This window comes from Williamsia sp. (genome assembly GCF_036566845.1).
Classification (GTDB): domain Bacteria; phylum Actinomycetota; class Actinomycetes; order Mycobacteriales; family Mycobacteriaceae; genus Williamsia.
On record NZ_DATCVM010000129.1, the window covers coordinates 1 to 46743 of the forward strand.

Genomic DNA, 46743 nt, shown 5'->3' on the forward strand with positions numbered 1-46743 from the left:
CTGATGGCACCGGTCGGGAGGTAGGCGCGTCTCATGCGGTTCAGTGTCTCAGAATCCTGTTGATTCTCGCTAGACCCGTTGGCGACATTGGCAAGCGCTGACATTTGTTGACGACCGCACTTCCCCGCCCATAACGCTGAATATGCCCCGCACCGAGATGCGGGGCATATTCGATCAATGCAGCTCAGTAAACGGTTCCAGCTCGCTGAGGCTTGCGAGCGGTGCCGTTGGTCGCTTCGGCCCAGTGACTCGGTGAGTAGAACCGCTCGATGTTGTCCGAATCTGTAACTCGAAGGACTCCACTCTGCTCGAAGATCGCGGCGGTGGCGCCGGTGAAGGTGTGCTTGCTCTTGTCAGCGAAGGTGACGGCGATGTCACCCTTGAAGGTGCGGATTGCGTCGGCCATATAATCAGGCCTTTCTGTGGTCGAAGAGGTGGCTGGTCGACTGCGAGCCGATCGACCAGTTTGGTTTCGATCTGGTGATGAAATGCACTTCTGTGTCGCAAGATTGTGCAAAGGTTTGCCAAGACTGGCACTATGGAGACCCTGGAGGGGCTGGGGCAGCAACCACAAACCCCTCCAGAGTCAATTGGAGATCCGCCGCTTACGCGGTCTGACGGGTAGCCCGGAAGGGCAACCGCCATGCACACGCACCCTTCCGCCCGATACAGGGCGGGAAGGTCGCGTGAGCCTCATGGAAGGAAACGACGCCATGCTGGTCGACGTAACTTCCGGTGGACGGGACACGCTGACCGGTCTTCCACCGGCCTCCGAAACCCATGGGGCCCCGGCCTTTACGAGAAGGCACACTCATGCCTAGCTCCTCAGTTGTAGATCTGGATAGTCGCCGCAGGAATGCGCCGACCGATACCTCTGAACCGTTACGCTGCCGCGAATGCGGTGGCGAGTGGTTCCGACTGGATGGGCGGGCCGCGGGCCTGGACGGTACTGAGGGAGCGGTCACGATGGCTGGCGATGGGCGGATCACGGGCTACTGCGGCGTGCCGACATGCGTGGACTGCGGCGCGCAGACCTGAGTGCACGACCGGGATGCGCCTACCCGAGGGCGTGGGCACGGGGAATGTTCGAGATGAAGACTGGCAAAGCCGTCCCCCTTCGTAGATGCAGTTGGGATGTTTCACTGTGGTGGACAGAACACTACACCTAGTGTCTGACATTCGGAACCGACACAACACGTTGCGAATAACATTCATGAAAGTCCCAGGTCACAGGATCTACACCAGCATGAATTCCGGCGCGTCTCGGCGTTTCGGGCGTGTCGCAAATCCTGCCTTAAGTGCCGGGGCTTCCGTCATTGATCGAGGTCAGGCGCGTTGTGTCGCGCAGTGGGCCAAGACGACGCGCCGGGGTTGTTGACACCAGCGGCAGCCGAGTACAACACTGTTGTCAGTAGTTTTTGCAGTTGCTCACTGTGGTAGTTAGTACTGCACCCGAAGTCGAAGAAGGGCCGAGTCGCACAGCGTCGCGGTCCTTCTTTCGTGTCCAGGAGGCGTTGCAGTAGCTGTCACGCGATGCCCTCTCGCCCATAGTGCGGGAGGGTCTTTTTTGTTAGCGCACAACCGGTCTCGGCTGTAAGCTGACGGTTCGCGATAGCGAGCGACCCCGCACAGGTGGTGGAACACCTGCCGGGGTCTGACCCAACCAGATGACTACAACCTGGAGGGCTGATGCCTGACGCTACCCTTTTGCCGATCGTGCCGCGAGATGACCTCTGGCTGTTCTTCGAATCGTTCCTGATGCGCTGGGAGGGCTCGAACACCCAAGCCTCCTACCGCCAGGATCTGATGATCTTCACCCAGTGGTGCGAGCAGTACGGCCTGCATCCGATCGCCGACATCAAGCGCACCCACCTCGAGCTGTACATGCGGTACCTCAAAGACGACCGCAAGAACGCTCCGTCGACCATCAGCCACCGAATCGGCACCCTGTCGCAGATGTACGAGCTGGCGATCGACGACGAGCTGATCGCGAAAAACCCTGCGCGCCTGGTGCGTCGACCCAAGGCTCACGTCGACCAGGGCCGCCGCGTCGCGCTCACCCGGGAGGAAACGCAACGCCTCGTCCGGGCCGCCTACGACTCGTCACCGACCGATCACGCGCTCATCGTCCTGATGGCCTATCTCGGCCTGCGAGTCTCCGAAGCGTGCGAGCTCGACATCGCCGATTGCCTGCACGTCGCCAAAGCCCACCGGTGCCTGCGGTTCGTCGGCAAAGGCGACAAGCTCGCGCTGATCCCGCAGCCGCCGGCGGTCATGCGCGCGATCGACGCCGCGATCGCCGGACGCACCGAAGGCCCACTGCTGCTCCGCCGGGACGGCTCCCGCATGACCCGGCGGTCAGCCGACCGCGTCGTGAAGCGCTGCGCCAAAGCCGTAGGCATCACCGGCAACATCTCCCCGCACGTTCTCAGGCACGGGTTCATCGTCGGATCGATCGACGCCGGCGTCCCCATCCGGCAAGTGCAGCTCTCAGCCCGCCACTCCGACATCACCACCACAATCAAGATCTACGACCGCGGCCGAGCCAACCTCGACACCCACAGCGCGCACGCCCTGGCGGCATGGCTGGGGTCGGTCGCCTAGGCAGATAGTTCGTTCGGCGAAGCACCGACCTCGGCGATGAGCTGCGCCGCGCGTTGGTGGGAGATCCCCAGGACCCCACCAACGTCGCGGTACGTCAGGCCCTTGTCGTGAAGCAACCGCGCCGCAGCTCGCCGAGCCTCAGCCGCTTCACTGTTCGCGCGCGTGGCGTCCTGCTGACGCTCCTCCGCACGGTGCAGCTGCTCCTGCACATCATCCGGCAGCGTGAACGAGATCGACGTGACCTCAACCGATTCGGCCGGCACCTCTTCGGACACCGCGACCAAGTCGGTGACCATCGATTCGATTTCCCGGACCGTTCGCGCTTGCGTGTAGTGCCCGATCTCGGGCACGTGCACGAGCCAGAACTTTCCGTCCCGGCTCGCGACCGCTGACACCTTCACTTCCACCACCTCTTTCCGAGCTTGGGCTCGCATTCCTTGTAGATCATCTCGGCGTACCGGTTGCCGATCTCGCCTTTGTGGCGTCCGATCGGGATGGCCAGTCCGTCGAGCTGGTACACCGAATGGTTGCCGCCCTCGCGAACAAAGTCGAAGTCCAGGCCCTCGGCCTTGGCTGCTTTGGCGATCTTCTTGAGTACGTCATTCCGTGTGGTCATGAGATTAGTCTACCTTGGGGTAGACAAACAAGTCAAGACTGGGGTAGACTTAAATCATGACGAAGACAGAGAAGCTCAAGAAGATCCTCGAAACCCTCGATTGGGACCTGGACATGCAGGCACTCGCCAACGGTCCGGTCACCGCCACCACCATCGCGAACTTCATCGACCAGGAATGGGAAGGCTACGGGGACGATGTGCTCACGCACCTGACAGCCGCCGGCATCGACTTCGCCACCCTGACGCCCGCCCAGGACTGGGAACGAATCTGCAACCTAGTCGAGCAGCTGTACTGGGAGAAGGCCGCGGCCTGAAGGCCGGAACGCTCGTTGTCAGATTGCCGCCGCCCAGTTCTCCGGCAGCGTCCACTCGATACGCTGTTGGATCTGGCCCAGGTCCAGGCTGTATCCGATCGCGTCGGCCTTTGTGGGAATTGAAAGTCCCACCGATCCAGCCCGCGTGCTGTTCGGCGGGACGTCGATAAACTGCTCTGTTCCGGTGCACCCGAACGATTCATCCTCTGTCGAGAGTGTGACGTTCTGCACCGTCTCTGGCTTGCCCGACTCGCGGCCGGTCCCGACGTAGTAGAAGTCGGATTTCCACAGCCATTCAGTCATCTCGGCCGCGCCCACTTCGATGGTGGCGGCCAACTTGGCGTTAGTGATGTCGGGCGTGGCGGGTTCGTATGGTTCACAGTCGGTGGTCACAAGGCGGGTGTCGGTGATCTTGATGATGAGCTGGTCACCGTCGCGAACTTCGATCGGCTCTCCCAGGGGCGCCTCGATTGCTCCGCGTTCATTTTTCGATTGACTGGAATCGCCAGGGTCCAAATCAAGGCTTGGCGGAGTCATCGACGCTGCAGCATCAATGGCCTTTTGCTCAATATCGCTGGTGTCGTCCCCGCAGGCCGTCACGCTAAACGCCAGAAGGGTGGCCCCAACTCCGACTAGCAATCGTTTCATCATGAAGCGAAGCGTAAAGCAACAATCAGACCAACATTGTTCGTTTTCCAAACGAAATACATATCCGTAGGCCCCCTGCGCGAATCTTTGAAATTGCGGGGGGGGGGGTAATTTGCCAATCTCTTTTGTTGTCCGTCGAGATTGGCGGCGGGGTTACTGCTCGGCCCGCTGCCGTCGTTATACGTCAGGCAAAGTCGTCTGAAATGATTCTTTCGATTGCCGCGCGCTTGCGTTTGTCGGACGTTTGCACGTAGATCGCCGTCGTTTGCAACGATGCGTGCCGGAGGAGTTCTTGCGCGACTCGGAGGTCCGCGCCGCTGGCCACCAGTGCGGTTCCGAAGAAGTGGCGGAGTGCATGGGCTGTGGCGTTCACGTTCTGCTGGAGCATGTAGATCCGCAGACGCTCGGAAACAGTGCGTCCGCCAATGTGTTTGGCCCGTTGCGACGTGAACCAGTAGCCCCACTTCATCTTCTTCGCGTGTTCTACGACCAGGGGATGTGCGGGCAGCACGTAGGTTGATCCACCCTTGCCTGTGATCTCGATTGTTTGCGCTTCGATATCGATCTGGCGTGAGTGAAAGCGCGCAATCTCGTGGACCCGAAGGCCCTGTAGCCCGCCGAGCAGAACCATCGCTTTCATGTCGCCGTTCGGTGCGTTCGAGAGCAGACGCATGAACTGCTGCGGCGAGGGCGGTCGTGGATATCGCTTCGGTCGCCGAGCTGCTTTGAGACTCGCCATCGGGTTGTCTTCACGGAGCCCGACGATGGTGGCGTGCTTGTAGAACGCGTTCAGTATCGAGAAGTAGACCGACTTCGTGACGGCCGCCAACTCTGGCCGAGCCAACCATTCTGCGACGTCATCCGTGTCCGCGGCGAGAGCCGGCCGTTGGATGTCCTTTTCGAATCGATTGAGGACGGTCATCCGATCTTTGACTGTGCGGTTCGACTTTCCCTCTTGGTACATCCGAGTTGCCCAGTCCTGCAATACTTTCGATTTTATAGGTGCTTTCACGAACTTATCATTGACCACTTTTGTCACTTGCGTACCATTTCTGACCGTTACGTTCTGATGGCGTTTCTCTGACATTTCGGTCACAGGCCAGGTTTATTCCCGTATCCCAGATTCATTCGAACGGACGACACCGGCCGCGCGCGCTGGCGCTTCCACTGCGCGAGCAAGTGCCGATCAGCTGCCGCCCGCGCGCGACCTACTGGAGCCAGGGGCCAGTGCCGCCCGGCGCCGCAGGAGCAGCCCCAGCCAGAGTGGTCGAACTGGACATAGTGGTCGGGGTTGATGGGGTCGTTACCACTCATCTGCGTCCCCTACGCTGGGATCTTGTCGGGGAGTACGTACGGCTCAGGCGCCCGCTTAGTCGGCAACTGAGAAACTTGAGCCCCCTGACGGGTTCGAACCGTCGACCGCTCGCTTACAAGGCGAGTGCTCTACCACTGAGCTAAGGAGGCAACTGCGTGCGTGAGTATATCGCGAGACTTCCCCGGCTCATCGCCGGCAGTCGTCGAGCGACGATCGACACGATCGAACCGTTCGAACCGGCGGTATCGCCCAGACAGCCGATCGACCTCACCGACGATGCCGCAGTTACCGAGGTTCTCAACCTTGCGATCCAGGTAGGAGCGGTGTTGCTCGACTCGGGCACCGGCGCGATCGACACCCAGATGCAGGTCCGGTTCGTGGCGAGCATGTACGGCGTCGAGAACTGCGAAGTGGATGTGACGTACAACACCATCTGGGTGAGCGCGCGTCGTGGCACCACGATGCCGCCGGTGACCGCGATGAAGTCGGTGCACTACCGCTCGCTCGACTTCACCCGTCTGGCAGCCGTCGACCGACTGGTCCGCAAGATCCGGAACCTGGCGATCGATCCCGGTGAAGCCCACGCCGTCATCGACGCCATCATCGCCGCACCTCACCCCTACCGTCGCTGGGTCGCGACCCTTGCCTGGTCGTCGATGGCCGGTGCGTTGTCGGTGCTGCTCGGAGGTGGCTGGCTGGTTGCGGTGGTCGCGTTCCTGACCACAGCGGTGATCGACCGGACGAACCGTCTGCTCAACAAGATCGGCACCCCTTTGTTCTTCCAGCAGATGACCGGTGGCTTCATCGCGGTCATCCCGGCGGCCATCGTCTACGAGAACCGCGAGACCCTCGGCATCGACATCAAGCCTTCGCTGGTCATCGCAGCCGGCGTGGTGGTGTTGTTGTCCGGGCTCTCACTTGTCGGCTCGGTGCAGGACGCCATCACCGGAGCACCGATCACCGGCTGCGCCCGCTTCTTCGAATTGCTCATCATGACCGGCGGCATCATCAGCGGCGTCGGCATCGCCATCCGGTTGATGGAGGCCACCGGCGTCTATCTGCCGACGATCACCTCCACCACCGCGTTCGACCTCGCCAACACACCTGTCCAGGTGACGGCCGGCGGTATTGCCGCCGCCGCGTTCGCCGTCGCCAGCTACGCGGAGTTCCGGGCACTTCCGACAGCGTTCTTCGGTGGTGCCATCGGTGCGGCCATCGTCGCGACCGCCGGTCACTTCAACTTCGGGCCCGTCATCTCGGCGGGTATCGCGGCCTCGATGGTCGGACTCGTCGGTGGCCTGCTCGCCCGCCGGGCGCTGACCCCGCCACTGGTCGTCGCTGTCGCGGGGATCACTCCACTGCTGCCAGGTCTTGCGATCTATCGAGGGCTCTACGGATTGATCAGTGGGCAGACGATCGACGGACTGACCGCATTCGGGTCGGCGATCGGCGTCGGCTGCTCACTGGCCGCCGGCGTCACCCTCGGCGAGTTCGTCGCCCGTACGCTGCGCCGGCCCCGGATCCCGACCAGGCCGACCCGAGCGCTGCTGACCGCACGCTCGGCCATTCGCCCAGGTCGCATGACAGGCGAACCCGACGTCGACCCGGAGGCCGTCACCCAACCGCTGCGGAAGTCAGACCTGCGACCAGGCCTGACCGACGGACGAATATGACCAGGTAGAATATTCGCCATGCCTGCCAAGACCAGTGACAAAACAGACATCGCCGACGAAGATCTGGAACCCGTGGCCGACGAGACCGCCAACTCCGCCCGCCGGGTCGTCGCTGCGTACGCAGTCGACGCCGACGAATGCCGCATGTTGCTCGCGATGCTTGGAATTGCACCAGGCGAAGCCTGATCTGTGGGAGCAACGCGATCGAAAAAGTCCGACACCCGCGCCGACTTCGTAGTGGTCGCCAACCGGCTACCGGTTGACAAAGAAGTACTCGCAGACGGCAGCGTCCGGTGGAAGCGCAGTCCGGGCGGTCTGGTCACCGCCCTCGAACCCATCCTCCGATCGCGGACCGGAGCCTGGGTCGGCTGGTCCGGTCAGCCGGATGTCGTCGAGCATCCCGAGGTCGAAGGGCTCCAGCTCTTTTCGGTGCCGCTGTCGGCCCAGGAGATCGCCGAATACTACGAAGGCTTCTCCAACGCGACTCTCTGGCCGCTGTACCACGACGTCATCGTCAAACCCGAGTACCACCGCGATTGGTGGAATTCCTACGTCGCCATCAATCGACGGTTTGCCGAAGCCGCATCGGAAGCTGCGGCTGAGGGTGCGGTGGTCTGGATCCAGGACTACCAGCTGCAACTGGTGCCGAAGATGCTCCGGATGTTGCGTCCCGACCTGAGAATCGGTTTTTTCCTGCACATCCCGTTCCCGCCGGTCGAGCTGTTCATGCAGATGCCGTGGCGCACCGAGATCATCGAGGGATTGCTGGGTGCCGATCTGATCGGTTTCCATCTGCCCGGTGGTGCGCAGAATTTCCTCTACCTCGCCCGTCGGCTCGCCGGTCAGGCCACGTCCAAGGGGCAGGTCGGCGTCCGTTCGAAGTTCGGTGTCGTGCAGGTCGGTTTCCGCACCGTAAGGGTCGGCGCCTTTCCCATCTCGATCGACTCGGGCGAGCTCGATTCCCGCGCCAAATCCAAAGAGGTGCGCAAGCGCGCCGCCGAGATCCGCCAAGAACTCGGCAACCCGAAGAAGATTCTGCTCGGAGTCGACCGCCTCGACTACACCAAGGGCATCGACGTCCGGTTGCAGGCACTCGCCGAACTCCTCGAGGAAGGGCGGGTCAACCCCGACGACATCACGATGGTCCAGCTCGCCACACCGAGCCGGGAACGTGTCGACAGCTACATCAAGATGCGCGGTGACATCGAACAGCTCGTCGGCAACATCAACGGCAATTTCAGTCAGGTCGGACACCCGGTGGTGCAGTACCTGCATCGCCCGGTCCCCCGCGACGATCTGATCGCCTTCTTCGTGGCGGCCGACGTCATGCTCGTCACGCCGTTGCGCGACGGAATGAACCTGGTCGCCAAGGAGTACGTGGCCTGCCGAAGTGATCTCGGTGGCGCGCTGGTCCTGAGCGAATTCACCGGTGCTGCAGCCGAACTCCGACAGGCGTTCCAAGCGAATCCCTACGACACCGACGGTGTGAAGCTGGCCATCACCGATGCGCTCGAACAAGATCCCGAAGAAGGCAAACGCCGGATGCGGGCCCTTCGTCGGCAGGTCCTCACCCACGACGTGCAGCGCTGGGCGAAGAGCTTTCTCGGTGCACTCGGTGCTGACGCCGAAACCATCCCGAGCCAGAACCGCGGGCTCGATCTCGTCTGAGACACAGGCACACACTGTGACGAGCAATGCAATTACGCACAGATCGTGCAGTGGATTGGACTTCGCCGGGGTGCGCAGCCTTAGACTCTCGTGGTGAGTGCAAAAGATCTGGCTCCGGAACTACGGCGCGCCCTCAAAGCAATCGCTCGAATGCCCAGGCTGCTCGTCGCCTCGGACTACGACGGCTGCATGGCCCCCATCGTTTCCCGTCCCGAAGATGCACGACCCAACGTCGATTCGGTGCGGGCGATGCGTGCCCTCGCCGAATTGGACTCGACCACCGCAGCGGTGATCTCCGGGCGTGCGCTGCGGGATCTGGCCACGCTGTCACGTCTGCCCGCCGAGGTTCACCTCGTCGGCAGCCACGGCAGCGAGTTCGATGTGGGCTTTGTCCACGAGATCACCCCTGAAGCCACCGAACTCCTCGAGACGCTGATCGTCGAACTCCGGGCCATCGCCGCCGACTTCACCAACGTGACGGTGGAGACGAAGCCGGCCAGTACCGCACTCCACGTACGGAACGCCTCGGTCACCGACGCCGACGCCGCCCTTCACCGCGTCCGCACCGGACCGGCCACCTGGGACGGTGTGCAGGTCACCGAGGGCAAAGCCGTCATCGAGCTGGCCGTCATCAAGACCGACAAGGGCCAAGCGCTCGACATCTTGCGCCACGAGGCCGGCGCCAGCGCGGCGATTTTCTTCGGCGACGACGTCACCGACGAGAAGGCGTTCCACCGGCTCCACGGACCGGACTTCGGCGTCAAGGTCGGCGAGGGCGACACCCTGGCCACCTACCGGATCGATGACACCGAGCAGGTGGCCACGGCTTTGGCGTTCCTCGTCGAGGAACGGCGCACCTGGCTTCGCGGCGACGCCGCGGTCCCCATCGAACGGCTGACGATGCTCGCGTCGCCGCGCACCGTCGCCCTGGTCACCCCAGAAGCAAATGTCTGCTGGATGTGCCATCCCGAGCCGGATTCGGCTGCGCTGTTCGCCGGCCTGCTCGGCACAGACGAAGCCGGCGAGTTCTCGATCGTCCCGGTCGTCGAGGGTGACAAGCGTCCCCTCCCGCTGAGCCAGCGCTATGTCGACGGCACCATGACGGTCCGGACGCGTTGGGCGGGACTCGAGGTCACCGACTACCTCCCCCACGACGTCCATGTCGGACGCACCGACCTGACCCGGGTGATCCGCGGCAGCGTCAAGACCCGGATCCGGTTCTCGCCGCGTCCCGAGTTCGGTCAGGCCGCCGTTCGCATCGAAGCGTCCGACGACGGCCTACGCGTGTACGGCTCGAATGAGCCGCTGGTCCTGCGCGCCCCGGGCGTGCGCTGGGAAATCGAAACCGATCGCCAGCACCAGAGCGCCACCGCCTTCGTCCAGCTCACCGAAGAACCCCTGGTCCTCGAACTACGTTGTGGTACCGAAGACATCGACCCCTCCGAGGTTCCCGAATCCGAGCGCCGCTCCACCTCCGAGAAGTACTGGAGCGAATGGGCAGCCACCCTCGACCTCCCCGGCATCAAGCGGGACCTGATGAAGAGGTCGGCGCTGACACTGCGCGGACTGGTCCACTCCGATACCGGATCGATCATGGCCGCGGCCACCACATCGCTACCCGAGGAACTCGGCGGCGTTCGCAATTGGGATTACCGCTACTGCTGGCTGCGTGATGCGGCCCTGACCGCGTCGGCCCTGGTCTCCGTCGGCTCGTACACCGAGGCCGAGGACTACCTGGGCTGGTTGCACCGCGTCCTCGGTACCGTCACCGGCCCCGAATGGCTGCACCCGCTGTACACGCTGGCCGGCGGCGGGCTGCCGCCCGAGGCCGTCATCGATTCGCTGCCCGGTTACGCCGGTTCGCGTCCGGTCCGCGTCGGAAACGCGGCCAACCAGCAGGTCCAGCTCGACGTCTTCGGACCGATCGTCGACCTGATCTCGACACTGGCTCACGCCCGCAAGGCCGATGGTCACACCGAAGCATTGTCGGCGGCCGACTGGGATCTGGTGAAGGACATGGTCTACGCGGTGGAACGCCGCTGGACCGAGCCGGACCACGGCATCTGGGAGATCCGCGGCAATCCACGCCATCACGTCTACTCCAAGGTGATGTGCTGGTTGACCGTCGACCGTGCCCTCAAGCTCGGCGAGGAGTTCGGCCGCGAGACCGAACTGGGATGGTCCGTTCTACGCGACACCATCGCCCGCCAGGTGCTCAAGCAGGGCTGGAACGCCAAGGCGAATTCGTTCACGGCCGCCTACGACGGGGTCGATCTCGACGCGGCGACTCTGCACATCGGGTTGTCGGGATTGATCGACGCGTCCGATCCGCGGTTCACCGCCACCGTCGTCGCGACCGAGGCCGAACTCCGCAGCGGCTCAACGGTATACCGATACCACCACGACGACGGCCTGCCCGGCGACGAAGGTGGTTTCCATCTGTGTGCCGCGTGGCTCATCGAGGCGTATCTGCTCATCGATCGGCGCAACGATGCCGAAGCCCTGTTCGACCAGATGATCAAGGCGACCGGTCCGACCGGACTGATCTCGGAGGAATACGACCCCGTCGCCGAACGCGCCCTGGGCAACCACCCGCAGGCCTACAGTCACATCGGCCTGCTCCGCTGCGCACGGCTGCTGGGGGAATAGCACGGCCCAGCAGGATCCCGGGCGCGCCTGCACTGCAACACTTTTCGATCAGCAGTTCGCGCCCGGGTCCCCACGTGGGAGTTCGCCCTCCCAAGCGCGCTCCAAGTGGATACCAAGCATCACGATGCAAGGTATTCCACATGACCTACCAACCACGCCGTGCGAAGAGTTTCACCTCGTTCTGCTCGACCTGCACTCCGGCACCGCCGACCCCGATGCCGGCACCGAGGTCCGCCGCCCTGCAGCGATGTACGAGTCCCCGGCCCTGGCGTTCACCCGCCCGTCGCCACAGTCTATGAGTTCCCTACCGCAACTGAACCTGCTGCGTCGGGTCGTCGATCGGTAGATAGCCGTCCACGATTGCACTCACCTGATAGTTGCGAAGAGCGATATCGCCACCGTGGCTGTCGAGAAATGCCGTATCGGCGGCGTCCCGGCCGGAGGCGATCCGCACCAGCGATTGGCGTGGCGCGAGCCCGGTGGCATCGACAACGACCCACCGGCCGTCGATCAGCGCCTCGGCCACCGCATGGAAGTCCATCGGGTACAGCCCCGGGGCGTACACCGACACCAGGCGGGCCGGAATTCCCAACGCACGCAACAGCGCAACCACCAGGTGCGCGAAGTCCCGGCACACCCCGGCACCCGATAACAAGGTGTCGACGGCGCCGTCGATGGGGTCACTTGCCCCGAAGATGTATGCGAGCCGCTGCCGAACGAAGTCTGTGACGGCAACCAACTGTTCCGCCGGCGGCATTCCGGTGTCGAACTGGCCTGCCGCAAACCCAAAGAACTTGTCGGCCTCCGCATATCGACTCGGCCGAAGATAGAGCGAGCGATCGAAGGCGGCCACCTGCGGCGGTTCGGCCGGCGTATGGACGCTCGCCGAATACTGGATGTAGAGGTCGCCCGGTTCCGCTTGCAACCAGTGGATACGACTGCCGCTGGCCGTCACGATCTCTTCCGGAATGATCGGGGCGCCATTCAACCGAACTGACAGGGTCTCGGTCACCTGCGTCCCACCGAGCCGGGCCACGGCGATCTGCAACTCGATTTCGGCGGCCTTGTTCACCACCACATCGAGTACAGCCGAAACATCACGTTGAGCGGTTTGCCCGAGGTCACCTGACATGGATATGGACGATCCCTTCGGAGAATGGTCGGCCGAGTCAGGTACTGGAGTTCTGCAAGGCACCGATGGGGTCAGCGTAGAGTGCCCCGAGCGATACCACCACGGCTGCGCCTTCCTGGACCCGCGCACCGAACCTCGGCGGCGACAACTCGATCGGCGGAAGGCCGCTTGCCGCGTCGAACGCCGCCTGGACCGGGGCCAGTCCGTGACGGTGTTCGGCGAAGACATGTCCGGCCAGGACCACCCGGTCGGGATTGATGAGATCACGCACCAGGGCCACCATCTCGCCGAGCACTCGGGCTCGTTCATCGTGCAACTCGCCGGGATCCGCACCGGCGGCCACGGCGTCGTCGAAGATCTTGCGGCCGACAACCTCCTGCAGAGTCGATTGCGGCAGTCCCGTCAACAGCGGTGCACGCACCGGGATGTGACCGATGTTCCCGGGACGTTCCTGCACCCTGCCGTCGATGGTCGTGGCCAGGCCGACCGTCTCACGGACATAGAAGAGCAGATCGGTCCCGGTGGTGTTGTCGGCACCGGCCAGCAACAGTTCGGCCGCCGCCATCGCCTGCACGTGCGGGCTGACGGACACCGGCAGACCCAGCTCGTCCTCCAGCGCCTCACCGACCGGTGCCCGCTGCCAACCGAGTTGAGCATGGTCGACGCTGCCGTCCTGATGGACGATGCCGCCCACCGCGGCTCCCGCCCACAGCGGCACACGCTGCGTGAAGGAATCGGCGACCAACGCCGCTCGGCGTGCGATCAGCGCGAGCGCTTCCGCCGCCGAACCGCCCGGGGTCGACATCGCCACCGTCTGCAGCGGCCGGCCGCCGAGGTCGGCGACCATCAGCAGGGTCGAGAGCGCCCCGATGTGGACGGCGATCACACAGAACCGATCGCGGTCGAGGGTCAGGGGGATCTTCGGGCGTCCGATGGCGCCGGCCGCAACGAGATCAGGGCGCTCCTTGACCAATCCCAACCGGTCGAGGACCTGTAGTTGCCGATTGACCGTCGCCGGGGACAGGCCCGTTGCGGCCGGCAGCAGATCCCGCGTGACGGGGCCTTGCGTACGGACCGCCCGGAATACGACCGCGGCCGCGCCATCACCGCGTTCGAACGACACGGTCCGGGAAACACGTACTCGGCGCTCGTGCCGAGCTCCGTCTCCCACCACATCTGACCGCATGCTGAAAAAATCTACCGGTCCACCCGCACCTAGACTGCACTCCATGACAGTTGCAGCCACCACCGCGTCCAATACTGGTGATCGCAAGGTCGCCGTAGTAACCGGGGCCAGTTCGGGTATCGGCGAGGCCACCGCCAGAGTTCTTGCTGCGCAGGGCTATCACGTCGTGGTCGGCGCTCGTCGCGTCGACCGGCTCGAGAAGCTGGCGGGCGAGATCGACGGAACGGCGATCTCGCTCGATGTCACCGATGAGGAATCCGTGCGGCAGTTCTGTGACCAGATCCCTGCGGTCGACGTCCTGATCAACAACGCCGGAGGCGCAAAGGGTCTCGCCACCGTCGCAGATGCCGACCTCGACGACTGGCGCTGGATGTGGGAGACCAATGTCCTGGGCACCCTGCGGGTGACAAAGGCCCTGCTGCCGAAACTCATCGACTCCGGCGACGGACTCATCGTCACCATCAGCTCGATTGCCGCCACCGAGGCCTACGACAACGGGGCCGGCTACACCACGGCAAAGCACGCCCAGGGTGTCCTGCACCGCACGTTGCGACCCGAACTCCTCGGCAAGCCGGTTCGGCTGACCGAAATCCAGCCCGGCATGGTCGAAACCGAGTTCTCGCTCGTTCGCTTCGACGGCGACGCAGAAAAGTCCGACAAGGTCTACGAGGGCCTGACCCCACTGACCGCCGAGGACGTCGCCGAGGTGATCGGTTTTGTCGCCGACCGGCCGCCGCACGTCAACCTCGACACCATCCTGCTGATGCCCCGTGACCAGGCCTCCGCCCGCCGAAACATCAAAACCGGTTAGCCATCCTCGTACGTTCGTATGAAGATCCCGGGGTTCGGTAACAGACCGCGCCCGGCGCGCGAAACTCAGACATAACCCATGCGCGGGTAACCCGGTCCCTCACGACGACGGGCCGAGGTCCGCACCGGACCTTGGAGACGTGAGTGACCTACCCCTACGATGCTGCCCCGCCCGGACCGATTCCGTCTCCACCCAACGACCGGAAACAGATTGTCATCGTCCTTGCGATCGTCGCCGCACTGCTGCTGACCTTCCTGGGTGCCGGTGCGGCGTTCCTGCTCACGAACTCCGACAGCAAGGTCAAGGCGACCCCGGCGCCCGATCTGGTGCTGGAGGCCGCCAACAGCACCGGGACCGATCCGTTTTCCCCGTCGGTGGCGGTCAGCAACCGACCGCTGGGCGACGCGGCGAACCTCGCACCACAGGGCGCGACCACCGTCCGTGGTGTCGAGGCCATCGACGGCACCACCGGCGGACTGTACGCCGCAGACGGTGACGCGGTCTGTGACACCGCCGCACTCGCCAACTTCCTGGCCAACAATCCCGCGCAGGCCCGCGCCTGGGCGAGCGTGTTCGGGATCAGCACCGAACAGATCCCGTACTACCTCGACACCCTCACCCCGGTTGTCCTGACCCGGGACACCTGGGTGACCAACCACAGCTATTCGGACAACGGGGCGTACGCGTTCCAGTCGGTGTTCCAGGCCGGTACCGCGGTGCTGGTCGATGCCCACGGCGTCCCGCGCGTGCGCTGCGCCTGCGGCAATCCTCTTGCGCCACCGGCTGGTACACCGATTGCCGGGTACCATCCCGTCGGCCATCCGTGGGATCACTATGGCCCACACCAGGTTGTCTACGTGACCTACCACAACGAGCACACGACGATCGTCAACAACACCACAACCGTTGTGGCAGCACCCAATCCAGCACCTGCTCCGGCAGCGCTGACGCTCATCGATCTCAACACACTGCAGCCCCTGCTCCGCACGGTCGGCGGGATTCTCAACCTCGACGGCCTTCCGCCACTTACGGATCCACTGCCCACACCGGCAGCCCTGAACCAGCCCTTCACAACGGACGACCCCGTGCAGCAGGAAGCCAACGGGATCCAGGCGGACGGAGCACCGGCTTCGGAAGTCCAGCGTCGGGCGGCAGAGGTATCCGAGTCATCCGAAACCGCCGTGGCAGCACCGCAATCCGAGGCACCAGGCCAGTCGAGTGGCCCCGCAGCTCCGGTGTCGTCGGATCCGGCCGCACCCGCCGTGTCCGAAACGTCTGCGGCCCCGTCGTCCAGCCCAGCCCAGGTTGCCCCGGCAGCGCCCTCGACCAGCAGTAGTGCCGCACCGACACCGACCGTGTTCACCGGTAGCGGTGACATCGTCTCGAGCTTCACCTTCACCGACGACAACACAGCGGTGACCTGCACGGTCCCGGATCCGACGCAGTCCACCGCCGAACTCAGTTGCACCGACGGTGTGGCACGCGCGGTCCCGACGAGCTCGCTCGGCCAGACCGCGATCACCACGGGTACCGACACACTCGGGGTGTGGACAGTCCAGCTCATCGATGTCACCGATCCATCGCTCCCCACATCGGAGACGGCAACGGTCACATCGGCGGTCTGGACACTCATTCCGACTGCCACCGTGGCACCACCGGAACCTGCAGCGACGTCAACCGAGACAGTCGCGCCGACCAGCGAACCGACCACGGTCACAAGCGAACCCGCCGCCGAGTCATTCGCACCTGCGGCCGGCTGACGACACTCTCACCACACTGACAGTGCCCCGGAGCTCAATGGCTCCGGGGCACTGTCATGTGCCTTGCTGCGCCGACTCAGCCCACCGGTGCTTGTGGTGCTCCCGAGTTGGCCGGCGTGCTCGGGATGCCCGAGACGTCCGGGGCGCTCTCCGGAGTTGCCGGTGCCGACTTCACATCCGGGTCCCCGGCGATCGCCGACATCGACTTCCAGGTTTCCCAGTCGTAGATCCAGTCGTAGATGTCGCCGTCGGCCTCGGAAAGCGGTATCCGCGTGTTGATGACCTCCACCGGGTCGCCGTACATCGCGGTGTTGAAGTACTGCTCGGCGTCACTGAGCGAGAGGTTGATGCAGCCGTTGGTGACGTTCGAAGAGCCTTGCACGCCAATGGTGTCGGGGTTGGCGTGGATGAACTCGCCGTTGTTGGAGATCCGGACCGCAAAGCGTTCGAGCACGTTGAAGTAGCCGGCGGCCGGGTTGCTCATGTAGAACTGCTCATGTTTTTCGCTGACGACGTGGATACCGGAGCGCGTGACGTTACGGTCGAGGTCGCCTTCGCCGTAGCTGCACGGCAGCGTCATGAGCGTGTTGCCGTCGTTCTGCACAACGATCTGGTGTGAGTCCGCGTCGGCTTTGACGATCTGGTTGCGACCGATCACGAAATCGCTTGTGACGTCGGCCTCGCCGTAGCTGCCGTCGCCGTAGTTCACGCCGTAGAGCTTGCCGACCATCGACACCTTGGTGCCCGGTTGGTAGTAATCCTTGGTGCGCCAGTGCACTCGGGAGCCGCCGTCTTCGCCCAGCCAACCCCAGCTGCCTTCGGTTTCCGGTGTGGTGGTGACCTTCAGCGCCTCTTCGACGGCCTTCTTGTCGGTCACGACGCCGTCGAACTTGAGGATCAGCGGCGCAGCGATACCGACTTCCTGACCGTCGGCGATGTTGATCACCAAACTGATCTGGTTGTCCGGGGTGAGGGTGGCGAATGTGCCGGCGATCACAACGGTCTGGCGGTCTTCGCCCAATGCCGAACCCGCCCAGGTGTACTGACCGCCGTAGCCGAGGGGCTCGGTGATCTTGAACGTGGTGCGGTCGGGGGACAACTCGCCGGACACCACGCGTCCGTTCGCATTGGTCAGTTGCACATCGGGATTGAGAACACCGCCGGTGACCTTGACGGACACCTCGTCGATCGGTGAGGCATCGTCGGAGTCGAGGGCCGGGCTGTAGGCGATGTCGGCCTTCGGCTCTTCGGGCGCTTTGCTCTCCTGGGCACCGCCGGGGGAATCGCTGTCGGAACTGCAGGCTGCTGCGGTCACCCCAGCCGCGCCGACGGCAATCGCCGTGAGGGCCGCGCGCCTGGACAGCAGCAAACGGTCACGGTAGTCATTCATGCGTCAAAGACTACCTGTGGTGTCGGCCTCGACCGGCCTCCGCACCTGTGACCTGGAACAACAACGTCCTCGCGGCGACCTACAGGGAGCAGCCGACCAATACCGGTTCCGGTTCGAGCCACAGCCCGAATTTGTGATGCACGCCATCACGAACCTGCCGGGCCAGCTCGATGACATCGGCACAGGTGGCTTGCCCCCGATTGGTCAGCGCCAACGTGTGTTTGGTGGACAGCCGTGCGGGGGCCGACGCATCGGGGTAGCCCTTCGCGAAACCCGCCCGCTCGATCAGCCAGCCGGCCGAGAGCTTCACACCGAAGTCCGCGGGGAACTGCGGGACGGTTGCCTCCGCGCCCAGTTCCTGGACGATCTGCGTCAGGACCTTCGGCAGATAGTCATGCGGGACAACCGGATTGGTGAAGAACGAGCCGACACTCCACGTGTCGTGGTCGTCGGGATCGAGCACCATTCCCTTGCTCGCCCGCAGCGCCAGCACGGCCTCACGTACCTGCGCCACCGGTGCTCGCTCCCCGCTCTCGACGCCAAGGGCCCGTGCCAGTTCGCCGTAGCGGATCGGCTCGCTCAGACCGTCGTCGCGAAGCCTGATCGACACCCGGACGACCAACTCGTCGCTGTGGTGCTTGAGCCGGCTGGTGCGGTATCCCAGACCCAGATCCCCCGGATCGACCCAGTTGAGTGCACCGCTTCGGCGGTCCAGCACCTGCACCGCGCGCAGCAGGGAACCCACCTCGACTCCGTAGGCCCCGACGTTCTGGACCGGTGTGGCACCGGCCGCGCCGGGGATGCCGGACAGGCACTCGAGCCCGCCGAATCCACGCTCGACGCTTTCGGCCACCAGCGCGTCCCAGTTCACACCGGCACCGGCGACCACGTGATCGGATCTCCAGTCGAGGTCGGTGTTGTTGATCCTGACCACCGTGCCGTCGAATCCGTCGTCACCGATCACCAGATTCGATCCCCCACCCACCAGCAACACCGCCGTGCCCGCGGCATCGAGACGTCCGACGGCCGCGATCAACGACTCGGAGTCGTCGCAGCTCACGATGTCGAGGGCGGGACCGCCGACGCGCAACGTGGTGATCTCGGACAGCTGGAGGCGGTCATGTGTTTGTGCGGCCACCCCGCAACGGTAGCCTGCACTCATGGCGACCAAGCTGCGGCATTCGATCGACTTTCCGTGTCCCCCGGCCGACTTCGCTGCGGCGGTCACCTCCGAGCAATATTGGAAAGATCTGGTCGCGAATGTCGCCGCCGACGTCTCCGAGCTCGAATCCTTCACGGCCACCGACGACAAGGTCACCGTTGTCCTGCAACAACGGGTTCCCGAGGACAAGTTGCCTTCGATCGTGACCAAGGTCCGGCCCGGCGATCTGCGTATCGCGCGGACGGTGATCTGGTCGACCGCCGGTGGCACCGTGTCGACCGGTGAGTTCGCCGCCGAGGTCGAGGGCGCGCCTGCGAAGGTGCACGGCACGCAGACCCTCGCCGCGACCGCATCCGGCAGCACCGTGACATTCGAGGGCACCGCCGAGGTGGCGATCCCCTTCGTCGGCGGCAAGGTCGAGAAGGCAATCGTCGAGAACATCATCGAACTGATGTCCGCCGAGCGCGACTACACCGTCGAGTGGATCAACGCGCGTTGATCGACCCCCGGTCACCGCGATCGATGGGCGGATCTGGGACCTGATGGCCCCACGGGTTACCCTTTTGCCCATGGCACGACGTCTGTCCTACTCCGCCCGGTACCACCACGCCCCGAAGAAGGTGTACGAGGCACTGAGCCTCCGGGCGTTCTGGGATGCGCAGATGGAGGAGTTCCGCAAGCTCACCCCGCAGTCGGAGATCGATTCGTACACCGTCGGCGACAACGGCGTCGATGTTGTCCTCAAGCAGGTCCTTCCGCGCACCGAGTTGCCGCCCATCGCCCAGACGGTGATGACCAAAGACATGATCATCACCCGTACCGAGTCGCTGGGGCCTTTCGACCCGGACAGCACCAAGGGCACTTACGCGGCATCGATCCCCGCCGGCCCCGGCAGCCTGACCGGCGTACAGGACTTGTTCCCCACCGAGACCGGCTGCACCATCCGCCGCACCACCGAGGTCAAGGTCTACATCCCGTTCATCAACGGCAAACTCGAGCAGTTGATGCTGGTCAACCTCGTTGACCTGTTCCGCGGTGAGGCGGAATTCACGTCGGGATGGATCGACGCCAACCTCTGACCGCCGGCCCGACGGGACGATCACCCGGGGCACGACCGGGATCAACCGGCTCCGACGAATCGACCGCTGGATCGTCAATCATTCTCTGATCGTCGCCGCGCTGGAATCGGCGCAACGACCACTCGCCGTCGATCTCGGCTACGGTGCCCGCCCGGACACCGCACTGGAACTGGCATCGCGGCTCCGCGCCGTGGTTCCCGACGTCCAGCTCGTCGGACTCGAAATCGATCCGGCGCGGGTGGTGCCGCCGCGGGACGGGGTTCGGTTTGCCGTCGGTGGTTTTGAATTGGCCGGTCTACGACCACATCTGGTGCGGGCTTTCAACGTGCTCCGCCAATACGACGAGTCCCAGGTCGGGGCGGCCTGGTCGCGGATGCAGCGGCAACTCGCATCGGGCGGTTTCATCGTCGAAGGCACGTGCGACGAACTTGGCCGACGATGCTGCTGGGTCCTGCTCGACGACCACCGCCCGCTGACCTTCACGCTGGCGTGGGATCCCGTGCACAGCGCACGTCCTTCCGACCTGGCCGAACGCCTGCCGAAGGCGCTGATCCACCGCAATGTGCCCGGTGAACGCGTCCACGATCTCCTGGGAAGCCTGGATCGTTGCTGGGACATCGCGGCACCGTTCGCGCCCTTCGGACCCCGCCAGCGGTGGCAGCGAACGCTGGAGTTGTTGTCCGACTTCGGTTTTGCACCGACCCCCGATCGCAGGCGTCAACGCGACAACATCGTCACCATCCCGTGGGAACAAGTCGCCCCGGCCACCTGACCCTGAAATCCGCCCCCTGACCCGACCACCCTCCGTCGAGCGTGCCCTTATCCCCGTCGACCGTGCCCTTGTCCCCGGCGACCGTGCCCTTGTTCTGATCGAGTGGGCCGTTACGTCCGTCGACATTCCACACGACTGAGGTTTCGCGCAATCGCACGCCCTGGAACGGCCCGCCCGATAGAGATAGCGGCACGGTCGACGGCGGGATAGGCACGGTCGACGGCGGGAAGGGCGCCACCAACGGTCGTAGGGTGGACAGCATGCGAATCGCCATGGCCCAGATCAGCAGTGGTTCCGACCCGGAGAAGAATCTGGTGACGGTGTCGGAGCAGACAGCCGCCGCGGCAGCGCGGGGCGCTGAACTGGTCATCTTCCCGGAGGCCACGATGTGCCGTTTCGGTGTTCCACTCGGCCCGGTCGCGCAACCACTCGACGGTCCCTGGGCCACTGCCGTCGGAGAGATCGCCGCCGAACACCGGGTCACCGTGGTCGCGGGCATGTTCACACCCGGAGATGGCGATCGAGTCCGCAACACCCTGGTGATCGCAGGCCGGGATGGTCAGATCCAGGGGTACAACAAGATCCATCTGTACGACGCCTTCGGATTCGCCGAATCACGCACGGTGGAACCCGGAGACCGGACGGTCACCTTCGATACCGGCAGCGTCACCGTCGGCACCGCAACCTGTTACGACATCCGGTTCCCGCAGTTGTTCACCACGCTCGCCGACCGCGGGGCGACGCTGATCGTCGTCCCGACGTCCTGGGGCGCCGGTCCGGGAAAGCTCACCCAGTGGCAGACGCTTGCCGCGGCACGGGCTCTCGACAGCGGCTGCTTCATCGCCGCAGTCGGCCAAGCGGTGCCCTCCGATCCCGCCATCGCCGAATCCAGCGCACCGACCGGCATCGGGCACTCGATCCTCGCCGGACCTTTCGGAATGGTCCATACCGAACTCGGCGACGCAGCCGAACTCGCGGTCCTGGACCTCGACTTCGACGAAGTCGAGCGGGCGCGTCGTTCAATCGCGGTATCGGCCAACCGCCGCGATGTCAATTCACTGGCCTCCACCAGCATCGATACCGATACTTAGAAAACTCTTATCCACCTACCCGTACCGACCGTGCATCATCGACGGTGATGAACAACCGCGACGACGCCGAGCCCACCCCGGACCACGAGCCTCGGACCCAACCCTCTGCCGAGGGTGCAGAGACGCCCGCTGTGTCTGACAATGCAGCCGGTGATGAGCTCAACTCAGACACAGATCAGTTCCCGCCGGTTGCACCCGGCCGTTCCACCGAGGCGTACTCCAGTGGCCGCCACGACACCGCGCAGCTCGAAGTGCCGCCGGACGGCTTCGAGCCGTACGCCGCTGCCCCGGTCAACGCCGGTCCCCCGCCTGATCCCGCTACCGGTCCGATTGCGCCCCAACGGCCCAAACGGCGGACCGGCATGATCGCCGGCATCGTCGCCTTGAGCCTGGTGCTGGTCCTGGTGATCGCTGGTCTCGGCAGCGAACTGTACATCCGCAACAAGGCCCAGGACTGCCTCGAGCAGTCGTTCGGCGACCTCACCGGCGCCTCGACGTCGGTCACGCTGAGCAAGAAGCCGATGCTGCTGCAATGGGCTTCCGGAACGGTCCCCTACGTTCAGGTCGACACGAGCAACGAGGGCGAGTCAGCGATGCGCCTGCACGCTCGCGGCGATGACATCAAGAGCGGCGACAACGAGACCACCATCGGAGAACTCCAGGGCTCCGGCTATGTGCCCTTCGCGCGCATCATGGAACTCAGCCAGACACCCCAGGGTGAGCAGACAGATCCCTCCGACCCGGGCAGCGGCGGCGGTCTGAGCAGTCTGCTCGGCGCCATGGGTGGCGGGATGACCGTGGAAAGTGTCACGGGCAACGCCGCCGACGGCACGGTCACCGTCAATGGCAACTTCCAGTTGCTCATGCTGCCCATCCCGGCCGAAGCCGTGCTCAAGCCCGTCACCCAGAACGGCAAACTCACGTTCGAGGTCGTTCAGGCAAGCGCGGCAACACTGGGAATCCCCAACTCCTGGGCGCAGGCATTGGTCGATCAGATCAGCGCCGGACTGTTCCCCCCGCTGTTCGACGACCTGACTTTCGAACAGCTGACGGTCTCCGACAAGGGTGTGGAGTTCGCGGTTTCGGGCAACGACCTCGCACTGAACGACCAGACCGTCGGCAGCACCCAGTCGGGCAGCCAGGAAACCTGCTCCGTCATCTGACCCCGAGGGCCGAGAGTCACAGCGTCAGCTGAAGACCACCGTCTTGCGGCCGTGCACGAGGATGCGGTCCTCGAGGTGCCACCGGAGTCCTCGCGCGAGGACCAGCTTCTCGATGTCACGACCCTGGCGCACCATGTCGGCGACCGAGTCGGAGTGATCGATGCGGATCACGTCCTGTTCGATGATCGGCCCGGCATCGAGTTCACCGGTGACGTAGTGGCAGGTGGCGCCGATGAGCTTGACGCCCCGTGTGAAGGCCTGATGGTAGGGCTTGGCGCCGACAAACGACGGCAGGAAGCTGTGGTGGATGTTGATGGCCTTTCCCGCCCAGTGTTCACACAGCTTTTCGGGCAGGATCTGCATGAACCGCGCCAGCACGACGGCGTCCGGATCGTGTGAGTCGACCAGGGTCCGGAGTTCTTCGAATGCGGCGGCCTTGTCCTTGTCGAACGGGATGTGATGGAACGGCACACCCATCCGGGTACTGAAGTCTTCGAGGTCGCGATGATTGCCGACCACGGCGTTGATCTCCGCGGGCAGCTCTCCCCGATACGAGCGGCCCAGCAGGTCGCCGAGGCAGTGACCTTCCCTGCTCACCAGCAGGACGGTCTTCTTGGGCACGGCCGAGTCACTGACACGCCACTCGGTTTCCGGGCCGAGCTGCGCGACCACTTCGGCTTCGAAACGGGCGCGCAGCTCGTCGAAGTCCATTGCCACCGAATCGGCGCGGACGGCCTGGCGGGTGAAGAACCAGCCCGTATCGGGATCGGAGTGGTACGCGGCCTCGACTATCCAGGCGCCTATCTCGGCCAGAAAACCTGAGATGCGCGAGACGATTCCGGTGGTGTCGGGGCATCCGAGCGTCAGCACGTACCGATGGCCGTCCGGATTTGGCGGCGAGAATGTGGTCACAACTGTCCAGTGTGCCAAGCTCGATCCATGCCCGACACCCCGACCGGTACACAACTGACCCGATCAGCAGTCGCCACAATGGTCGACCACACGCTCCTGGCGCCTGAGGCGACCCGCGCCGACGCCGAGGCCACCATCGCCGAGGCCACCGAACTCGGTGTGCTCGCCGTGTGCCTCTCACCATCGATGCTCCCCATCGATACCAGGGACGCGCTCACCTGTGTGGTTGTCGGGTTCCCTTCGGGTAAGCACCACTCCCTGATCAAGGCCACGGAGGCCAAGCTTGCCGTTGACTCCGGCGCGCAGGAGATCGACATGGTCATCGACGTCGGCGCCGCGGTCGGCGGCAAGTTCGACGAGGTGTTCACCGACATCTTGACGGTGCGTGAAGGGATCGGCCCCGACGTCACCCTGAAGGTGATCATCGAATCCGCTGCGCTCCTCGCGCTCGCCGGGCCGGAGACCGTGACGTCGGTCTGCAAGGTGGCGGTCAAAGCCGGGGCGACGATGGTGAAGACCTCGACGGGTTTCCATCCGGCCGGTGGTGCGAGCGTCGAAGCCGTGCAACTGATGTCGGCGGCAGTACCCGCCTCGGTCGGGGTCAAGGCCAGCGGCGGCATCCGAACGGCGGAGTTCGCGGCCGAACTCATCGCGGCCGGAGCCACCCGGCTCGGCTTGTCCAAGTCTCGTGCCGTCCTGGAGGGTTTCCCGGAAGCCTGAGATCGACGGGTTACCTCAGCGGCCCGGCCACAGACAGATCGGCGATGACCGCGTTGAACCGGTGCGGCTGCTCCCAGTTGAGCAGATGTGTTGCATCACGCCAGATTTCGAATCTCTCGAGTGAGCGTCCGACCTTTTCCCTGGTGCGGCCGACCTCCGACGGGTGTTGCACGGCCCAGCTCATCACCGACATCCCGCCCATGCTGTGCCCGACCACCACGGCCGGCTTCCCGCCTGCGGCGGTGTGTTCGAGTACCGCCGACACGTGTTGTCCGAGATGCTCGTTGACCATCGGCGCGTTGCCGAGTCGCGACCTGCCGTGGCCACGCTGATCGTAGGTGATCACCCGGTATCGATCGGCCAGACCATTGATCTGCGGATGCCAGTACCGCGCACTGACAGCGAAACCGTGGACGAGCACACCGGGTCGCCGTCGACCGGACCGTAGTCGTAGACGGCGATCGACGCGCCTCCGGGGCGGTCGATGACGCTGCGTCGCACGTCGAACTGTGGGGCCTGCAACAACGCCGGACCCCCGGCCATCAGCCGACCGTTCGATCCAGCAGATCGGTGAGCAGAGCGTTGTAGCCCTCTGAGTTCTCGATGCTGCTCATGTGCCCGATGCCCGGCCACACCACCAGGTTGTCGAGATGACCGTGGTCGCGAAGCGCTGCGGCCATCGATTCGGCGTGGACGGCAGGGGTCAGTTTGTCGTCTTCGCCGACCACCACGAGTGTCGGGACGACCAGCGCATCGAGTCCGCCGGCGACGTCGAGGTTGACCATCGCGTTGCCCCACTGACCCCGGGACCGGCCCGGACAGGCCGCGACCATCTCGTCGCAGAAGTCGACGTGGGATCCCCGCGACGTCGTGTTGAGCGCGATGTACTGGGTCATCTTGCGCGACATCTTGGTTCGCGGAAGACGTACGGTGGCACCGGCGACCAGCCGACTGGTCAGATACTCCATCGGTGACAGTGCATCCGGCAGATCGAGCGGGATGAGCCCGAGGTTGGGCAGCAGATTCTCGGCGCAGGTGGACGTGAGCACCACTGCCCGGGCGACGTCGGGGACCCGATCGGGGAACTGATTCGCCCACGACAGAATTGTCATGCCGCCCATACTGTGTCCGGCGATGAGAGCTTTACGTCCTTGCGGGACAACCGCATCCAGCACTGCTTGCAGATCTTGTCCCAGCAGATCAACGGAGAGCTTGGAGGTCCCTCGCGGCGAGGCGCCGTGCCCACGCTGGTCGTACACCACAACGCGGTACCGGTCTGCGAAGGCGTTGATCTGCGGATACCAGTACTGCGTGTTGCAGGTCCAGCCGTGCACCAGGACCATCAGTTCGCCGTCGCGCGGGCCGTAGGCGAGCACGTTGAGCTCGGTACCGTCGGCAGCGCGGACGGGTATGCGGTCCGGCTCTGCGGCCGGCGTGGCCAGGAGCGGATCAGGTTGGTCCTCAACAGGATCCGGCGCGAGCAACGCAGCGCGCACAATCGACCCGAGGAACGCGCCGGTGATGGCAACACCGGCCCCGACCACACCGGCCCCAACCATTCCGCCCGCGATGGCGACTCTCTTTCCGTCCACGCCTATCCCCTCGTGCTTGCTCTAACCGGTATCGACATCTCTTGTTGTGACCGACTTCTCGTCGTCGGACGCCATCATCATCTCGGCACCGCGATCAAGCGCCTTGGAGATCTCCGCGTCCATGGCCTTACTGAATGCGACCTCGACGATGTCGTGCGCCATCGGCCGGACGGTCTGCACCAGCTCCGCCAACCGGATCACCTCGCTCTCCTCCATTTCGAAGGTCGTGCCTTCGGCGAGGTACTTGTCGGTGACGATCGAGACGAAGCTCGCGGCGATGTCCTGCAGGTCGTCCTGTACGCGCTCCCAGCGGTCGAGCAGGACTTCCAGATCGATGCCGGCCTTGACCAGAACTTCGGCACCGGCGAGGACCTCGGGGTTGGTGACGGCATATCCGGCACCTTCTTTGACCAGCAGACCGAGCCGCTGACCGAGTGCGATGCTGTTGTCGGTTGCGCCGAGGCCTTTGCGCAACTCGGAGATGGTGATCGTGGCGACGCGGCGCAGGTTCTTCCACCGGCTGCCCCGTTTGGGCTCACCCTCCAGAACGTGTTCGACCTTGAGGCCGTACCGCGCGGCCATCAGCAATTCGCTGATGGTGGCGAACGTGTATCCACGCTCCAGCATCTGAGAAATCATCTTCAGACGACTCAGATGTTCGGAGGAGTACCACCCCGTGCGCCCCTTGATCTTCGGAGGTGGCAGCAACCCGCGGTCTTGATAGACCCTGATGTTGCGAACACTGACGCCGGAGATATCAGCGAGCTCATTGATCCGGTATTCAGCCATTTGCTCATTCTAGGTCCACCACCAGCGGTTCTTGGCGATGCCACCAGCCTGCTATATGACACCAGACATTGTCAAGGTTTGGCGTGTCACCCTCGCGGCGGCGGTGCGCCCACGAAATCGGCGATCAAGCCTTCCGGAACCATGACTTGTTCTGGATCGAATCCACCCGCGGCCGGACGTCGACGAGGTAGACCAACATCGCCACCACCCCGATGATCCCCAGCAGGCCGATCGCCCCGAAGAGCCAGATGAAGGCGGTTGCGGCAGCCAGGATCGACACCCAGATCACCTTGGATTGGCGATCGACCGCCGGAAACGCATCGGGCCGCTGGATGGCCGCGTGGACCAACGCGACCGCCGCCGCAATGCCGGCTACAACCGTCAGGGCGAGGAGGACAAAGCTCTGCGCATAACCCATGAAAGATAAGAAGTCCACGAGTTCACCTTACTGTCCTCATCACCCGACGGCTGCAGCGTCGCACCGCAGCGGCGGGTCTGGCAAAGCCATTTGGCCGAAAGCTCTAGTCGGTCGTGGCCTTCTTCGCCGGCGCCTTCTTGGCCGGAGCCTTGGCGGGAGCCTTCTTGGCGGGGGCCTTCGCGGGAGCCTTGGCCTCGGCGATCTTCTTGGCCGGCGAATCACTCGCCGTGCGCGCCTTCGCCTCGACCGCGCCCGCTGCGCCGTTGATCGCGTCAGTGGCGTCGTCGGTGGCTTCTTCGATCCTGTCGGAGACATCTTCGACCTCGGCCGCGACGTCCACGATCTTGTCCGACGCGATACCGGCGAGCTTGGCGGCCCGCTGGCCCACTGCCCGGGTCTGCGACGAGATGGTGCCGAGGGTGTCCTCGGTGAGATCGACGGCGTCGCCGTACACCTTCTCGACCCGGCTCAGCTGCTCTTCGACGGCGGGGGTGGCACGCAACCGCTCCACGGTCTCTTCGCCGCGCTCTGCGAGCGAGTTGTAGATGTTGGTCGCGACCTCGATGTAGGCCTCGGCGACCTTGCGCAGTTCTTCGGTGGTGAACTTGGCACGCAGCTCATCGATGTTCGACGGAACCTCTTCTGGCAGAGCAGCAAGCCGCTCGCGGGTCTCTTCCAGACGGCTCTGCGCGGTCGTCTTGGTCTCTTCGAAGCGCGATTGCGCTGTCTCAGTGGCGGTTTCGGTGCGCTCACGCAGTTGCGTGATCACGTCGTTCACCTGCTTGAGGGCCAGATCACCGGCACCGACTGCGGCGTACAGCGGGTTTACAAAGTTGCGTTCAGGTTTGGTCATCGTGTTCCTCCAGCGTGGGCTTTGGGGTTGTTTGCGGTGTGTTGGTGCCACTTTCGACGTCGGCCCGGTTCTCTTTACAGAACGAGTCGTAGATCTCGAGCAACACTTGCTTTTGGCGTTCACTGATGACGGTGTCGGCCATCAGAGCGTCGCGCACCGGGCTCGCAGGACGCTCTTCGAGAATCCCGGCCCGCACGTACAGCACTTCCGCCGATACACGAAGACCCTTGGCGATCTGGGCCAGTACGTCGGCCGAAGGCTTGCGCAACCCTCGTTCGATTTGACTGAGGTACGGATTGCTCACGCCCGCCCGCTCTGCGAGCTGGCGCAATGACACCTCGGCGGCAATCCGCTGAGACCTGATGAAGCTCCCGATATCTTGGGCCGCAGTGGCAACGTTGACACTGATGTCCTGGGCGATGTCCTGGGCCGCGTGGGCGACAACCGCCGCCACCGGACCGTCTTCTGGATCAGTTGGCTTTGGAACCATCGGTGACTCCTTCAGGTTTCGACACCCATAGTGCCACACGTGCTAGCAATTGCAAGCAACGTGCTAATTCGTGACGAAGGCCACAGCCGGCCCCGCCCACTTTCCGCGCGCAATTCACTGAAAGAGCAGTACAGACACTGTGTAGATCGCCAGTCCCGCCAAAGCGCCGACCACTGTGCCGTTGATGCGGATGAACTGGAGATCGCGACCGACCTGCAATTCGATCTTGCTGCTGGTGTCGTCGGCGTCCCAGCCTCGGACGGTCTCGGTGATGACCGAGATGATCTCCTGCGAGTAGTTGTCCGACACGTGCCGCGCCACTCGGACCATCAGCAGGTTCATCTTCTCCTGCAGGTTGTGGTCGTCGCGGATCCGTTCCGCGATTGCGATGACGGAATCGGTGAGGGTCTTGCGCAGGGTTCCGTTCGGGTCGGCGAGCAGTTGTTCGATGAGTGCTTTGCCCGCATTCCAGGCAGTCGAGGCCGCACCGGTCACCTCGTCTCGCTCCATCAGCTCCGACTTGATCACCTCGAGCCGCTCGATGGTGGCGGGATCATGCTGGAGATCGTCGGCGAGCTGCACCATCATCGCCGTCATCGCGATCCGAACCTGATGGTTCGGATCGGACTTCACCTTGTACGAGAACTCCACCAACTCACGGTAGATTCGGTCCCCCACAAGGTGATTGAGGAACTTCGGCGCCCAGGCGGGCCCGTCCTTGTCGATCACCCGGTCGATCAGTTCCTCGCTTCCGAGAGCAAAGTCGTGTGCACGATCGCAGACGAGCTGGATGACCGGTTCGAGCCTGTTCTCGGCGATGAGCTGTTCGAGTACCCGTCCGGCGGGCGGGCCCCATTCCGGTTCTGCCGCCCACTTCATCGCCGCCAGGATCAGTTGCTCGATGTCTTCGTCGTCGAGCATCTCGGCGGCGAACGCGATTCCGCGAGCGGCCTCCGCACCCACGCGCGGCGCATTCTTCGGATCGGCGAGCCACGACGACACCCGTTTCGGCAACGCCAACTGTGCGACCTTGTCCTCGATCACGTCCGGCGTCATGAAGTTCTCTTCGATGAACTCACCCAGCTGATCGCCGATCTGATCCTTCTTCTTCCGGATCAGGGCGGTGTGCGGGATCGGGATGCCCAACGGATGCTTGAACAACGCCGTGACGGCAAACCAGTCGGCGAGTGCACCGACCATGCCCGCCTCGGATGCCGCCCGCACGTACCCGACCCAGGACGCCACGTCCTCTCCGTCGCGGTCCTCGAGCCAGCGGCAGAAGAAGTAGACCACCGCCGCGAACAGCAGAAACCCGGTCGCGACCATCTTCATCCGCCGCAATGCGGCCCTGCGCTGCGCGTCGGCACTCCCGATGCCGGCGATGGTGCGCTTGGGCACATCCTGCGGCGCCGGTGGCGCCTGTGTCGTTTGCATCCATCCAGTGTTACCGAATATCAGACGGTGAAGCCGGTACGGCCGCAGCGACCCTGCTCTCAATGCCGTGCCACGGGTGCCCGGGAACATAAGGTGAACGGGCAACGACCGACGACCAGAAGAGACCTGTGTGATGTGCCCTCGCCCGAACCCGGCCGCAGCCGCGCGCGCTGCAGTTGCCGCCGCGGCAACGGCCGCTGCCAAGGGCGCTTCGCTGCCCAAGGCCATCCGCAATCAGTCGGGTATCGACGACGTCAAGACCGACGGACGTAAACGTCGCTGGGAGGGACACAAGGAAGCCCGGCGCACCGAACTCGTCGACGGAACCCTCGCCGCGGTCCGCACGCTCGGCCCCGACGCCGGGATGGACGAGATCGCCGCCGAGATCGGGGTCTCGAAGACCGTCCTCTACCGATACTTCAGCGACAAGAGCGACCTGACGACCGCCGCGATGATGCGATTCATCGAGACTGCGCTGGTCCCACGCCTGAGCAGTGCGATCAATGAGGACCTCGAGGAGTTCGAGCTCACCCGAACGGTCATCTCCGTCTACGTCCAGACCGTCGCCGACGAACCACAGATCTACTCGTTTGTGATGGTTGGCGGTTCGGGTGCGCAGGTCCTTGCCGACTCGCAAAAGCTCGTGGCCCAGATGCTCTCCTTCGTGATGATCAACCGGATGGTCGATCAGGGTTCGGCGACGGCCGGCGTCGAGACGTGGGCGTACAGCCTCGTCGGCGCCATCCAACTCGCGGTGCACTGGTGGATGGTGGAACAGCGACTCGGAAAAGAGGAGCTGATCAACTATCTGACGATGATGGTGTGGTCGGCCATCTCCGGGATCGCGGCCGCCGGCGGCTCCCCCGATTACTTCAACGCGCAGGAACATCCCCTACCCAAGGCACCTTCACCTATAGATTGACGCCCATGGGTGAGGACAAGATCGTCGCTCCGGTTGCTCTGGTCACGGGGGCCAGTCGCGGTGTCGGCAAAGGAGTTGCCATTGCGCTGGGCGCAGCAGGATGGACCGTATACGTGACCGCGCGCGGCGGCACCGGTCCCGACGACGCGCTCGGTCAAACCGTCGCTGCCATCGACGCCGCCGGTGGCACCGGGATCGGAGTCAGTTGCGACCACTCCGACGACGACGCGGTGGCCTCATTGTTCACCACGCTCACGGCAGGTCACGGCCGGCTCGATCTGCTCGTCAACAATGCGTGGGCCGCACCACGGGGTTTCGGCGGATTCAGCGACAAGTTCTGGGAACGTCCGATCACCGACTGGGACACCCTGATCACCGTCGGACTGCGCGCGCACTATGTCGCGTGCGTTCACGCCGCACAGATCATGGTCCCGCAGGGCAGCGGGTTGATGGTCAACATCTCGTCGTTCGGAACCCGCGGCCATCTGCATTCGGTGCTCTACGGGATGAGCAAAGCCGCGCTCGACAAGATGGCGTTCGACATGGGCCACGAGCTATCTGGGACCGGGGTCAGCGCAATCTCCCTGTGGCTGGGCCTGATTCAGACCGAACTCCTGCTGTCGCTGGGCATCGACGAGTTCGCCGGCTTCAAGATCGAAGAGGCCGAGCACCCCGAATACGTCGGCCGGGTCATCGACCGGCTGTGGCGCGACCCAGAACTGGTTTCCCACAACGGGAAAACACTGGTGACCGCCGAGATCGGCGCCGAATATGGACTGTCCAACAACGACGGCGTCGTACCGAAATCGCATCGCGCGCCATTCGGCGGAGGCCCGCTCTTCCCACCGGCCGTCTAAGTCCGCCCCACCCAAATTCGCTCCGCATACCTGCGTTCGCTCCTGTCGCAACCGGAGCGTGCGCGGGTACGTGGCGCGAATTCGGGGGGGGTGCCCCATGTCACGTCTCAATCTGCGACACCAGATGTCCGGTGCACGCCACTAGAATTCCCCGCAGATGCGTCGTCGACAGGGTTGGAGGGCGAGATGATCTTCATCGTGGTCAAGTTTAAGGTGAAGCCCGAGTGGACCGAGAAGTGGCTTGACCTGGTCGGGCCGTTCACCCAGGCAACACGCAATGAGCCAGGCAACAAGTGGTTCGAATGGAAACGCAGCGTCGACGACCCCAACGAGTTCGTCCTCGTCGAGGCGTTCGAGGACGACGCCGCCGGAGCCCACGTGAACAGCGAGCATTTCAAAAAAGGCATCGCAGACATGCGACAGGCCGTCGTCGCCACACCGAAGATCATCAGTCACCAGATCGACGCCGACGACTGGTCACCGATGGGTGAGATGCAGATCGACTGACATCACAGGGTGACGCCGGCTCCACTTCCGCCCTGGCGTTCCAACATCCGCAGATCACCGGGCACACGCCAGGTGATATGTTCCTTCGTGCCAGCAGACCTCCGCCTCAGGAGGTCCGGGAATCCGGTGTGAATCCGGAACTGACGCGCAGCGGTATGAGTGACTGCCGAGGTAGATGGCCACTGGATGAGCAATCCGGGAAGGCACCACGGCGGGGTGAACTCGAGTCCGAAGACCGGCTGGCAACAGATGCCAACAGGCGTCTGTTCAAACGGTGACGGACTCCGCGAACGAGTCCCCGGCGGAACGAGTTTCGATGCGTGTGTCCAAATCCTGCCTGTCTTCGGTGGCCCTTGTCGGCGTCATGACGGCATCCCTGATGGCGTGCTCGTCCGACGACGGCAACGATGCGGCGACCACCGAAGGTGTTGTCGCCACGGTCCAGAACTGCGACCAGACGATCACCATCTCCGAGCCCATCGAGAAGGCGGTCGCGGTGAATCAGCCTGCGGTCGAACTCCTGCTGTCACTCGGACTGCAGGACCGCATGGCCGGATACGCGATGAGCGACGACGATGTGCTGCCCGATCTGGAACCGGCCCGGGCTCAGGTGCAGCCCTTCGACACCGAGTTCCCGTCGTTCGAAACCGTGCTCGACCGCGAACCAGATTTCGCGTACGCCACATTCGACTACACCTTCACCTCCGAGGGCATCGCCGACCGCGACAAGTTCACCGAACTCGGGATCGCGACCTACCAGTCGCCCAGTGAATGCGGCGGCCAGGAGGCAGAACAATCCGCCCCGCTCACGCTCGACGATCAGTATGCCGAGATCGGCGAGGTCGCCGAGCTGTTCGGAGTACCCGCCAAGGGTGACGAACTCGTCGCTGACCTGCAGCAGCGCGCCGCCACCGCCGTCACCGATCTCAACGCCGAGAACGTCAGCCTGGGTTGGTGGTACGCCTCCACCAAGACGCCGTACTTCGCCGGTTGTTGCGGCGCACCCGGCCTCATGACAACCGCGGTCGGCGCCAACAACGCGTTTGACGACAGCAAGCAGTACTGGCCCGAGGTGAGCTGGGAAAGTGTGCTCGACCGCGACCCCACCGTGCTTGTTCTCGCCGACCTCGACCGTGGTGACGACGGAGACAGCGCCGCGGCGAAGATCGCGTTCCTCGAATCCGACCCGGTCGCAAGCCAACTGACCGCGGTGAAGAACGAGTGGTACATCATCCTCAACGGGACCACCATGGATCCGTCCATCCGTAACGTCGACGGCACCGAGCAATTGGCGAACGGGCTGCGCGAATTGGGCGTGGCCCAGTGACTTTCGGGAGACTGCTCGGCGACTGGGACCGGCAGCAAGCCGCCTATATCGCCGACCGCGAGAAGCGGTTCGACATCATGCTCGACGTGTTGGACCTGCATTTCGGCGACACCCCCTTCTCCGTGATCGACCTGGCCTGCGGCCCCGGATCACTCGGCAACCGTGTCCTGGACCGGTTTCCGGCGGCGACCGTGCTGGGTGTCGACTTCGACCCCACACTGCTCGAGCTCGCCCGGCAGAGTTCACCGCACCATGGTGACCGACTCCAGCTCCTCGACGCCGACCTGACCGACCCCTCGTGGCTGGCTGCCGCCTCCGCGCAATCGGGTGGGCCGATCCAGGCCGCGGTGTCGACCACCGCCCTGCACTGGCTCGCGCCTTCGCAGCTCGTCACCCTCTACGGTGAGGTGGCAGACCTCCTCGCACCGAACGGATTGCTGCTCAACGGGGATCACTTCCGCTTCGACGAGCGGTCACCGAACATCGCTGGTTGGTCCGCTCGCCACGACGAGCTCACTCAGCAGCGAGCCTTCGCCGAGGGTGCGCCGGCCTGGGACACCTGGTGGGACGAACTCCGAACGAATGCGGCCATCGCGCCGCTGGCAGCCGAACGGGATCGTCGGTTCGCGGAGCGGACGGGGTCCCCGGCCACGGCCATCGACTTCCAGCTCTCGGCGTTGGCCCAAGCAGGTTTTCGTGAATCGGGACCAGTGTGGCAACTCCTCGACGACTACGTGGTCTACGGCGTGAAATGACCCGCCGGACACCGGCCACCACGTCAGTCCGGCGACCCACACCGCCGGGTAGGTCTGCGACCCTGACGTTGTGGACCAGCGGCGTGGTCTTACTCGTCATCTCCGTCGCGGTGGCGATCACCCTCGGCCCGGCGAGCCTGTCGGTCAGCGAGGTGTTCGCGATCATTCTCGATCATCTCGGGGGTGCCGCCTCAGGGGCCACGGCGATCCGCGACGGAATCGTCTGGAATCTGCGACTACCCCGGACATTGCTCGCAGCGATCTGCGGGGCCGGCCTCGGACTGTGTGGCGCGATCATGCAATCCCTGTTGCGAAATCCGTTGGCGGACCCGTTTGTACTGGGCATCTCGTCGGGCGCGTCGACCGGAGCCGTCCTGATCGTCATCCTCGGAGTCGGTTCGGGAGTGGTCGGTCTGACCGGTGGGGCGTTCGTCGGTGCCGTCGTCTCGTTTTCGCTCGTGCTTCTGCTCGCCCATGCTGCGGGCGGTACACCGGATCGGGTGATCCTGGCGGGTGTGGCTGCCACGCAACTCTTCTCGGCTCTGACGTCGTTCATCATCATTACCGCCGCGGATCCCGAGCAGACCCGCGGAGTCCTGTTCTGGTTGCTGGGCTCCCTCAGCGGCGCCGACTGGCTCGATGTGACGATGTGCCTGAGTGTTGTCGGTATCGGCCTGGCGCTCTGCCTGACACATTCTCGCGCGCTCGATGCCTTCGCCTTCGGCGAGGATGCGGCTGCCGGACTGGGTGTCAACGTGCGGCGGGTTCGACTCACACTGCTGGTGGCCACCGCGTTGATGACCGCCGCGATCGTGAGTGTCGCCGGCGCGATCGGCTTTGTCGGACTGGTACTTCCGCACGCCGCACGGGCGATCGTCGGTCCGAATCATCACCGCCTGCTGCCCGCGACCGCATTGATCGGTGCGATCTTCCTGGTATGGGTGGACGCGGTCGCACGAACGGCATTGGAACCACAGGAGCTCCCGGTGGGTGTCGTCACCGCGCTCGTCGGCGTACCCGCTTTCGCCGTCATCCTGTGGAAACGGAAAGCCACACGATGACGCTGGACGCCAACGCGGTCAGCTGGCGGGTGGGCGAGGCGCTCATCGTCGACAAGATCGACCTGACGCCCAAACCGGGAAGCACGGTGGGACTACTGGGACCCAACGGCTCAGGGAAGTCGACGCTGCTGAAGTTGCTTGCCGGAACCCGCAGGCCGACAACGGGTGTGGTGACCCTCGACGACACTCCCCTGAGCGATCTCCGTCGCCGGGACATCGCGCGGCGGGTTGCCACGGTGGACCAGCACAGTGACACCGAAGTCGACCTCCTGGTCGCGGAGGTGGTCGCCCTCGGACGCACACCGCATCGAGGTATCTGGGGTGGCGAGACCGACAAAGACCGGGCGGCCATCGACGCCGCGGTCGCGTACACCGACATCGGCGACATGCTGGATCGGTCGTGGCGCACCCTGTCCGGCGGTGAGCGCCAACGCGTTCAGATCGCCCGCGCGCTGGCTCAGCAGCCCCAGGAACTCCTGCTCGACGAACCGACGAATCACCTCGACATCAATCACCAGCTCGAATTGCTCACTCTGGTCCGACGTTTGCCCACCACAACCATCCTCGCAATCCACGACCTCAACCTCGCAGCGATGTACTGCGACACCGTGGCCGTTCTGGCACACGGACAGGTCGTGGCGCACGGAACGCCCGCAGACGTGCTGACTGCCGAGTTGATCGCACATGTCTACCACGTCAAAGCCGACGTGAGACTGGACGGACCAGGGCGGACACCGGTGGTGCGATACCTGCCACCGAAACAGGGTCCCGACCTCGAACTGTGAACCCGACAACTCGGTGAGCGCGATCGCGCTGCGGTCGGGGGCCGATCCATCTGAAATTCGCTCCGCCTGCTGACGTGTGCTCCTGTTGCAACAGGAGCACACGCAGGCGAGCGGAGCGAATTTTGGTTGTGGTGGCCGGCGTGCAATCGGTCAACGTGATGACGCGGTAGCCATTTTCGTATCCGGTCCGCATGGTCGATTCCACGCAGCAGTTGGTCAGGAATCCGCCGAGGATGATCGTGTCGATGCCCTTGCTCCGCAGGATGAAGTCGATGTTGGTGCTGGCAAATGTGTCCAGACCCCGTTTGCCCTCGATGACGATGTCACCGTCGGCAGGCGCGACCTCGGCCACGAAGTCCGCGCCCCAGGTGCCCTTCACGAAGGCGTTGCCATCGACAACACCCTTGAGGATCCCGTAGGGATGTTTGCTGATCTCGCCGTAGCCCGCAGCGAATGTGATCGGCGCATGCGCCCTTCGCCCGCACCCACCATTTTCCTCAGCGGACGCCGACAGCTGACAGGAATGGAAAACTGGGATCTACTTGGCGACGAGCTTCGCGTCCGCATACTGGTAGAAGCCGTGGCCGGACTTCTTTCCGAGGCGTCCCGCCTCGACCATGCGCAACAACAGCGGCGGCGGCGAGTACAGCTGTTCCTTGAACTCTTCGTACATCTTGTCGGCGATTGCCTTGACTGTGTCCAGGCCGACCAGGTCGGTGAGCTCGAGTGGCCCCATCGGATGAGCGCAACCGAGGACCATCGCCTTGTCGATGTCCTCGACCGTGGCAAATCCGCTCTCCACCATGCGAATCGCCGACAGGAGATACGGGACCAGCAATGCGTTGACCACGAACCCGGACCGGTCCGACGACCGCACCACCTGCTTGCCGAGGATGTCGCGGGCGAACTCTTCGGCGCGGGCGGTGACGTCGTCCGACGTCATCAGTGTGGTGACGAGCTCGACGAGCGGCAGCACGGGGACCGGGTTGAAAAAGTGCATTCCGACCACACGGTGGGCGTTGGCGGTTGCCATGCCCAGCTTCATGACCGGGATGGACGAGGTATTGGTGGCCAGCACCGCACACGGATCGGTGACAATCTTGTCGAGCTCGTTGAAGATCTCGGTCTTGACGGCTTCGTCTTCGACAACGGCCTCGCACACCATCTGACGATCGGCGAAGTCGCCCAGATCGGAGGTGAAACGCAAACGACAGGAAGCCTGTTCACGCTCCCGCTCGGTGAGCTTCCCAGTGCTCACACCTCGGTCGAGCGAGCTCAGGATCCGCGATCGTCCGGCAGCGGCGAGTTCGCGGGTCGTCTCATAGACCAGGACATCGGCGTGTGCACGTGCACACACCTCGGCGATGCCTGCGCCCATCTGACCGGCACCGATGACACCCACCCGCGTGATCTTCTCGCTAGCCATGACAACTCCTAGAAAACTACGAAACCGCGAAATCGAAAACTACCGAACTGCAATATCTTTGAACGAACCGAAACCAACGGATGAGGGTAACTCTGCTGGGGTACGCCCAAAAGCCGCCCAAGAAACCAGCAGGCGGCCCGCAACGTGAAGCTGCGAGCCGCCCGACTAGTTCGATTGAGTCCCGGGGTGGCGGAAACTGCCAGCTCCTAGTGGAATTGGCCTTCTTCGGTGGAGCCCTTCAGCGCGGTGGTCGAGCTGTTGGGATCAACGGTGGTGGCGATGCGGTCGAAGTAGCCGGCGCCGACCTCGCGCTGGTGCTTGACGGCGGTGAAGCCGCGCTCGTCGGCTGCCTTGAACTCGCGGTTCTGCAGGTCGACGAAGGCCGTCATCTGCTCGCGGGCGTAACCGTAGGCAAGGTCGAACATGCCGTAGTTGAGGGCGTGGAAGCCGGCCAGCGTGATGAACTGGAAGGTGAATCCCATTGCGCCGAGCTCGTTCTGGAACTTGGCGATGGTGGAGTCATCAAGATGCTGGCTCCAGTTGAACGACGGGCTGCAGTTGTAGGACAGCAGCTGGTCCGGGTAGTCAGCCTTGACAGCCTCGGCGAACTTACGAGCGAGTGCGAGATCGGGGGTACCGGTCTCCATCCAGATCATGTCGGCGTACGGCGCGTAGGACTTGGCACGCGAGATGCACGGTTCGATGCCGTTCTTCACGTGGTAGTAGCCCTCGGCGGTGCGCTCACCGGTGACGAACGGCTGGTCGCGCTCGTCGACGTCGGAGGTGATCAGGGTGGCGGCCTCGGCGTCGGTCCGGGCGATGACCACGGTCGGCACGTTGGCGACGTCGGCTGCCAGGCGCGCGGAGCTCAGGGTGCGGATGTGCTGCTGGGTGGGGATCAGCACCTTGCCACCGAGGTGGCCGCACTTCTTCTCCGAGGCGAGCTGATCTTCCCAGTGGGTTCCGGCGGCACCGGCGGCGATCATGGCCTTCTGCAGTTCGTAGACGTTGAGGGCGCCACCGAAGCCGGCTTCACCGTCGGCCACGATCGGCACAACCCAGTTGTCGACGGACTTGTCGCCCTCGACGGCAGCGATCTCGTCGGCACGCAGGAGAGCGTTGTTGATGCGGCGGACAACCGAAGGAACCGAGTTCGCGGGGTACAGCGACTGGTCCGGGTAGGTGTGTCCGGACAGGTTCGCGTCACCGGCGACCTGCCAGCCGGAGAGGTACACGGCCTTCAGTCCGGCGCGCACCTGCTGCACGGCCTGGTTACCGGTGAGAGCACCGAGCGCGTTGATGTAGCTGCCGTCACCCTTGGTGACACCCTCCCAGAGGATCTCGGCGCCGCGACGAGCAAGGGTCTGCTCCTCGACAACCGATCCCTGAAGCTCGGCAACCGACTCAGCGGTGTAGTCGCGGCTGATGCCCTTCCAACGAGGATTGGTGTCCCAGTCCTGCTGGATCTCGGCGGCAGTCCTTGGTTTTCCGACGGTGCTCATATTCTCGCGCTCCATATTCGTTGAGCTTGTGCTGTCTGGCGGTCCGCCCGAGGCCAGTGGGGCCGGACTCGGTCGGGCGAATTAGCAATTACGTTTGCCCCTGGGGGCGCCTGCTTCACCGAGAGTGCCACAGGCAAAGCAGCAGGTCTACACGCCGCAGGTGTGAATTCGGGCGAGGTTTTCGCCATGTTTTGCAAATGTTGCGAAGATCAAGCTGTGAACAACTGGCAATTTGTTACCGGCGAGTACGCCAAAAAGTACGCGCGTACTGCAAGTTTGATGAGCCCCTGTCTCGCCGACGAGTCGGCCCACGCGGTAAGCACTGCACCCGGATTGCGGAAATCCCCCTGCCCTCTTGGTGAGCAGAATCACAGCAGCCGAGGGCGTCGATCAATTGGTCGCGGCGCTGACCCTGGCCACGGCTTCTGCGAACAGATCAGCGAACTCGAGGTCGCTGATGCCGTCTTCCGCCGAGTTGGCGACCAGTTGCACGGTGATCCCGTCTACCACCGCGTACCCGGCCAGCGTCTGGGACGTTGCCGTACGTCCTCCCGGATACGTGGTGGTCGCGGCGGATTTCGCCATCAGCGAGAGGGAGGTGGGCAAAGGGGGTGGAGTGAGCCGCCGGTTCTCGGTGAGCACCGTGGTTCCGGCGGTACTGCCCTGCGTGACGGTGATCGTGACCCGCGCGCACTCGCCCACGGTCGCGCGCACATCGGCGTCGATGTCACGCGGCACCGTGGTCACGAGTTCGGTGATGGTGCTTCCGGCCGGCGACTGCCAGGCCGAGACCGCGGTGTTCGACACATCGAGCTGGTTGTTCAGGTCGGCGTCGGCGGTCGGCCGGCATTGAGGGGGGTCGAACTGGGCAGACCTCGCCGATTCGAGTGCGCCCGCGTTCTGCTCACGGAGTCCGTTGACGCTCAACTCCGCGGGCTGATAGCCCTTCGGGAACTCGCGGGCCGGCAACAGAAGTGCGGCGGGTGCGGTCGATGGCGGCTCGGATGACTCCGACGCCGCTGGGGAGTCGTCGGAGCAGGACGTTCCGAGTAGGCACACGGACGTGAGGACCAGCACCGATACAGACAGCTTCCCGCGCAGCATGTCCACAGCCTAGACATCGTCCGACCACGGCACGGCCGCCGACATGCGCTGGTCCGCGCCCGTGCCGCATACCCTGGAAGCATGTCCAAGACCTACGTCGGTGCACGCCTGCGGCAGTTGCGTTCGGAGCGCGGGATGTCGCAGGTTTCGCTGGCGCAGTCACTCGAGATCTCGCCGTCCTACCTCAATCAGATCGAGCACGACGCCCGCCCGCTGACGGTTCCGGTGCTGCTCAAGATCAGCGAGGTCTTCGGCGTCGACACCGGGTTCTTCAACTCCCAGGACAACGCCCGGCTCATCGCCGAGATGCGCGAAGTGATGATGGACGAGGACCTCGATGCCAGCGCCGACGCGCAGGAGATCGCCGACCTGGTGAGCAGCCATCCCGACCTGGCCAAGGCCATGGTCAACCTCCATCGCCGATACCGGATCGCCACCGAGCAGCTGGCCGCCGCCACCGACGAACGCGGCGACGGCAGTATGCGCGGTTCCATCAGTGCGCCCCACGAAGAGGTCCGCGAGTACTTCTATCAGCGCCGGAATTACCTCCATGAACTCGATGTCGCCGCGGAGGAGCTCACCACCCGGATGCGGATGCACTCCGGCGACGTCCGCAGCGAGATCACCAGCCGGCTGCAATCGGTCCACGGAGTGCAGATCGTTCGCCGCGTCGACCTCGGTGACACGGTGCTGCATCACTTCGATCCCGAGTCGCGTCGTCTGGAGATCTCCGGGCACCTGTCCCAGGGGCAACGGGTCTTCAAACTGGCGGCCGAGTTGGGTCATCTCGAATGCGGCGATCTCATGAAGCAGATGGTCGACGACGGCAACTTCACCTCGGATGAGGCCCGGGCGCTGGCCCTGCTCGGCATGGCGAATTACTACGCCGCCGCCGCCGTCCTGCCCTACGCCCAGTTCCACGGCGCCGCCGAGGACTACCGCTACGACATCGAACGACTCTCCGCCTTTTACGCGGTCTCCTACGAGACGATCTGCCATAGGCTCTCCACGCTGCAGCGTCCGAACCTGCGCGGCGTCCCGTTCACCTTCGTCCGGGTCGACCGCGCCGGCAACATGTCAAAGAGGCAGTCGGCCACCGGCTTTCACTTCTCCAACAGCGGAGGTACCTGCCCACTGTGGAATGTGTACGAGACCTTCGCCTCACCCGGCAAGATCCAGACCCAGATCGCGCAGATGCCCGACGGCCGCAACTATCTCTGGGTCGCCCGCACCGTGGAACGACGCGCTGCCCGCTACGGCCAGCCCGGCAAGACCTTTGCCATCGGATTGGGTTGTGAGCAGCGGCATGCCGCGCGCCTGGTGTATTCGGACGGGCTCGAAATCGGCCCTCAGGCCAATGTGACCCTCATCGGTGCCGGTTGCCGGGTCTGCGAACGGGTCAACTGCCCGCAGCGTGCGTTCCCAGCACTCGGGGCCAAACTCGACATCGATGCACATCGCAGCACCGTGTCGCCGTACCTGGTGCGCTAAAAGGTCTCCTCGCTACACCGGGTCGAGGATTCGCTTCAGGAACTGTTTTGTGCGTTGATGTTTCGGCTTCGTGAGGACCTCCGAGGGCGGCCCCTGCTCCAGTACGATGCCACCATCGGCGAAGAGGACCTGGTCGGCGACCTTCTGGGCAAAATGGATCTCGTGGGTCACGACGATCATCGTCCAGCCCTGGGTGGCAAGGTCTTTCATAACCCCGAGGACTTCCCCCACCAACTCGGGGTCGAGTGCGGAGGTCGGTTCGTCGAAGAGCATCAGTCGGGGTTTGAGCGCCAGCGCCCGGGCGATCCCCACTCGCTGCTGCTGCCCGCCGGAGAGTTGATGCGGGTACTGGTCACGTTTGTCGGAGAGTCCCACCTGGACGAGCAATGCTTCAGCCTCGGCGACCGCGTCGACCTGTGGACGTTTCTGCACGACCACCGGACCCTCGATGATGTTCTCCAGCACCGTCTTGTGGGGAAACAGGTTATGGCCCTGGAAGACCATGCCCGACTGCGCCCGGTATTTGACCAGTTGTGATTTGGAGACCTTGGCGCCGAAGTCGACCGCGATATCGCCGATGGCGATCTGGCCGCCGTCCGGGATATCGAGGGCGTTGAGGGAACGCAGGATCGTGGTCTTACCCGATCCGGACGGGCCGATGATGGTGGTCACCGAGCCGGCCCGGACCGTGAAATCGATACCACGGAGGACGTGATTGTCCCCGTATGACTTGTCCAGACCTCTCACGGTCACGAGGTCGCCCTCAGCACCGGAGGATTCGGACTTGTTCTGGGGCAACGGAGTATCGGTCATTTTGCCACGTACCTGTCCAGTCGGATCTCGATGCGGCCCTGAACGGACGACAGGACCAGGCACACCACCCAGTAGTACAGGGCGGCGGTGCCGTAGAGGGCAAAGAACTCAAAGGTCGGTGCGGCCGCGATCTGGGCGGTGCGCAGCAGTTCGGTCACCAGGATCGTCGACGCCAGCGACGTGTCCTTGACCAGCGAGATCAACGTATTCGACAGCGGCGGAACCGCCGTGCGCAACGCCTGGGGCAAGATGATGCGCCGCAACGCGGTCGGGTGACTCATTCCGATCGTCTCGGCGGCCTCCCATTGCCCCTTCGGCACGCTCCCGATGGCTGATCTGATGATCTCGGCCGCGTAGCCACCGACGTTCAGGCTGAAGGCGATTGCCGCGGCCGGAAACGGATCGATGAGGATGTTCAGCTCGGGAAGCGCGTAGAAGATGATGAAAAGCTGGACCAGCAAGGGAGTTCCGCGGATCAACGAGATGTAGACCCGTGCGCTGCCCGACCATGCGCGGTTCTTGGACATGCGCGCAAGCGCCACACCGAGCGCGAGGATCAGTCCGAAGAAGAAGCTGATCGCGGCCAGCGGGATCGTCACGGTGACGGTGGCTTTCGCCATCGGCCACAGATTGTCGGCGATGAGCTCCCATGTGCTGGGTCCGGTCTTCTCTTCCGATGTCCCGGCCGCGTTGGCGTTGAGGTACTTCTGCGAGATCTCCTCCAGCGTCCCGTCGGCTTTCAGCTCCGCGAGCGCACCGTTCACCGGATCGAGCATCCCGCTGTCTTTGACGGCGGCAAAGGCCTGTTCGCTGCGCTCACCGGTGTTCGCGGCGATCTTGATGCTCTGGTCACCGGTGGTCGCCTGGTAGGCGAGCACCGACAGGCTGTCGTTGACGGTCGCTTGCACCCGTCCCTGATTCAACAGCGTGATGGCCTGCGTGAACCCTTCGACGGCCTCCACCTGCGCGCCGGCGTCCTTGGCCACTTGCGCCCAATTGCTGGTGACCGACTGCGCGGTCGTCTTGCCCGCGAGGTCGTCGAGGGAGTTGATCGAGTTGTCATCGGCCCGGGTGACGATCACACCCTCGCTGATGGCGTAGGGATCGGAAAGGTCGTATTTCGCCTGGCGCTCGTCGGTGATGCTGACCTGGTTCGCGACGAGGTCGAATCGGCCTGCTTCGAGTGCCGCGAAAATGGAATCCCATGGTGTCTCGATGAATTGGATGTCGAGGTCGAGCTTGTCCGCCACCTCCCGGGCAACGTCGACGTCGTATCCGACCAATTCGCCGGAGGACGAGTCGTGGTAACTGAAGGGCGGATAGGTGCCTTCGGTGCCGACGCGCAGCACACCGGATTTCTCGGCTCGGTCGAAAACCGTTGCGTCATCGTCCCCGCCACAGCTCGCCAGCATCACAATCGCCAGAAAGCCTGTCGCAATCACGATCAAAATCCGACGCACGAGAGGACTCCAGTCCTGGAAGTGAGCACGTCGGGGAAGACTAACACCGACTCGCAGGCGATGAAACGTTTGCGATCAGCCATCGTCCGCGGCCCTTCCGCTACGTTGGCAGACGTGACCACACCACGGATCGACCCCGGCAACTTCCGGCAGCTCGGGCCCTTCAACTGGGTGTTCAGCAAGGGTGCCGCCCGCGTCATCGGCGTTCCGGATGCACACATCTTTTCGACCCTGGGACGTGCCAAAGGGCTGTTCCGGGGATGGCTGTACTTCTCGAGCCGGATGATGCCGTTCGGCCGCCTCCCCCGACATCACAGCGAAATGGTGATCATCCGAACCGCCCACCTGCGCACCTGCCAGTACGAATTGGACCACCACAAACGCCTCGGCCGTCGTGCCGGTATCGATGACGCCGAGTTCGAACGCATCCTGGCCGGTCCCGATGCCGACTGGTCCGCCCTCGAAGCGGCGTTGCTCCGCGGGGTCGACGAGTTGGTCGCGAACAAGGACCTCGGTGACGCCACCTGGAAAGAGCTGGCCTCACACTTCGACGAGCGCGAACTGATCGAGTTCGTTCTCCTGGTCGGGCAGTACGATTCGCTGGCCACCACCATCGGTACCCTGCGCATTCAGCGAGACTTTTGAGTACCGCGCTCGCGCGTGCCCGGCAGCTGCTCGACCCCGCAAGGCTGCCCGACGGCATCGACGACAGCCACGGGTATCTCGATCTGCTCGGACCTCCCGAGGCCGCGCCCACCAGCAGCCTGTGGATCATGCAGAACCCGGTGTTCGCACGGATCTACGAGCACGCCTGGCGTCCGGTGTTCACCCGTCTGTTCAGCCTCGGCGGCACGGCGACCAAGAAGTTCGATGCGCGGCTGGTCACCCATCTGGGTCGCGCCGGCGAACGAACAGTCCTCGATGTCGCCTGCGGGCCAGGCAATTACACCCGCCGGCTGGCACAGCGATTGACCGGCGACGGCCTGTGCATCGGCCTCGACTTCTCGATTCCGATGGTGACTCGGGCGGTGGCCCGCAACTCCGGGCCCCGCGTCGCCTACATCCGCGGCGACGCGGGGCGGCTACCGTTCCCCGACAACTCGATCGACACCGTGTGTTGCCTGGCCGCGCTGTACCTGATGCCTGAACCCGACGAGGTCATCGACGAACTCGCCCGGGTGGTGTCGCCCGGCGGCGAGGTCGCCATCTTCACCTCTGTCCGAACCCCGCTCACCGCGCCGACTGTCGTCGCGAAGCTCGCAAAACTCGGCGGCTACCACGTATTCGGTCGCGACGAGGTGACCGATCGGCTTCGGAATGCGGGGCTGGTCGACGTCGAACAGACGATCACCGGCCAAGCCCAGTATGTGACCGCCCGCAAGCCGGCCTGATTCATGGCCATTTTCAGTCCCCTGAAGCACCGCGAAGGGAACCCTGCCCTCGGCGACCACTGACGGGACCGGTTGTGGCGAGCGGGCCCGAACCGTGCAGATTCCTGGCGGTCTCGGACTTCTCCACGTCGTCGGGATCGGGACATGTCCGGAAAATCCGGTCGGCCGTACCCGCCGTGGTGACCGTGAACCAATAGTGCTCGTTCTTGTAGTGGTGAAACCGGTGATGGCGCCAGGTGGCTCGGTAGAGCGCGCTCCGCGGTTTGTAGTCGGTGTGGATGAGGTAGTGGGTCCACTCGTAGATCAGTCCGAGAACCCCGAGTGTCAGCAGGAAGGTCACGCCGACACCTGTTCTCCCGAAAGCGAACAGGCCCAGGGCGACGATGACCGGCAAGACGAGGCAGAGAACTTGCCATGGGATGAAGATCAGCGGGATGTCACGTGGATTCTGGTGATGCTCGCGGTGTTTGCGGGCCAACAGGGTGTCGACCTTCAGCCCGGCGAGTGTCCGGGGCCGCCAGTGCAGCACGCAGACGTGAATCACCCACTCCGCGAGCGGGAATGACACGACCATCACCACCGGCACCAGTGCGTCGGTCCAGGAGACGTCTCCGACCACGATTCGTCCGAGAACACAGACACCCAGGAAAGCAATGATCATCAGAGGCGACGGATGTCTGACGAACTCGCGGAAAGCGCTCCTCAGTGTCACTTTCCGGCGGTCCCGGCGGACAGTGGCCGGTTGCTCAGTCACCATCGGGGTCCTCCCGGAGCAGATCTTCCATCTCGGTGAACGCTGACAGCAGAGTCGTCGTGGCGGGTTCGAGCAGCACGGCGGCGGCCCGGGCGGCCCCGTTCGGATCGTGGCGCGAGACGGCATCGACGATGGCGCGGTAGCCATCGGAATTCCCGACCTCGGCCGACAGCGCGCCGGCCAGCGCGGGAAGGGCCGGCTCGTACGCCGCTCGCATCGTATTGTACATCAGGCGAAAGGCGATCGAGTCCGCACCGTCGACCAACGCATCCCAGAAGTCCAGTGCGACAACCTGTTGCGCGATGGGATCGGTCAGATCGGCAAGCTCGATCACCGCATCGTTCAGC

The 46743-nt window shown here is 64.1% G+C and carries 49 protein-coding genes, 1 tRNA gene, 1 pseudogene and 1 riboswitch; of the genes and pseudogenes, 24 read left to right on the top strand and 27 right to left on the bottom strand.

The annotated features are described in order from the left end of the window. Positions 1-184 precede the first annotated feature (184 nt). Entirely contained in the window at positions 185-406 is a 222-nt protein-coding gene (locus VIQ49_RS11930; RefSeq protein ID WP_331884757.1) for a hypothetical protein, read from the bottom strand. A 1283-nt stretch (positions 407-1689) separates the two neighbouring features. On the opposite strand from VIQ49_RS11930, the gene VIQ49_RS11935 reads away from it, so the two are divergent. Then, positions 1690-2604, top strand: coding sequence for a tyrosine-type recombinase/integrase (locus tag VIQ49_RS11935; RefSeq protein WP_331884759.1), 915 nt, complete (start codon positions 1690-1692; stop codon positions 2602-2604). Here the strand turns inward: VIQ49_RS11935 and VIQ49_RS11940 are convergent. Next, a complete protein-coding gene (locus VIQ49_RS11940; protein WP_331884761.1) occupies positions 2601-3005 on the bottom strand; it encodes a hypothetical protein in 405 nt (134 codons plus the stop codon). The genes VIQ49_RS11935 and VIQ49_RS11940 overlap by 4 nt on opposite strands. Continuing rightward, positions 3002-3220 carry a hypothetical protein gene (locus VIQ49_RS11945; RefSeq protein ID WP_331884763.1) on the bottom strand — a complete coding sequence of 73 codons (219 nt, stop codon included), beginning with the start codon at positions 3218-3220 and terminating at the stop codon, positions 3002-3004. Before VIQ49_RS11945 ends, VIQ49_RS11940 begins: the two co-directional genes overlap by 4 nt. A 56-nt stretch (positions 3221-3276) precedes the next feature. On the opposite strand from VIQ49_RS11945, the gene VIQ49_RS11950 reads away from it, so the two are divergent. Then, entirely contained in the window at positions 3277-3534 is a 258-nt protein-coding gene (locus tag VIQ49_RS11950) for a hypothetical protein (RefSeq protein WP_331884765.1), read from the top strand. Between the two features lie 18 nt (positions 3535-3552). On the opposite strand, the gene VIQ49_RS11955 is transcribed toward VIQ49_RS11950, so the two are convergent. The 3 genes from VIQ49_RS11955 to VIQ49_RS11965 all read right to left on the bottom strand — a co-directional run bounded on the left by VIQ49_RS11955 (position 3553) and on the right by VIQ49_RS11965 (position 5646). Then, a complete protein-coding gene (locus tag VIQ49_RS11955) occupies positions 3553-4185 on the bottom strand; it encodes a hypothetical protein (RefSeq protein WP_331884767.1) in 633 nt (210 codons plus the stop codon). 181 nt (positions 4186-4366) lie between these two features. After that, positions 4367-5269 carry a tyrosine-type recombinase/integrase gene (locus VIQ49_RS11960; RefSeq protein ID WP_331884842.1) on the bottom strand — a complete coding sequence of 301 codons (903 nt, stop codon included), beginning with the start codon at positions 5267-5269 and terminating at the stop codon, positions 4367-4369. A gap of 305 nt (positions 5270-5574) precedes the next feature. Then, positions 5575-5646, bottom strand: a tRNA-Thr gene (locus VIQ49_RS11965). 6 nt (positions 5647-5652) lie between these two features. On the opposite strand from VIQ49_RS11965, the gene VIQ49_RS11970 reads away from it, so the two are divergent. The 4 genes from VIQ49_RS11970 to otsB all read left to right on the top strand — a co-directional run bounded on the left by VIQ49_RS11970 (position 5653) and on the right by otsB (position 11487). Next, entirely contained in the window at positions 5653-7170 is a 1518-nt protein-coding gene (locus tag VIQ49_RS11970; RefSeq protein ID WP_331884769.1) for a threonine/serine exporter family protein, read from the top strand. An 18-nt stretch (positions 7171-7188) separates the two neighbouring features. After that, positions 7189-7356 (top strand): hypothetical protein, encoded by a 168-nt coding sequence (locus tag VIQ49_RS11975; protein WP_331884771.1) that lies wholly within the window; start codon positions 7189-7191, stop codon positions 7354-7356. A 3-nt stretch (positions 7357-7359) separates the two neighbouring features. Continuing rightward, the gene (locus tag VIQ49_RS11980) at positions 7360-8838 is read left to right on the top strand and encodes a trehalose-6-phosphate synthase (RefSeq protein ID WP_331884773.1); all 1479 of its coding nucleotides are present in this window, start codon (positions 7360-7362) and stop codon (positions 8836-8838) included. 93 nt (positions 8839-8931) lie between these two features. Next, a complete protein-coding gene (gene otsB, locus VIQ49_RS11985) occupies positions 8932-11487 on the top strand; it encodes a trehalose-phosphatase (protein ID WP_331884775.1) in 2556 nt (851 codons plus the stop codon). 304 nt (positions 11488-11791) lie between these two features. On the opposite strand, the gene VIQ49_RS11990 is transcribed toward otsB, so the two are convergent. Continuing rightward, positions 11792-12619: a transglutaminase family protein gene (locus tag VIQ49_RS11990; protein ID WP_331884777.1), complete on the bottom strand. Its 828-nt coding sequence runs from the start codon at positions 12617-12619 to the stop codon at positions 11792-11794. 37 nt (positions 12620-12656) lie between these two features. Continuing rightward, positions 12657-13805: an ROK family protein gene (locus VIQ49_RS11995; RefSeq protein WP_331884779.1), complete on the bottom strand. Its 1149-nt coding sequence runs from the start codon at positions 13803-13805 to the stop codon at positions 12657-12659. Between the two features lie 43 nt (positions 13806-13848). On the opposite strand from VIQ49_RS11995, the gene VIQ49_RS12000 reads away from it, so the two are divergent. Then, positions 13849-14616, top strand: a complete 768-nt coding sequence (locus tag VIQ49_RS12000) for an SDR family NAD(P)-dependent oxidoreductase (protein WP_331884781.1) — start codon at positions 13849-13851, stop codon at positions 14614-14616. Between the two features lie 143 nt (positions 14617-14759). Further along, positions 14760-16376, top strand: a complete 1617-nt coding sequence (locus VIQ49_RS12005; protein WP_331884783.1) for a DUF6777 domain-containing protein — start codon at positions 14760-14762, stop codon at positions 16374-16376. A gap of 76 nt (positions 16377-16452) precedes the next feature. Here VIQ49_RS12005 and VIQ49_RS12010 read toward each other — a convergent pair whose 3' ends face one another. Together VIQ49_RS12010 and VIQ49_RS12015 are read right to left on the bottom strand one after the other, a co-directional pair. After that, positions 16453-17766, bottom strand: a complete 1314-nt coding sequence (locus tag VIQ49_RS12010; protein WP_331884785.1) for a L,D-transpeptidase — start codon at positions 17764-17766, stop codon at positions 16453-16455. Between the two features lie 79 nt (positions 17767-17845). Further along, the gene (locus VIQ49_RS12015; protein WP_331884787.1) at positions 17846-18928 is read right to left on the bottom strand and encodes a UDP-N-acetylmuramate dehydrogenase; all 1083 of its coding nucleotides are present in this window, start codon (positions 18926-18928) and stop codon (positions 17846-17848) included. Between VIQ49_RS12015 and VIQ49_RS12020 the strand changes: the two genes are divergently transcribed. The 5 genes from VIQ49_RS12020 (at position 18927) to VIQ49_RS12040 (ending at position 23033) form a co-directional block, all read left to right on the top strand. Beyond that, the gene (locus VIQ49_RS12020) at positions 18927-19427 is read left to right on the top strand and encodes a DUF2505 domain-containing protein (protein WP_331884789.1); all 501 of its coding nucleotides are present in this window, start codon (positions 18927-18929) and stop codon (positions 19425-19427) included. The genes VIQ49_RS12015 and VIQ49_RS12020 overlap by 2 nt on opposite strands. Positions 19428-19497: 70 nt before the next feature. Then, positions 19498-20007, top strand: a complete 510-nt coding sequence (locus VIQ49_RS12025; protein WP_331884791.1) for a DUF2505 domain-containing protein — start codon at positions 19498-19500, stop codon at positions 20005-20007. A 19-nt stretch (positions 20008-20026) separates the two neighbouring features. Next, a complete protein-coding gene (locus VIQ49_RS12030; protein WP_331884844.1) occupies positions 20027-20779 on the top strand; it encodes a class I SAM-dependent methyltransferase in 753 nt (250 codons plus the stop codon). Between the two features lie 260 nt (positions 20780-21039). Next, complete coding sequence (locus tag VIQ49_RS12035) at positions 21040-21870, top strand: carbon-nitrogen hydrolase family protein (protein ID WP_331884793.1); 831 nt, start codon at positions 21040-21042, stop codon at positions 21868-21870. Positions 21871-21917: 47 nt separating this feature from the next. After that, positions 21918-23033 (top strand): LmeA family phospholipid-binding protein, encoded by a 1116-nt coding sequence (locus VIQ49_RS12040; protein ID WP_331884795.1) that lies wholly within the window; start codon positions 21918-21920, stop codon positions 23031-23033. A 24-nt stretch (positions 23034-23057) separates the two neighbouring features. Here the strand turns inward: VIQ49_RS12040 and purU are convergent, their stop codons facing one another. Further along, positions 23058-23945 carry a formyltetrahydrofolate deformylase gene (gene purU, locus VIQ49_RS12045; RefSeq protein WP_331884797.1) on the bottom strand — a complete coding sequence of 296 codons (888 nt, stop codon included), beginning with the start codon at positions 23943-23945 and terminating at the stop codon, positions 23058-23060. A gap of 27 nt (positions 23946-23972) precedes the next feature. Here purU and deoC point away from each other — a divergent pair, with 27 nt between their 5' ends. Beyond that, a complete protein-coding gene (deoC, locus tag VIQ49_RS12050; RefSeq protein WP_331884799.1) occupies positions 23973-24665 on the top strand; it encodes a deoxyribose-phosphate aldolase in 693 nt (230 codons plus the stop codon). Positions 24666-24675: 10 nt separating this feature from the next. On the opposite strand, the gene VIQ49_RS12055 is transcribed toward deoC, so the two are convergent. From VIQ49_RS12055 to VIQ49_RS12090, 8 genes are all read right to left on the bottom strand, one after another. Further along, on the bottom strand, positions 24676-25086 hold the full coding sequence (locus VIQ49_RS12055) for an alpha/beta fold hydrolase (RefSeq protein WP_331884801.1): 411 nt from the start codon (positions 25084-25086) through the stop codon (positions 24676-24678). Further along, entirely contained in the window at positions 25008-25208 is a 201-nt protein-coding gene (locus tag VIQ49_RS12060; protein WP_331884852.1) for a hypothetical protein, read from the bottom strand. The genes VIQ49_RS12055 and VIQ49_RS12060 overlap by 79 nt, the downstream gene beginning before the upstream one ends. Continuing rightward, positions 25208-26257, bottom strand: a complete 1050-nt coding sequence (locus VIQ49_RS12065; RefSeq protein ID WP_331884803.1) for an alpha/beta hydrolase — start codon at positions 26255-26257, stop codon at positions 25208-25210. Before VIQ49_RS12065 ends, VIQ49_RS12060 begins: the two co-directional genes overlap by 1 nt. Positions 26258-26278: 21 nt before the next feature. Then, positions 26279-27046 carry a MerR family transcriptional regulator gene (locus VIQ49_RS12070; RefSeq protein WP_331884805.1) on the bottom strand — a complete coding sequence of 256 codons (768 nt, stop codon included), beginning with the start codon at positions 27044-27046 and terminating at the stop codon, positions 26279-26281. A gap of 124 nt (positions 27047-27170) precedes the next feature. Further along, on the bottom strand, positions 27171-27464 hold the full coding sequence (locus tag VIQ49_RS12075) for a DUF2516 family protein (protein ID WP_331884846.1): 294 nt from the start codon (positions 27462-27464) through the stop codon (positions 27171-27173). 103 nt (positions 27465-27567) lie between these two features. After that, positions 27568-28317: a heparin-binding hemagglutinin gene (locus tag VIQ49_RS12080; protein ID WP_331884807.1), complete on the bottom strand. Its 750-nt coding sequence runs from the start codon at positions 28315-28317 to the stop codon at positions 27568-27570. Beyond that, entirely contained in the window at positions 28304-28807 is a 504-nt protein-coding gene (locus tag VIQ49_RS12085; protein WP_331884809.1) for a helix-turn-helix transcriptional regulator, read from the bottom strand. Before VIQ49_RS12085 ends, VIQ49_RS12080 begins: the two co-directional genes overlap by 14 nt. A gap of 114 nt (positions 28808-28921) precedes the next feature. After that, positions 28922-30241, bottom strand: coding sequence for a DUF445 domain-containing protein (locus tag VIQ49_RS12090; protein ID WP_414731623.1), 1320 nt, complete (start codon positions 30239-30241; stop codon positions 28922-28924). Positions 30242-30374: 133 nt separating this feature from the next. Here VIQ49_RS12090 and VIQ49_RS12095 point away from each other — a divergent pair, with 133 nt between their 5' ends. The 7 genes from VIQ49_RS12095 (at position 30375) to VIQ49_RS12125 (ending at position 36455) form a co-directional block, all read left to right on the top strand. Continuing rightward, positions 30375-31163, top strand: a complete 789-nt coding sequence (locus tag VIQ49_RS12095; protein WP_331884811.1) for a TetR/AcrR family transcriptional regulator — start codon at positions 30375-30377, stop codon at positions 31161-31163. A 5-nt stretch (positions 31164-31168) separates the two neighbouring features. Then, positions 31169-32020, top strand: a complete 852-nt coding sequence (locus tag VIQ49_RS12100) for an SDR family NAD(P)-dependent oxidoreductase (RefSeq protein WP_331884813.1) — start codon at positions 31169-31171, stop codon at positions 32018-32020. Between the two features lie 186 nt (positions 32021-32206). After that, positions 32207-32527, top strand: a complete 321-nt coding sequence (locus tag VIQ49_RS12105; protein ID WP_331884815.1) for a putative quinol monooxygenase — start codon at positions 32207-32209, stop codon at positions 32525-32527. Between the two features lie 74 nt (positions 32528-32601). Beyond that, positions 32602-32785, top strand: a riboswitch (cobalamin riboswitch). 58 nt (positions 32786-32843) lie between these two features. Next, positions 32844-33854 carry an ABC transporter substrate-binding protein gene (locus VIQ49_RS12110; RefSeq protein ID WP_331884817.1) on the top strand — a complete coding sequence of 337 codons (1011 nt, stop codon included), beginning with the start codon at positions 32844-32846 and terminating at the stop codon, positions 33852-33854. Continuing rightward, complete coding sequence (locus tag VIQ49_RS12115; RefSeq protein WP_331884819.1) at positions 33851-34609, top strand: class I SAM-dependent methyltransferase; 759 nt, start codon at positions 33851-33853, stop codon at positions 34607-34609. The genes VIQ49_RS12110 and VIQ49_RS12115 overlap by 4 nt, the downstream gene beginning before the upstream one ends. Next, positions 34606-35670 (top strand): FecCD family ABC transporter permease, encoded by a 1065-nt coding sequence (locus VIQ49_RS12120; RefSeq protein ID WP_331884820.1) that lies wholly within the window; start codon positions 34606-34608, stop codon positions 35668-35670. Before VIQ49_RS12115 ends, VIQ49_RS12120 begins: the two co-directional genes overlap by 4 nt. Further along, the gene (locus VIQ49_RS12125) at positions 35667-36455 is read left to right on the top strand and encodes an ABC transporter ATP-binding protein (protein ID WP_331884822.1); all 789 of its coding nucleotides are present in this window, start codon (positions 35667-35669) and stop codon (positions 36453-36455) included. Before VIQ49_RS12120 ends, VIQ49_RS12125 begins: the two co-directional genes overlap by 4 nt. Here the strand turns inward: VIQ49_RS12125 and VIQ49_RS12130 are convergent. The 4 genes and pseudogenes from VIQ49_RS12130 to VIQ49_RS12145 all read right to left on the bottom strand — a co-directional run. Further along, positions 36367-36924, bottom strand: a pseudogene (locus VIQ49_RS12130) (cysteine hydrolase family protein); the annotation flags it as partial. The gene VIQ49_RS12125 and the pseudogene VIQ49_RS12130 sit on opposite strands and share 89 nt — an antisense overlap. Before the next feature lie 69 nt (positions 36925-36993). After that, a complete protein-coding gene (locus tag VIQ49_RS12135; protein ID WP_331884824.1) occupies positions 36994-37881 on the bottom strand; it encodes a 3-hydroxybutyryl-CoA dehydrogenase in 888 nt (295 codons plus the stop codon). Between the two features lie 206 nt (positions 37882-38087). Continuing rightward, positions 38088-39383, bottom strand: coding sequence for an isocitrate lyase (aceA, locus tag VIQ49_RS12140; RefSeq protein ID WP_331884826.1), 1296 nt, complete (start codon positions 39381-39383; stop codon positions 38088-38090). A gap of 390 nt (positions 39384-39773) precedes the next feature. Further along, positions 39774-40487 (bottom strand): hypothetical protein, encoded by a 714-nt coding sequence (locus VIQ49_RS12145; protein WP_331884828.1) that lies wholly within the window; start codon positions 40485-40487, stop codon positions 39774-39776. 81 nt (positions 40488-40568) lie between these two features. Between VIQ49_RS12145 and ramB the strand changes: the two genes are divergently transcribed. Then, the gene (gene ramB, locus VIQ49_RS12150) at positions 40569-41978 is read left to right on the top strand and encodes an acetate metabolism transcriptional regulator RamB (RefSeq protein ID WP_331884830.1); all 1410 of its coding nucleotides are present in this window, start codon (positions 40569-40571) and stop codon (positions 41976-41978) included. A gap of 12 nt (positions 41979-41990) precedes the next feature. On the opposite strand, the gene VIQ49_RS12155 is transcribed toward ramB, so the two are convergent. Both VIQ49_RS12155 and VIQ49_RS12160 read right to left on the bottom strand, forming a co-directional pair. After that, entirely contained in the window at positions 41991-42791 is an 801-nt protein-coding gene (locus VIQ49_RS12155; RefSeq protein WP_331884832.1) for an amino acid ABC transporter ATP-binding protein, read from the bottom strand. Further along, positions 42788-44203 (bottom strand): ABC transporter permease subunit, encoded by a 1416-nt coding sequence (locus VIQ49_RS12160; protein ID WP_331884850.1) that lies wholly within the window; start codon positions 44201-44203, stop codon positions 42788-42790. The genes VIQ49_RS12155 and VIQ49_RS12160 overlap by 4 nt, the downstream gene beginning before the upstream one ends. A gap of 162 nt (positions 44204-44365) precedes the next feature. Here VIQ49_RS12160 and VIQ49_RS12165 point away from each other — a divergent pair, with 162 nt between their 5' ends. Both VIQ49_RS12165 and VIQ49_RS12170 read left to right on the top strand, forming a co-directional pair. Beyond that, positions 44366-44896 carry a carboxymuconolactone decarboxylase family protein gene (locus VIQ49_RS12165; protein ID WP_331884834.1) on the top strand — a complete coding sequence of 177 codons (531 nt, stop codon included), beginning with the start codon at positions 44366-44368 and terminating at the stop codon, positions 44894-44896. After that, positions 44893-45642, top strand: a complete 750-nt coding sequence (locus tag VIQ49_RS12170; RefSeq protein ID WP_331884836.1) for a class I SAM-dependent methyltransferase — start codon at positions 44893-44895, stop codon at positions 45640-45642. The genes VIQ49_RS12165 and VIQ49_RS12170 overlap by 4 nt, the downstream gene beginning before the upstream one ends. A gap of 13 nt (positions 45643-45655) precedes the next feature. On the opposite strand, the gene VIQ49_RS12175 is transcribed toward VIQ49_RS12170, so the two are convergent. Further along, entirely contained in the window at positions 45656-46399 is a 744-nt protein-coding gene (locus VIQ49_RS12175; RefSeq protein WP_331884838.1) for a sterol desaturase family protein, read from the bottom strand. Continuing rightward, positions 46389-46743 (bottom strand): FCD domain-containing protein (locus VIQ49_RS12180; protein WP_331884840.1); only part of this gene is annotated, 355 nt, incomplete at its 5' end. The genes VIQ49_RS12180 and VIQ49_RS12175, both read right to left, overlap by 11 nt.

Excerpts from the sequence above, each read along its gene's own strand:
- VIQ49_RS11930 (WP_331884757.1), bottom strand. The coding sequence starts at position 406 with ATGGCCGACGCAATCCGCACCTTCAAGGGTGACATCGCCGTCACCTTC.
- VIQ49_RS11935 (WP_331884759.1), top strand. The coding sequence starts at position 1,690 with ATGCCTGACGCTACCCTTTTGCCGATCGTGCCGCGAGATGACCTCTGG.
- VIQ49_RS11945 (WP_331884763.1), bottom strand. The coding sequence starts at position 3,220 with ATGACCACACGGAATGACGTACTCAAGAAGATCGCCAAAGCAGCCAAG.
- VIQ49_RS11950 (WP_331884765.1), top strand. The coding sequence starts at position 3,277 with ATGACGAAGACAGAGAAGCTCAAGAAGATCCTCGAAACCCTCGATTGG.
- VIQ49_RS11955 (WP_331884767.1), bottom strand. The coding sequence starts at position 4,185 with ATGATGAAACGATTGCTAGTCGGAGTTGGGGCCACCCTTCTGGCGTTT.
- VIQ49_RS11960 (WP_331884842.1), bottom strand. The coding sequence starts at position 5,269 with ATGTCAGAGAAACGCCATCAGAACGTAACGGTCAGAAATGGTACGCAA.
- VIQ49_RS11975 (WP_331884771.1), top strand. The coding sequence starts at position 7,189 with ATGCCTGCCAAGACCAGTGACAAAACAGACATCGCCGACGAAGATCTG.
- VIQ49_RS11990 (WP_331884777.1), bottom strand. The coding sequence starts at position 12,619 with ATGTCAGGTGACCTCGGGCAAACCGCTCAACGTGATGTTTCGGCTGTA.
- VIQ49_RS11995 (WP_331884779.1), bottom strand. The coding sequence starts at position 13,805 with ATGCGGTCAGATGTGGTGGGAGACGGAGCTCGGCACGAGCGCCGAGTA.
- VIQ49_RS12000 (WP_331884781.1), top strand. The coding sequence starts at position 13,849 with ATGACAGTTGCAGCCACCACCGCGTCCAATACTGGTGATCGCAAGGTC.
- VIQ49_RS12010 (WP_331884785.1), bottom strand. The coding sequence starts at position 17,766 with ATGAATGACTACCGTGACCGTTTGCTGCTGTCCAGGCGCGCGGCCCTC.
- VIQ49_RS12020 (WP_331884789.1), top strand. The coding sequence starts at position 18,927 with ATGGCGACCAAGCTGCGGCATTCGATCGACTTTCCGTGTCCCCCGGCC.
- VIQ49_RS12015 (WP_331884787.1), bottom strand. The coding sequence starts at position 18,928 with ATGAGTGCAGGCTACCGTTGCGGGGTGGCCGCACAAACACATGACCGC.
- VIQ49_RS12025 (WP_331884791.1), top strand. The coding sequence starts at position 19,498 with ATGGCACGACGTCTGTCCTACTCCGCCCGGTACCACCACGCCCCGAAG.
- VIQ49_RS12035 (WP_331884793.1), top strand. The coding sequence starts at position 21,040 with ATGCGAATCGCCATGGCCCAGATCAGCAGTGGTTCCGACCCGGAGAAG.
- VIQ49_RS12040 (WP_331884795.1), top strand. The coding sequence starts at position 21,918 with ATGAACAACCGCGACGACGCCGAGCCCACCCCGGACCACGAGCCTCGG.
- deoC (WP_331884799.1), top strand. The coding sequence starts at position 23,973 with ATGCCCGACACCCCGACCGGTACACAACTGACCCGATCAGCAGTCGCC.
- VIQ49_RS12060 (WP_331884852.1), bottom strand. The coding sequence starts at position 25,208 with ATGGCCGGGGGTCCGGCGTTGTTGCAGGCCCCACAGTTCGACGTGCGA.
- VIQ49_RS12070 (WP_331884805.1), bottom strand. The coding sequence starts at position 27,046 with ATGGCTGAATACCGGATCAATGAGCTCGCTGATATCTCCGGCGTCAGT.
- VIQ49_RS12075 (WP_331884846.1), bottom strand. The coding sequence starts at position 27,464 with ATGGGTTATGCGCAGAGCTTTGTCCTCCTCGCCCTGACGGTTGTAGCC.
- VIQ49_RS12080 (WP_331884807.1), bottom strand. The coding sequence starts at position 28,317 with ATGACCAAACCTGAACGCAACTTTGTAAACCCGCTGTACGCCGCAGTC.
- VIQ49_RS12085 (WP_331884809.1), bottom strand. The coding sequence starts at position 28,807 with ATGGTTCCAAAGCCAACTGATCCAGAAGACGGTCCGGTGGCGGCGGTT.
- VIQ49_RS12090 (WP_414731623.1), bottom strand. The coding sequence starts at position 30,241 with ATGCAAACGACACAGGCGCCACCGGCGCCGCAGGATGTGCCCAAGCGC.
- VIQ49_RS12095 (WP_331884811.1), top strand. The coding sequence starts at position 30,375 with ATGTGCCCTCGCCCGAACCCGGCCGCAGCCGCGCGCGCTGCAGTTGCC.
- VIQ49_RS12100 (WP_331884813.1), top strand. The coding sequence starts at position 31,169 with ATGGGTGAGGACAAGATCGTCGCTCCGGTTGCTCTGGTCACGGGGGCC.
- VIQ49_RS12105 (WP_331884815.1), top strand. The coding sequence starts at position 32,207 with ATGATCTTCATCGTGGTCAAGTTTAAGGTGAAGCCCGAGTGGACCGAG.
- VIQ49_RS12110 (WP_331884817.1), top strand. The coding sequence starts at position 32,844 with ATGCGTGTGTCCAAATCCTGCCTGTCTTCGGTGGCCCTTGTCGGCGTC.
- VIQ49_RS12120 (WP_331884820.1), top strand. The coding sequence starts at position 34,606 with ATGACCCGCCGGACACCGGCCACCACGTCAGTCCGGCGACCCACACCG.
- VIQ49_RS12125 (WP_331884822.1), top strand. The coding sequence starts at position 35,667 with ATGACGCTGGACGCCAACGCGGTCAGCTGGCGGGTGGGCGAGGCGCTC.
- VIQ49_RS12135 (WP_331884824.1), bottom strand. The coding sequence starts at position 37,881 with ATGGCTAGCGAGAAGATCACGCGGGTGGGTGTCATCGGTGCCGGTCAG.
- aceA (WP_331884826.1), bottom strand. The coding sequence starts at position 39,383 with ATGAGCACCGTCGGAAAACCAAGGACTGCCGCCGAGATCCAGCAGGAC.
- VIQ49_RS12145 (WP_331884828.1), bottom strand. The coding sequence starts at position 40,487 with ATGCTGCGCGGGAAGCTGTCTGTATCGGTGCTGGTCCTCACGTCCGTG.
- ramB (WP_331884830.1), top strand. The coding sequence starts at position 40,569 with ATGTCCAAGACCTACGTCGGTGCACGCCTGCGGCAGTTGCGTTCGGAG.
- VIQ49_RS12155 (WP_331884832.1), bottom strand. The coding sequence starts at position 42,791 with ATGACCGATACTCCGTTGCCCCAGAACAAGTCCGAATCCTCCGGTGCT.
- VIQ49_RS12160 (WP_331884850.1), bottom strand. The coding sequence starts at position 44,203 with ATGCTGGCGAGCTGTGGCGGGGACGATGACGCAACGGTTTTCGACCGA.
- VIQ49_RS12175 (WP_331884838.1), bottom strand. The coding sequence starts at position 46,399 with ATGGTGACTGAGCAACCGGCCACTGTCCGCCGGGACCGCCGGAAAGTG.